42 protein-coding genes, 1 tRNA gene, 3 pseudogenes and 1 riboswitch (1 of these 47 only partly in view) are annotated in these 50684 nt (G+C 34.4%); of the genes and pseudogenes, 37 read left to right on the top strand and 9 right to left on the bottom strand.

Annotated elements, in window-relative coordinates; genetic code table 11:
• Positions 1-257: 257 nt before the first annotated feature.
• Positions 258-2528: an ATP-dependent helicase gene (locus LC076_RS19285; RefSeq protein WP_226670717.1), complete on the bottom strand. Its 2271-nt coding sequence runs from the start codon at positions 2526-2528 to the stop codon at positions 258-260.
• Between the two features lie 184 nt (positions 2529-2712).
• Here LC076_RS19285 and LC076_RS19280 point away from each other — a divergent pair, with 184 nt between their 5' ends.
• A complete protein-coding gene (locus tag LC076_RS19280; protein ID WP_226670716.1) occupies positions 2713-2958 on the top strand; it encodes a hypothetical protein in 246 nt (81 codons plus the stop codon).
• Between the two features lie 35 nt (positions 2959-2993).
• Positions 2994-3905, top strand: coding sequence for an MBL fold metallo-hydrolase (locus LC076_RS19275; RefSeq protein ID WP_226670715.1), 912 nt, complete (start codon positions 2994-2996; stop codon positions 3903-3905).
• Positions 3906-3957: 52 nt separating this feature from the next.
• On the opposite strand, the gene LC076_RS19270 is transcribed toward LC076_RS19275, so the two are convergent.
• The 4 genes from LC076_RS19270 to LC076_RS19255 all read right to left on the bottom strand — a co-directional run bounded on the left by LC076_RS19270 (position 3958) and on the right by LC076_RS19255 (position 6543).
• On the bottom strand, positions 3958-4635 hold the full coding sequence (locus tag LC076_RS19270; RefSeq protein WP_226670714.1) for a YetF domain-containing protein: 678 nt from the start codon (positions 4633-4635) through the stop codon (positions 3958-3960).
• A gap of 137 nt (positions 4636-4772) precedes the next feature.
• The gene (locus LC076_RS19265) at positions 4773-5198 is read right to left on the bottom strand and encodes a GNAT family N-acetyltransferase (protein ID WP_226670713.1); all 426 of its coding nucleotides are present in this window, start codon (positions 5196-5198) and stop codon (positions 4773-4775) included.
• Positions 5199-5717, bottom strand: a complete 519-nt coding sequence (locus LC076_RS19260; protein WP_226670712.1) for a YjcG family protein — start codon at positions 5715-5717, stop codon at positions 5199-5201.
• A gap of 100 nt (positions 5718-5817) precedes the next feature.
• Complete coding sequence (locus LC076_RS19255; RefSeq protein WP_226670711.1) at positions 5818-6543, bottom strand: alpha/beta hydrolase; 726 nt, start codon at positions 6541-6543, stop codon at positions 5818-5820.
• A 642-nt stretch (positions 6544-7185) separates the two neighbouring features.
• Between LC076_RS19255 and LC076_RS19250 the strand changes: the two genes are divergently transcribed.
• From LC076_RS19250 to LC076_RS19185, 14 genes are all read left to right on the top strand, one after another.
• Positions 7186-7461 carry a hypothetical protein gene (locus LC076_RS19250; protein ID WP_226670710.1) on the top strand — a complete coding sequence of 92 codons (276 nt, stop codon included), beginning with the start codon at positions 7186-7188 and terminating at the stop codon, positions 7459-7461.
• A 200-nt stretch (positions 7462-7661) separates the two neighbouring features.
• Positions 7662-8450 carry an ABC transporter ATP-binding protein gene (locus LC076_RS19245; RefSeq protein WP_226670709.1) on the top strand — a complete coding sequence of 263 codons (789 nt, stop codon included), beginning with the start codon at positions 7662-7664 and terminating at the stop codon, positions 8448-8450.
• A complete protein-coding gene (locus tag LC076_RS19240) occupies positions 8434-9189 on the top strand; it encodes an ABC transporter permease (protein ID WP_146948905.1) in 756 nt (251 codons plus the stop codon). The genes LC076_RS19245 and LC076_RS19240 overlap by 17 nt, the downstream gene beginning before the upstream one ends.
• An 18-nt stretch (positions 9190-9207) precedes the next feature.
• Positions 9208-10212 (top strand): aliphatic sulfonate ABC transporter substrate-binding protein, encoded by a 1005-nt coding sequence (locus LC076_RS19235; RefSeq protein WP_226670708.1) that lies wholly within the window; start codon positions 9208-9210, stop codon positions 10210-10212.
• Positions 10213-10221: 9 nt separating this feature from the next.
• Entirely contained in the window at positions 10222-10800 is a 579-nt protein-coding gene (locus tag LC076_RS19230; protein WP_226670707.1) for an SCO family protein, read from the top strand.
• A 65-nt stretch (positions 10801-10865) separates the two neighbouring features.
• Positions 10866-11243: riboswitch (SAM riboswitch) on the top strand.
• Positions 11244-11358: 115 nt separating this feature from the next.
• A complete protein-coding gene (locus LC076_RS19225) occupies positions 11359-12483 on the top strand; it encodes a methionine biosynthesis PLP-dependent protein (RefSeq protein ID WP_226670706.1) in 1125 nt (374 codons plus the stop codon).
• The gene (gene metC, locus LC076_RS19220; protein ID WP_226670705.1) at positions 12470-13645 is read left to right on the top strand and encodes a cystathionine beta-lyase; all 1176 of its coding nucleotides are present in this window, start codon (positions 12470-12472) and stop codon (positions 13643-13645) included. Before LC076_RS19225 ends, metC begins: the two co-directional genes overlap by 14 nt.
• A 248-nt stretch (positions 13646-13893) precedes the next feature.
• Positions 13894-14859, top strand: a complete 966-nt coding sequence (locus LC076_RS19215; RefSeq protein WP_226670704.1) for a nuclease-related domain-containing protein — start codon at positions 13894-13896, stop codon at positions 14857-14859.
• A gap of 118 nt (positions 14860-14977) precedes the next feature.
• Positions 14978-15973: a DoxX family membrane protein gene (locus LC076_RS19210; RefSeq protein ID WP_226670703.1), complete on the top strand. Its 996-nt coding sequence runs from the start codon at positions 14978-14980 to the stop codon at positions 15971-15973.
• A gap of 353 nt (positions 15974-16326) precedes the next feature.
• Positions 16327-17337, top strand: coding sequence for a TAXI family TRAP transporter solute-binding subunit (locus tag LC076_RS19205; RefSeq protein WP_226670702.1), 1011 nt, complete (start codon positions 16327-16329; stop codon positions 17335-17337).
• Positions 17338-17390: 53 nt separating this feature from the next.
• Positions 17391-17903: a DUF1850 domain-containing protein gene (locus LC076_RS19200; RefSeq protein WP_226670701.1), complete on the top strand. Its 513-nt coding sequence runs from the start codon at positions 17391-17393 to the stop codon at positions 17901-17903.
• On the top strand, positions 17893-19857 hold the full coding sequence (locus LC076_RS19195; RefSeq protein WP_226670700.1) for a TRAP transporter permease: 1965 nt from the start codon (positions 17893-17895) through the stop codon (positions 19855-19857). Before LC076_RS19200 ends, LC076_RS19195 begins: the two co-directional genes overlap by 11 nt.
• Before the next feature lie 199 nt (positions 19858-20056).
• A tRNA-Val gene (locus LC076_RS19190) sits at positions 20057-20128 on the top strand.
• Positions 20129-20426: 298 nt separating this feature from the next.
• Positions 20427-21152, top strand: coding sequence for a hypothetical protein (locus LC076_RS19185; protein WP_226670699.1), 726 nt, complete (start codon positions 20427-20429; stop codon positions 21150-21152).
• 132 nt (positions 21153-21284) lie between these two features.
• Here the strand turns inward: LC076_RS19185 and LC076_RS19180 are convergent, their stop codons facing one another.
• Positions 21285-21902, bottom strand: coding sequence for a TetR/AcrR family transcriptional regulator (locus LC076_RS19180; protein ID WP_226670698.1), 618 nt, complete (start codon positions 21900-21902; stop codon positions 21285-21287).
• 232 nt (positions 21903-22134) lie between these two features.
• On the opposite strand from LC076_RS19180, the gene LC076_RS19175 reads away from it, so the two are divergent.
• Genes LC076_RS19175 through LC076_RS19165 form a run of 3 tightly spaced genes read left to right on the top strand, consistent with a single transcriptional unit; the run spans position 22135 to position 23885 of the window.
• Complete coding sequence (locus LC076_RS19175) at positions 22135-22866, top strand: ABC transporter ATP-binding protein (protein WP_226670697.1); 732 nt, start codon at positions 22135-22137, stop codon at positions 22864-22866.
• Positions 22863-23147: a hypothetical protein gene (locus LC076_RS19170; RefSeq protein ID WP_226670696.1), complete on the top strand. Its 285-nt coding sequence runs from the start codon at positions 22863-22865 to the stop codon at positions 23145-23147. Before LC076_RS19175 ends, LC076_RS19170 begins: the two co-directional genes overlap by 4 nt.
• Before the next feature lie 15 nt (positions 23148-23162).
• A complete protein-coding gene (locus LC076_RS19165) occupies positions 23163-23885 on the top strand; it encodes an ABC transporter permease (protein ID WP_226670695.1) in 723 nt (240 codons plus the stop codon).
• A 477-nt stretch (positions 23886-24362) separates the two neighbouring features.
• Here LC076_RS19165 and LC076_RS19160 read toward each other — a convergent pair whose 3' ends face one another.
• Positions 24363-24761: a YkvA family protein gene (locus tag LC076_RS19160; RefSeq protein ID WP_226670694.1), complete on the bottom strand. Its 399-nt coding sequence runs from the start codon at positions 24759-24761 to the stop codon at positions 24363-24365.
• A gap of 117 nt (positions 24762-24878) precedes the next feature.
• Between LC076_RS19160 and LC076_RS19155 the strand changes: the two are divergent.
• Positions 24879-25022: pseudogene (locus LC076_RS19155) on the top strand (VOC family protein); the annotation flags it as partial.
• 462 nt (positions 25023-25484) lie between these two features.
• Here LC076_RS19155 and LC076_RS19150 read toward each other — a convergent pair.
• Positions 25485-26477, bottom strand: a complete 993-nt coding sequence (locus tag LC076_RS19150; protein ID WP_226670693.1) for a LacI family DNA-binding transcriptional regulator — start codon at positions 26475-26477, stop codon at positions 25485-25487.
• 398 nt (positions 26478-26875) lie between these two features.
• Here LC076_RS19150 and LC076_RS19145 point away from each other — a divergent pair, with 398 nt between their 5' ends.
• From LC076_RS19145 to gndA, 5 genes are all read left to right on the top strand, one after another.
• Positions 26876-27907, top strand: coding sequence for a TRAP transporter substrate-binding protein (locus LC076_RS19145; RefSeq protein WP_226670692.1), 1032 nt, complete (start codon positions 26876-26878; stop codon positions 27905-27907).
• Between the two features lie 91 nt (positions 27908-27998).
• A complete protein-coding gene (locus LC076_RS19140) occupies positions 27999-28478 on the top strand; it encodes a TRAP transporter small permease (protein WP_226670691.1) in 480 nt (159 codons plus the stop codon).
• 31 nt (positions 28479-28509) lie between these two features.
• Positions 28510-29805 carry a TRAP transporter large permease gene (locus tag LC076_RS19135; RefSeq protein ID WP_226670690.1) on the top strand — a complete coding sequence of 432 codons (1296 nt, stop codon included), beginning with the start codon at positions 28510-28512 and terminating at the stop codon, positions 29803-29805.
• A gap of 114 nt (positions 29806-29919) precedes the next feature.
• Positions 29920-32319: a glycoside hydrolase family 31 protein gene (locus LC076_RS19130; protein ID WP_226670689.1), complete on the top strand. Its 2400-nt coding sequence runs from the start codon at positions 29920-29922 to the stop codon at positions 32317-32319.
• A gap of 426 nt (positions 32320-32745) precedes the next feature.
• On the top strand, positions 32746-34158 hold the full coding sequence (gene gndA, locus LC076_RS19125; RefSeq protein WP_226670688.1) for an NADP-dependent phosphogluconate dehydrogenase: 1413 nt from the start codon (positions 32746-32748) through the stop codon (positions 34156-34158).
• A gap of 45 nt (positions 34159-34203) precedes the next feature.
• On the opposite strand, the gene LC076_RS19120 is transcribed toward gndA, so the two are convergent.
• On the bottom strand, positions 34204-35373 hold the full coding sequence (locus LC076_RS19120; protein ID WP_226670687.1) for an ROK family protein: 1170 nt from the start codon (positions 35371-35373) through the stop codon (positions 34204-34206).
• 396 nt (positions 35374-35769) lie between these two features.
• Here LC076_RS19120 and uxaC point away from each other — a divergent pair, with 396 nt between their 5' ends.
• The 12 genes and pseudogenes from uxaC to LC076_RS19060 form a co-directional block, all read left to right on the top strand.
• On the top strand, positions 35770-37173 hold the full coding sequence (gene uxaC / locus LC076_RS19115) for a glucuronate isomerase (RefSeq protein WP_226670686.1): 1404 nt from the start codon (positions 35770-35772) through the stop codon (positions 37171-37173).
• Positions 37174-37202: 29 nt separating this feature from the next.
• On the top strand, positions 37203-38474 hold the full coding sequence (locus LC076_RS19110; protein ID WP_226670685.1) for a lactate racemase domain-containing protein: 1272 nt from the start codon (positions 37203-37205) through the stop codon (positions 38472-38474).
• Positions 38475-38528: 54 nt separating this feature from the next.
• On the top strand, positions 38529-39299 hold the full coding sequence (locus LC076_RS19105) for an SDR family oxidoreductase (protein WP_226670684.1): 771 nt from the start codon (positions 38529-38531) through the stop codon (positions 39297-39299).
• 56 nt (positions 39300-39355) lie between these two features.
• Positions 39356-40153, top strand: a complete 798-nt coding sequence (gene larE / locus LC076_RS19100; protein ID WP_226670683.1) for an ATP-dependent sacrificial sulfur transferase LarE — start codon at positions 39356-39358, stop codon at positions 40151-40153.
• Between the two features lie 96 nt (positions 40154-40249).
• Positions 40250-41722 (top strand): gluconokinase, encoded by a 1473-nt coding sequence (locus LC076_RS19095; RefSeq protein WP_226670682.1) that lies wholly within the window; start codon positions 40250-40252, stop codon positions 41720-41722.
• 93 nt (positions 41723-41815) lie between these two features.
• Entirely contained in the window at positions 41816-42565 is a 750-nt protein-coding gene (gene larB / locus LC076_RS19090; RefSeq protein ID WP_226670681.1) for a nickel pincer cofactor biosynthesis protein LarB, read from the top strand.
• A 65-nt stretch (positions 42566-42630) separates the two neighbouring features.
• Positions 42631-44067: pseudogene (gene larC / locus LC076_RS19085) on the top strand (nickel pincer cofactor biosynthesis protein LarC).
• A 632-nt stretch (positions 44068-44699) separates the two neighbouring features.
• Positions 44700-46169: an MFS transporter gene (locus tag LC076_RS19080; protein WP_226670680.1), complete on the top strand. Its 1470-nt coding sequence runs from the start codon at positions 44700-44702 to the stop codon at positions 46167-46169.
• A 108-nt stretch (positions 46170-46277) separates the two neighbouring features.
• Positions 46278-47315, top strand: coding sequence for an AraC family transcriptional regulator (locus LC076_RS19075; protein WP_226670679.1), 1038 nt, complete (start codon positions 46278-46280; stop codon positions 47313-47315).
• Between the two features lie 427 nt (positions 47316-47742).
• Positions 47743-49713: pseudogene (locus LC076_RS19070) on the top strand (glycoside hydrolase family 2 protein); the annotation flags it as partial.
• A 39-nt stretch (positions 49714-49752) separates the two neighbouring features.
• Positions 49753-50001 carry a DUF4982 domain-containing protein gene (locus LC076_RS24420; protein WP_226670720.1) on the top strand — a complete coding sequence of 83 codons (249 nt, stop codon included), beginning with the start codon at positions 49753-49755 and terminating at the stop codon, positions 49999-50001.
• 184 nt (positions 50002-50185) lie between these two features.
• Positions 50186-50684, top strand: the beginning of a protein-coding gene (locus tag LC076_RS19060) for an AraC family transcriptional regulator (protein WP_226670678.1). 551 nt of this gene lie beyond the right edge of the window; 499 of the gene's 1050 nt are visible here — the first part of the coding sequence; the start codon lies at positions 50186-50188; its stop codon lies beyond the right edge, outside the window.

The following is a 50684-nucleotide window of genomic DNA, read 5'->3' as shown; positions in this document are numbered from 1 at the left end:
CCCGGGCATCCTATTGCCTTTTTTAGAGACTAGATCTAAAACAAGCGTTAAAAACACTTGTAAACTACCATAGGTATGATGTAGATGTAAATTATTGGTTTCTTAGCTTGATGACATTGGGCTCAGCTTCCTCCCCGTGGAAAGCGAGTGTCTGCAGCGTAATGGAACGTACTAGTTTCTTTCAGGTAACTGAATTTAGATTTATTTGTTTTTTTTTATGACTTCTTTAATTAAGTCACAGCCTCTTTTATAGGGATTTAAAGTAACGGCCTAAGAAACCGAGAAGTCGTTGCTTTTCTTCCTCTACGATAGGAAGGACTAGAAATAAATAAATATTCCTTCGCTCTTGTCATTGCTACATAAAGTAAGCGTCTTTCTTCTTCAAGAAATTCATAATTACCCTTTCGTGCCGATTCTAATGAAAAGTCATGGGGAAGTGATCCATCAACAGCTCCGATAATATAGACATATTTGTATTCCAATCCTTTGGAACGGTGGATAGTCATCAGCTGTACTCCTGTTTGAAAGTTTTCACCTTTTAATGCCTTTTGAGTTAAAATCATATGATCTGTATGTTGTAGAAATTCTTGAACGGTAAGGAATTTCTTCGCCACTACTTTTAAATCGTTTAAATCGTCTGAGCCCTTGTCCATTGAATTTCCTTCATTACCTTGTTTCTTTAAATAATCAGAAAATCCTAATTCTTTTTCAATAATAGCGATTGCTACTGCTGGTTTTTCATGTTTGAGAGAACTCATTCGAGGAATGATTTTTTTGATTTTTGATAATTGAAATGCTGGAATTCCTTTCACATGTAAAAGAGCCTCAAGAAGAGAGCAATCGTTTAAGATCGATAAAGCTTTTACATCATTGATCGTGCTTTGCTTTAAAAAGAGAGCTCTAATAAAATCTGTTATTGCTGTTGTGTCATCTTGATTTACACTTAAACGCAAATAAGCGAGGGCAGCACGCACCATTTTTCTTTCATAAAAAGAGCTCTGCCCTTTTTCGATTGTAAAGGGGAGACTGGATTGTACAAAGCGTTCGAATACTGCGCGACCACCTGTGTGTGTCCGGTATAGCACAGCAAAGTCATCAGGATTTGCCCCCATTTCAATCTTTTCCTTGATATCATTAATAATCAAGGTTGCTTCTTCTTCTTCATCATAAGGAAAAAAACAAAGAGGTGATGTTTCTGATTGATACTGAGCGATCATCTTTTTGCTTAAACGTTTTTTGTTTTTAGAAATAACTTCGTTAGCCGTTGAAACAATATGATGATCTGATCGATAGTTTGATGATAAGTTAATGACTTTAGCAGAAGGATACTCATCTTTAAAGTTTAAAATAAATGATGGCTCACTACCACGGAAGCTATAAATCGTTTGATCATCATCACCAACACCACAAAGGTTATTTGTGTGGCTAGACAATAACTTCATTAAATTGTATTGAACAGGGTTAATATCTTGAAATTCATCAATTAAAAAATATTGAAATCTCTTTTGATAAGCATCAAGCAACGTGCTATTACCTTTTAATAATTCATAGCATTTAACAAGCATATCATCAAAATCAAATTGATTCTGTTGTTCTTTTTGATTTTCATATTCCTTAAACAGTGTTAAGACAGTCTCTTCCCAATCATCAACAGGCTTAATATCAGCAGGAGTTTTCATCGTATTTTTCCAATAACCAATTTGCTGAATAGCTTGGTCAAATGCGAAGTCCTTTTCATCAATACCTAATTCTCGACAAGATTGTTTTAAATAATTTTCTTTTTGCCAATCCCATTTTAATAAATGCTTTCCATTCCATTTTTCGCTGTTGTGATGGATGAGCATTTTGTAAAAAATACTATGAAAAGTACCGATCACTAATTGATTTAATCTCTGTTGTGATTTGTTTGAGTTATGAATCAACCGATCTTTCATTTCGCGCGCAGCTTTTGCTGTAAAGGTCACAAGCATGATTGATTTTGGATCAATATTCATTTCTTCCATCATATAAAGAGCCCTTGTTGTGAGCACACGCGTTTTACCGCTACCAGCTCCAGCTAAAATAAGCAATGGTCCATTTATCGTTTCTACAGCTTCTTTTTGCTCGATATCAAGCGAAATTCCTAGAAGCTCTGACGGAGTTTTGATTTTTAAAGTAAGCGGCGTTCGGCCCTTAATTGCTTTCGGTTGTTGCCACTCAGTTTCCTGTGGTTTTATGATTGTACGAATGTTTCTTGATTTAGGGATTCGGAATCCATTTTGATTAGAATACTCACTAACAGATTCTTCCTCTATATTGCTCGTTGTAACAGGTATATCCTTATTTTCTTCCATACATTTTTTATTTAAATCTTTGTTAGGATGAAAGAAAAATGGTGATTGATTAATTCCTAGATACATCTTAATTGGTTGCTTGCATACAAAGCATGTTATCTCATCTCTTAAACTAGCTTCATACACTCTTTGATATTCTTCACGTGGCAAATGTGGCAAAGAAATAACTTCAGAATGAAAATAAGCAGAATTCATATGCTTCACCTCCCATAAAATAGAAATAAATAACGTATATGTATAGATAAGAACGCAATATGTGCATATCTTACTAATAAGCGACAAATTCTATCTTATCAGAATGAAAGATGATCGAAAAGGTAAAGTTGGGTTGATTAATATTCCAATAAAAGGGGTATATAAATAACAAGAGGTGATTACTATGGGCTATATTTTACCGATTCAAAATTATACGTACACTCAATATGTGAATCGATCCCTTCCTGTACAAAGTCATTATTCTCATATTCTACCAACAACTGCTGTCCAGAATACAACAAATAATGAAGAAGAACATACAAAAGAAAGTGGAACAAATTTTGCGGAAATTTTACAACAAAAAATGAAAAATTCAAAAGACATTGCACCCTATACAGGAAAAGGTAATTATTTTAACGAATATGTATAATGAAAGTAAACTTACCTAATAAATGAGGATGTATGATGAATTTTATTCAAATAACTGATTGCTGCTATTACTTCCATGGTGCTGTTAATATTGGATATATAAAAAGTGGACAAAAAGGCATGTTAATTGATGCTGGCATTGATAAAGGTACAATGAAAAAGATAGTAAAAATATTAAAAGAGCATGAGATGTTCGTGACTCACTTATTCGTCACACATGCTCATGCTGATCATTATGGTGGGGCAGCCTACTTGCAAGAAACTGAAAATATTTACACATATGCTCCATATCTTGAATCAGCAATACTTAGAAATCCTATCTTAGAACCGTTGTATTTATTTCAAGGAAACAGTCCCTTACCAGAAATGAGAAATAAGTTTCTAGAAGGTAAGCCGATCGTTGTCGATGAAGAAGTGAAAGAAGGTACCTACCATTTTGGTGAAACACAATTTGAATGTATTGCATTACCAGGACATAGTATGAATCAGCTTGGTTTGTTAATAAATGGAGTATTATATGCGGCAGATTCATATTTTAGTGAAGAACAGCTTCACAAGCATAAAATTCCTTTTATTATCGATGCTAAAGACACGCTGAATTCGTTAAATGGTTTAAAAAATATTGATTGTATCGGTGCAGTGCCTGGTCATGGTATTTATGAAACAGCCTTTCAAAAAACAGTAGATACAAACATTATGTATCACAATACCATTCTAGAATCCATTCTGAACTTGATTAACAACCAAAATGAAACAGGAATAACACATGAGGATTTAGTTAGTCAAGTATGTAAAACATGGGCTGTAAACTTAAACAATGTGTCAATGTGGATGTTGTTTAGGACAGCCATCACAGCATATGTCACTTTCCTTGTTAAAGAGGAGAAAGTGAAGTTATTTATTGATGATAATAAATTATGTTTTAAAAAAATTGAGATTAAATACTAATGGTAGCTCCATATGGATAAGATGAAAATCTAATTCTATCTGGAGCTACTTTTTATTGAAACGTCTGAATATACAATCCATCACCTTCTAACCATTCAGCGAAAAATACTTCTTTACTGTGCATAATATTTTGCTGTTTTAGCTGCTGTTCAAGCCATGTAAAATTAAAACCTGCATCTATAAGATTTTCTTTAAGAACAATTCCATCTGTAATAAGCGTTATTGGAATATTTACATCTTCTAAATTAACGTTAAGGTCATTTTTTGTAGGTGTTTCATATTTAGCTTTTTTCAAAACACTAACAGTTCCATCTGTCTCGAGAACAGCATATTCAAGCTCTCTTATAGAAAAAACTCCTTTTGATCTTACCAAATGTTGAAGTTGGTTAATATCTAATTTGCTTTTTTTTAAGCTTTCTCTTAGTATCTCACCTTTTTTAATGATAATAGATGGTTTTCCTTCTAGAACTCCTCTGGATCTACTCCATTTTTGTGTAATTATTTCTAATATATAAATGAGTAGTCCCCATATGATAACAGCATAGATAATGCGTGATATTCCTACTTTATCGTCAAATATTGCATTTCCAACAAGCTCACCTAACACTAATGCAGAAATAAAATCAAAGGTTGTAATTTGTGTAATTTGTGTTTTTCCTAATACTTTAGTAATTAAAAAGAGAGCAAAGAAACCGAATATCAATTCAATCGTTATTTGACCAAAATGCATAAATATAACCCTCCGTGACGTATACCATAGCATTATGTTTTTCAAATGACCCAAGTTTTATACTCAATATTTAGGATGTATACAATGATGAACATAAAAAAAGCTAACGATGACATCATCGTTAGCTTTAATGGTTATTAATTTAATTCCTTAAGCATTGTAACATGAGGGATACCAGCATCCATAAACTCTTCTGAAATAACTTCATATCCTAATTTCCCGTAAAATGGAATTGCGTGTGTTTGCGCATTTAGCTTCAATTTTTTCACACCTTGCTTTGTAGCAAGTTCTTCGAGTTTATTTACGATGACTTTACCGGCACCTTTTTTACGTGTGGATTTCATTACACAAATTCTTTCGAGTTTACCGTAGCCATCTACTACTCTCACACGGCCTGCTCCAGCTGGTTGTTCTTCATCATAAAGAACAACATGTGCTGCTTCATTTTCGTGTTGATCAATTTCTTCTTCTAGTGGTACTTGTTGCTCATCTACAAAAACTGTTTTTCTTACAAAGTATGCATCTTCTAGTTGTTCTTTTGTTGTGACTTGTTTTATTTCCAATTATTCGCTTTCCTTTCCTAGTAAAAATGTCTCATAAACGGTCCAGGAACCGTTGTCTAGTTGATAAAGAAGATGGAAGCGATCAATGACTTCCTTGTGATGAATGTCTAGCATCTTAATACTACCAAGCACGTCAGAATGCTCATCATCTGATAGATTTTGTCCAAGTGTAATATGTGGGACAAATGCATATTCTGGTTCACTACTTAATGCTCCAGTATGAAGACGATCGTGCAGCTCTTGCATTTCATCTGTAGGTTCAACTTTTAAGTATATGACATTGTTAACTGGTGAAAATGAGCTTACTTTTTTGATTTCAAGATCTAATGGTTTTGCCGTCTTAGCTGTATGACGGAGTTCTTTCGCCACTTGTTTTATTTCTTCCTCTGAAGCATCAAATGTTGACTTCAATGTAACATGTGGTGAAACCAATGCATAATGTGGATCATATCTTTTACGATAAGAATTGACTAAATCTTGTAATTTCTTCGATGGAAAAAGGGCAATTCCGTATTTCATGCCATTCCCTCCTAGACATTTCATATAGTGTTAGTATATCAAATTTTATAGAATAAACATATGTAAAGCCAATTTAACAGCAAAATATTACTGAGTGGAACTATTCAAACATCACTTTGAAAATTGGAGTTAAGGCAGGCTGCCAATATTTCCAAGTATGATCTCCATCAAATTCTTCATAAGTATATGAAAAACCTTTGTTTGAGAGTACTTCATTTAGTGTTCTATTTGGTGTAATAAAATCTAAAACTTCACCATCAGTTGTTTTCACATTTGTTTCTTGTTTGCCAATTTGATGATAGATACTTGGCCGCGATGCTGAAGAGAAGCTTTCAACGATTTGTAAAACATCTTCATTTACATATGGTGATTGTAAAATGAGCTTTCCAAATGTATTAGGATACGTTAAACCAGTGACGAGGGAAACTGTAGCACCAAGTGAATCTCCAATTAGTGCTCGACCATATCCAATTTGATAAGTAGGAAATTCTTTATCAAGATAAGGGACAAGCTCATGAGCTAAAAATCTCACATAGTTGTCGAACTTGCTGCCATTTGGATGGTATTTTTCACGGCGATCATTTACGTCATTATATGGAATCCCAATGACAATTACATCTTCAATTTCTTCATCCTTCATTAATGCTTCAACCTGTCTGCCAACACGTCCAAGGCGAAAATAATCCTGCCCATCCTGTGCAATAAGCAAACTATATTTATATAGAGGAGAATAATTTTCTGGAAGGTAAACAAGCAATGTTAACTCTTCCTGTAACGAATTCGAATAAAAAGTATGCTCTTTTACAATACCTGTTTGTTTGCTCATGATAACCTCCTTAGAAGTAAGCGCCAATGCAGTAAATTAAATCCCTTTCTATTTTATATGATTATGATCAGACAGTAAAACCATACGCGGTTAATTCATTAAAGCATTTAAACTTATGTTGATTAGAAAAGGAATCATTTGTTATTAAAATCACATTTGGTTCATCTTAAATCTATTACCTTTATACCTTGTCTGTTATCGTTAAGCTCATTTAAAGGAATCTATTTGTTTGGAAGTAGAATAAATTATGTTAAAAAAGAAAAGTAGTTAGTAATTAGTCCGTTTCATTTCGCTCCAGAAACTTGCTTTCCGCGGGGAGGAAGTCAAGCCTCCTCGGCTTCGCCTGTGGGGTCTCGACCTTTCCTCTGCACCCGCAGGAGTCAAGTTTCTTGCGCTCCATTCCACTATCATGAATTAAATAGCATAACCTTTTTTAAAAGATTCAAAAGATGAAACTGTAAACCAAGTTTTGTTCCTTATTTTTAGGACAGGTGTATTAATATGTAATTTCAAAACAACAATGTATTAAAAAAACTTTCACTGCAAGACAATACAATCATTATCATAATCCTAAACGTTTTAATATAGTAGAAAAAGGGAATAGTCTAGTAAACCTATTAAAAAGTGAGAGGAGAATCACAAATGAAACAAACTACTAAAAAGAAAGTGGTTGCATCCGGAGTTGCTTTATCAACGATAGGTGTTACTTCATACGTACTTAAAGATCAATCCAGAAAAGATAAACTAGTTGAAACATTAAAGGCAGTAAGAAACAAAGTGCAAAATATGTTCCGAGACAGAGACCAAGAAGTACTAGAAAAAGCAGGTCATCCTCACCCACATGATATTGAAGATAATAAAATGGTTTCAGAGGGTGCAGCATTTGCAGTTAATTATTATGACGAAAAAGAAAAATAATCATGAAGTAGATACATTTCTTATGAAAGACGCTCAGAGAATTCTGAGCGTTATTTTTTATGATCAAATAAATTCTTGATGAATGGTAAATGAATATTCAAACAATAATCAAAAGCATTGACTTTTTTCTAATACTTTATATAATAATCATATTAATCCGATAAAAAAGATATGAATTATACCAAAAGCGGGTGAGAGCAATGTTTTTATCAATTAACAATGTAACCAAACAATTTAAAAACCGTGATAACCAAGAAGAAACGGTTTTAACCAATATAGATTTACAGGTGAAAGAGGGAGAGTTTGTATCCATCTTAGGACCATCAGGTTGTGGAAAATCTACGTTACTTTCCATTGTTGCAGGTTTAACACCACAAACATCAGGAGAACTTGTTTTACAAGGCAAAACACTAAAAGGTCCTGGAAAAGAACGTGGAATGGTTTTTCAACAAGCAGCTTTATTTCCTTGGTTAACTGTTGAAGAAAACGTCATGTTTCCTCTACGCAAAGAGCTTTCGAAAAAAGCAGCACGAGAAAGAGCGAGTAAATATTTATCTCTTGTGCAATTAAGTCCTTATGCTAAGCATTCTCCACATGAATTATCAGGAGGAATGCAGCAGCGTGTATCTATTGCACGAGCACTAGCTATGGATCCTGCTTTGTTATTAATGGACGAGCCATTTGGTGCTTTAGATGAACAAACACGTTCAAGATTACATGAAGTGTTAGAGGATGTTTTTTTAGAAACGAAAAAAACAATCTTATTTGTTACACATAGTATTCATGAAGCATTGAAGTTATCTGATCGAATTGTTGTGATGGGAACTCAGCCAGGTCGAATTGTCGATATTATCGAATTGAATTTTCCAAGACCACGTGAACAAGCTCGTGAAGAACTTTTAGTATATGAAGAACGAATTAAAGCTTTATTAAAAACAGAGATTGATAAAGTCATAGAAAAGGAGCAACAGTATGCAACCCGTCGTTAAACGAATACTTTTTTATGGAATTCTGCTAGCTGTTTGGCAGGTTGCTGTAACAGTACTTGATGTTTCGGTATCTTTACTGCCAGCTCCAACAGATGTTTTTTCATCGTTATACACAGGTTTCCTAGATTTAACACTTGTTTATGATTTAGTTGCCAGTTTTAAACGATTGGTAATTGGTTTATTAATTGCATTGGTTTTAGGACTTATTTTAGGTGTCTTTTTAGCAAAATCAAAAACAGCTGATGAAACATTAGGATCATTAATCATTGCCCTACAATCTGTTCCAAGTATTGTGTGGTTGCCACTTGCGATTATGTGGTTTGGCTTAAACGAAGCAGCAGTTACGTTCATTGTTGTTTTAGGTGCTACATTAGTTATGACGATTAATGTAAGAACAGGTATGAAAAATGTTCCGCCTCTTTTTATCAAAGCAGCACAAACAATGGATTATAAAGGATTACGTTTATTTTGGAAGGTAATGTTTCCAGCATCAATTCCTTATATCGTAACTGGAACAAGACTTGCTTGGGCATTTGCTTGGAGAGCTTTAATGGCCGGTGAACTATTAAGTACTGGACCAGGACTTGGATATAAACTAAAATTTGCTTCTGACTTTGGAGATATGAGTTTAGTTATCGCCATTATGATGATGATCATGGTTATTGGAGTTATTGTGGATTTATTATTTTTCCAACGAATTGAAAAAAATGTTATGAAAAAATGGGGTTTAGATACCTAACAACGGAGGTTATTACAGATGAAAAAAGGGTTATTATTCGCTATTATATCAATATTATTTGTAGGAGTATTAGCAGCATGTGGAACAAAAGAATCAGCAGGATCTAGTGGTAACGGAGGTAAAGAAGAAGTAATTATCGGCTACTTCCCAAATATTGACCACGTTCCTGCAATGATTGCAAAGGAAAAAGGATATTTTGAAGAAGTATTAGGAGAAAACGTAAAAGTAACTTATAAAACATTCCCAGACGGTGCTGCTTTTATGACAGCATTAAAAACAGGTGATATTCATGCTGGTCTTGTAGGTCCAGGACCTGTGATGAACAACTTTGCAAATGGAGCAGATGTGAAAATTCTTGCTGGAGCATCTTCAGGTGGAACAGTTGTCGTGGCATCTGAAAAAAGTGGTATTCAGTCTATTGATGATTTAACAGGAAGAACATTTATTACACCTGGTGTAGGCTGCACACATGACGTTCAAATGGAAACATTTCTGCAAGAATTAGGGATTACTTCAGCACGTATTGGTGGAACGTTAAAGCATGTAACAGGTAATCCAGCACAGTATGGAGCTATGTTTGAATCAGGAAAAGTTGATCTTGCAGCTGTTCCAGAGCCTTGGGCATCACAGCTTGTAAACGATGGAGCTAAGATTATTGTCGATACAGATGAAATTTCTTATGGAACAACTCTACCGAATACAGTATTAGTTACAAGTGGAAAATTAATAAAAGAAAACAAAGAATTGGTAGCTAATATTGTGAAAGCTCATGAAAAATCAGTAGCTTTCATCAATGAAAATCCAGAAGAAGCTCGTGAAATTGCAATCAACTCGATTAAAGATATTACAGATCAAGAGTTAGATCCGAAAATTGTTGAAAGTGCATGGGAGCGTGTAAGCTATACAACAGAAGTAAATGCTGATGTTGTTCAAGAATTTGCTAATTCATCTTATGAATTAAAATTCCTTAAAGAAAAACCAGAATTCAGTGATCTTATCGACACTCAATTCTTAACGAAATAGGTTTTAAGAATGATAAAAAAATCACTTATCATGATCATTGCTGTTCTAGCATTGATAGGCTGTTCACAGTCTATCAATCTAGAAGAGCATTTTTCATTAAATGGGACAGTTGAGTCACTGAAAGCAGTCAATCAAGATGGTGAAGCTGTTGAACTTATAGAAGATTACAAAGATCAGGTTTGGCTCTCTACGTTTATTTTCACTAATTGTGATACCGTTTGTTCACCAATGACAGCACATATTGCCACATTGCAAAAGAGATTGCAAGACGAAAAACTCGATGCAAAACTTGTTAGTTTCACAATTGATCCAGAATATGATTCCCCCGAAGTGCTAAAAGCCTTTGGAGATCAATTTGGTGCAGATTATAAAAATTGGAGCTTTTTAACTGGATATAGTCAACCTGAAATCGAATACTTCACAAATAAAAGCTATATTGCTCCTGCAGCAAAATTGGAAGGATCAAATCAATTTGTTCATAGTACATTAATCTACCTTATGAAGGGTAATAAAATACTTGAACAATATGATGCTGTATCAGAGGTACCATATGAAAAAATTATCGAAGATATCAAACTATTGAAATAATTCATTGCATTCTCTACTACAATGAGGTAAAGTAGTGAAATAGTACTTTTACAACTTCATATATTTTCTTATCAAGAGAGGCAGAGGGACTGGCCCTATGAAGCCTCAGCAACCGGTTCAAAACGAGTGAAGATTTGGTACCGTTGATATTGCTAAGTTCGGAAACTTAAAATTTAGTAAGTTTTTTACAGCACGACTGATAATGAAAAATGAAGCGAACAAAGAGTTCTTGTTTGTTCGAAGCATTTTTCATTATCAGTCGAAGGCTTGCAAAAGCAAGCGATCGCTTCCTTGCTGAAAAAACTAACACAATACTTATTTTAATGATTCCGAAACAAAACACAGTATCAACAATCTCTAAAACCAAACAAAAACTTCCACGAGTGCCAAGGTGCTAAATCCAGCAAGCCAACATCAGCATTTTTATGCTTGAGAGATAAGAAGGAGCACACTTATAATTACAGTCTTCTTCTTAACGAGGGAGACTTTTTGTTTTGTGTCAAAACGCATATTCCTTCCTCTCACTTACATACTTTTCTAATTAGGATGGTGAAGATAATGAATCAACGTATTGAAACGAAATTAGCGCAAATTGGAAACAGAAGTGAAAATGTAACGGGAACGGTTAATCCACCTGTCTATTTTTCGACTGCTTATCGACATGCAGGTATTGGTGAATCAACTGGTTTTGATTATATCCGAACAGGTAATCCAACTAGATTGCTAGTTGAAAATGCTATCGCAGATTTAGAGCATGGAGATAGAGGGTTTGCTTTTAGCTCTGGAATGGCTGCAATTCAAACAATCATGGCATTATTTCAAAGTGGAGATGAATTGATTGTATCCTCTGATTTATATGGTGGAACATACCGTCTTTTTGAAAGAGAATGGAGAAAATACGGTCTAAATTTCCAATATGATGATTTTACAAAACCAGCTGAAACAGAAAAGCTAATAAATGAAAATACGAAAGCATTATTTATCGAAACACCAACAAATCCATTAATGCAAGAAGCGGACATAAAAGCACTTGTTGCAGTCGCAAAAAAACATAACATTTTAGTGATTGTTGATAATACGTTTTATACTCCAGTGATTCAAACACCGATAGTAGATGGTGCTGACATTGTCATCCATAGTGCAACTAAATACTTGGGAGGACATAATGATGTTCTTGCTGGTCTTGTTGTTACTAAAGGTGAAAAACTTAGTGAAGAGTTTTTCATGCATCAAAATGCAATCGGAGCAGTTTTGGCTCCATTTGATTCATGGCTGTTAATGAGAGGTATGAAAACATTATCTCTACGCATGAAGCAGCATGAGCAAAATGCTAGGCAAGTTGCGGAATTTTTAGAGAATCATGAAGATGTTCAAGATGTGTTATATCCAGGAAAAGGTGGAATGCTTTCCTTCAGGTTAAAAGACGAAGCTTGGATCAATCCATTCTTAAAAAATCTAAAAATGGTTACATTTGCTGAAAGTCTTGGTGGTATTGAAAGCTTTATCACATATCCAGCCACACAAACTCATATGGATATTCCAGAAGAAATTAGAATCGCAAATGGTGTCTGTAATAAGCTGTTGCGCTTTTCAGTAGGAATTGAACATGCTGAAGATATAACATCAGATTTAGCACAAGCATTTAAACAAATGAAGGGAGCTGAAGCAGTTGAGCAATCATGATTGGTCTTTTCAAACAAAGCTGTTGCATAATGAATCAAAGGTAGATCAAGGAACAGGAGCGGTAAGTGTTCCTCTTCATCATTCCTCAACATTTCATCAATTTGATGTTGAAGAATTTGGTAAATATGATTACGCACGATCAGGAAATCCAACACGTGAAGCATTAGAACAGGCAATCGCTGAATTAGAAGGTGGAGCAAGAGGATTAGCTTTTTCTTCAGGAATGGCAGCTATTTCAACTTCCTTCTTGCTGCTTTCACAAGGTGATCACGTGCTTGTGACAGAAGATGTGTATGGTGGAACTTTCCGTATTATCACAGATGTTTTAACAAGATTCGGTATTGAACATACTTTTGTTGATATGACAGATTTGCATCAAGTAGCTTCAGAAATACGCCCAAATACAAAAGTCATCTATATGGAAACACCATCAAATCCTTTGTTGAAGGTAACTGATATTAAAGGCATTGTTAATCTGGCTAAAGCTAATAATTGTCTTACATTTTTAGATAATACATTTTTAACACCAGAACTTCAGCGTCCAATCGAATTAGGTGTTGATGTTGTCCTTCACAGTGCAACGAAGTTTTTAGCAGGACATAGTGATGTATTAGCAGGTCTAGCAGTTGTAAAGGATGAGGAATTGGGTAATCGTTTATACAAACTACAAAATGCCTTTGGTGCTGTACTTGGTGCTCAGGACGCATGGTTAGTTTTAAGAGGATTGAAAACTTTGCATGTACGACTAAAGCAATCACAAGAATCGGCTGAAAAAATTGCTGCCTACTTAGCTGATCATCCTAAAGTTGAAGCTGTTTATTATCCAGGCTTAAGCTATCATCCAGGTCATGACACACATCGCTATCAAGCAAAGGGTCCTGGAGCTGTATTATCCTTTAAAGTTGCTGATTTTGAGGCAGTAAAGCTGTTAGTTGAACATGTGAAATTACCAGTGTTTGCAGTAAGTTTAGGTGCTGTGGAATCGATTCTTTCTTATCCGGCAAAAATGTCACATGCGGCAATGCCTGCAGAAGAACGAGAAAAACGTGGCATTTCAGATGGATTGTTAAGATTAAGTGTAGGCTTGGAAAAAGCGGAAGACTTAATTGCAGATTTTGAAGCGGCATTTGCGAAATTGCCTGCTGTGACTGTAAAAAGCTGACTCTTCGGGGTCAGCTTTTTTGATTATGGGAGGGTAGTTGGGCTAGCGGGGAGGAGGGTGTGGGTGTCGATTTGTGTCGAAAAACTAATATAATTCTGTTTTTGGCAAATAAAATGGAGAAAACAGCAAATAAATCCATGAAAAAAGCAAATATCTCATACTAAACAGCAAATAACTCATTTTTAGAAATAGAGGAATATGATAGGTTGGTGCCGAAATGGAGATAAAACACGAAAAGGAATGATAATATGATCATAAAACCCCGCAAATACCCCATCGCCATTAGAAAGTTAAAAGCTATTCAAGGTCGTCTGTCACAAAGTCACCCGAAACATGAGATTATTAGAGAAAATATAGCGAAAAGAATAGTAGGATATAATGGAGAGCAAAGTTTGGATTATCATTTGAGTTTCCTAGACGAAAAAACATTCCATATTATGCATGATGTGAGGCTTTTTGATGGTAAACACTACTTTCAAATTGATACATTAATTCTATCAAGGAAGTTCATTTATTTATTAGAAGTGAAAAATATATCTGGGACACTATTTGTTGATAATCAATTTAATCAATTAATTAGAACGCAAAATAATACAAAAGAAGCTTTTCTTGATCCATTAATACAAGTTGAACGGCAATGTAATCAACTGAACAAATGGTTGAAACTTCACAAAATAAGAAACCTCCAAATAAAAAGCCTTATTGTTATTAGCTCTCCACGCACAATACTTGAGACTTTTCCTAATAATGAAAAAATCCATCAAAAAGTGATTCACAGTGCAAAACTTCCTTTTAAAATGAAATATTTCGAAGAATCTCAGGAGAAAAACCTTCTCACAGAAAATCAATTAAACAAATTAAGTAAACTTATAATCGAAAAACATACACCAGGAAATACTGACTATCTTGAGTTGTATAATATATCAGATGAGGAGCTACAAAAGGGGGTGATTTGTTCCAATTGTTCAAGTTTGCCTATGGAAATTAATAGAGGTCGATGGATATGTAAAAAATGTTACTTCATCTCAAAGGATGCTCATCTTTCTGCCCTAGAAGACTATTCCTTGTTAATAAGCAAAGAAATCACAAATACCCAATTAAGAACTTTCCTTAAAATTCCCTCCATTTATATGGCCAACAAAATTCTCACTTCTCTAAAGGTAAATGTCACAGGAAAAAACAAAGGTCGAGTGTATCACTTGGAAATTGACTAAATAATTCGAAATTGTTAGACAATACCTAGTGCTATATATTAAGCTTGTACAATACATAATTTCACCAAGAATCTAACACACTACATGTAAATTCATTTGTATTCAAGGAGTTTTTAAATTGAAAAAGGGTATTTTGTTTTTACTCATTTTTACAGGTCTTATTCTTCCAGCTATTACTCATGCACATGTAAAGTGGTTTGCTACAGTTGATCCTGAGAAGGTTAGTATTGAAAAAATACTATCTCCGTTGTTCATTACGATTACTTTGCTTTGTGCGGTGATATTAGCTGTGTTGTCACAGGTGATGGGAAAGTTGATGGATATTCCTTTAGCATCGAAATTGGATATCACATTAGATGGTTTTCGAAAATATTCAAGACACCTTTTAAAATATGGAACAGCTTTATCGTTTATTCTTCAGGTTTCTTATGGGACAATGTTTGCTCCAGAATTTACGATTACTGATTTGTGGCAAACTGTTGTGATGTGGATCATCATTATTTTCCTATTAATACCACATCATTATTCCACTAAACTTGCTGCGCTTTTTATGTTAGGATTGTTTATCTTTCTGTGGGGTCAAGCAGGCTGGTTTCATATGCTGGATTATGGCTTTTATTTAGCTGTTATAGGTGTGCTGCTAGTAGGGCGTACGAAATTTGAAACGATTGGATTTCCATTTTTATATTTAGGAACAGGATTAAGTTTATGTTGGGTTGCTGTTGAGAAGTGGGTTTACCCTGTGATGACAACAGATATTATTCAACAGCATCATGTTCCAACGTTTGGTTTTCCAGCAGATATCTTTGTCTTGCTATCTGCGTTTATTGAATTTGTTGTTGGTTATTTATTAGTAGTAGGAATTCTTAATCGTGTGTTATCCGTTGTTGTGACAGTATTGTTTATTTTAACAACGACGATTTTTGGATATACAGAGGTTGTAGGACATGCGATGATTCATTTTGTTTTACTGATTTTTATCATTGAAGGAGTGTCATTCTACAATCCTCCAATAAAAATTCATAAAACAAGACTTGATCAAATGATCTTTGTTTCGTTGAATTTTATCTTTGTGTTAAGTACGATATTGCTTATTTATTATCGCTTTGCTTAATTAGTTCTTATTATTTAGGTTCTGTTAAACTTTGTTGTTGATTTCCGTTACAGGCATTCGCTTTCCGCGGGCGGTCAGGAAGCCTCCTCGGCGCAAGCGCCTGTGGGGTCTCCCTTTGACACGCTTCTCCCGCAGGAGTCTCATGCCTTTCACTCCAATCAACAAAGTGCTAAAAATCAACATTAAGCTTTAACATAGTCAATATTTAAAAGGTCTATTCAGAAAGATTCTGAATAGGCCTTTTTTCAGTGAGTAAGCGTTTTAATGATATTTATATGCATGTACAGTATGTTTCTATCATATATAAAAAAGTAAGCTATAGTTTTTACACAATTTTACAAGGGGGAATAGAGATGAAAAAAATGCGTAATAGTATGTTGTTTATCATGATGCTTGCATTTGTTATGGTCATTGCAGCTTGTGGTGGTGGATCTGATACAGGAAGTACAAGTGAGGAAAATGAAGGAACAAATGAAACAGAAAACACCGAGGAAACTCAAGACCTTAGTTTATTAACAGGTGGAACTGGTGGTACATATTATCCACTTGGTGGGCAAATTGGAAAGGTTATGACAGATAATACAAACGCAAATATTACTCCACAAACCTCTGGTGCTTCCGCAGAAAACATGGAAACACTTCGTGCAGGTGAAGCTGAGCTTGCATTTACACAAACAGATATTGCGGCATATGCAATTGACGGAAAAGAGATGTTTGATGGTAACCCAATAGACAATATTCAAGCAATTGGTTCTTTATATCCTGAAACAATTCAGTTGGTAACAACGAAAGATAGCGGTATTGAAAGTGTTGAAGATTTAAAAGGTAAGGCAGTCTCAGTTGGTGCTCCTGGTTCAGGTGCTTACATTAATGCGATGCAGGTTCTTGAGGTGCATGGATTAACAGATAAAGATATTAAGCCACAAAATCTATCATTTGACGAATCAACAGATGGTATCCAAGCAGGTACAATAGATGCGGCATTTATTACTGCTGGTACACCAACAGGAGCAGTTGAGGCATTATCAGCTCAAGAAGATCTTGTGATTGTTTCTCTTGAAGAGGATATGGTTTCAGCATTAATTGAAAAATATCCTTATTATGCAAAAGATACAATTGCAACTGGAACTTATGGTATTGAAGCAGACGTGAATACAGTTGCTGTAAAAGCAATGCTAGTTGTTACAGATGATCAAAGTGAAGACTTAGTGTATGAAATGACAAAAGCAATGTTCGAAAACACAGATAAAATTACACACGCTAAAGGTGAACTAATTACACCTGAATCAGCGTTAGAAGGAATCGGAGACTTAGAAATTCATCCTGGCGCAGCAAAATACTATGAAGAAAAAGGTCTACAATAAAAAAGCAAACATAGGGGTCTGACCCCTATGTTTGTATTGTTAGGTGATTGGCTATGAAAAAACACATATATCTCCTTGGAGTAGGCGGAATCCTGCTTTTATTCTCCATTCTGTTTATTCCCTATCAACAAGTTCTTTCAATTAGCTATCAAGACAATGATGAAATGTTAGCTTATCTTCCTATAACAAAATCTAAAACATTTAAGATTCAATACACACATTCTATTCATCTATCAGATGTGATTGAAACATACAGTGTGAAAGAGAAAACCATCATCTTGAAAGAGCTTTCCTACGAAGATTTTGCAGTAGGAATGCCTGCAAATGCCGAAGGAGATGAAGTCTTCGAAGTAAAAGATGGTACTTATTTTATAACAAATATGAATAGAGTATTTCCTTTTTTTGATCTGAGAGTAGGACAAGTGAGGGCCAATCATAGGATACTCCAAGATACAAATTCATATAAATTAAAAGATTTTATCAAACCTGGTGAGTGGGTAAGATTGTCGATTCAAAAGCTGTCATTTTGGCAGCAATTGAAAGGAGTGAAAATAAGTGGAAACTAATCAATCTAATACATTGTCAGCAGAAGAACAGCAGAAGCTTCTTGAAAAATATGATCCAGAAGCAGGAACTCGTAAACTTACAGGGATTGTTGGCAAAATTGTTTTTATCGGTTTATTAGCTTTTTCATTATTTCAGCTTTATACAGCGATTTTTGGCATCTTCACGGCACAAATTCAACGAACAATTCACTTAGGGTTTGCCCTAACATTAATCTTTCTCTTATTCCCGGCAAATCGAAAAAGTAAGAAAACCCATAAACTTCAAGTCACTTGGTATGATGGCTTACTTGCTTTACTAAGTATTGGTGTTGGATTATATTGGCCAATCTTTTTTGAAAAACTAGTGATGAGTGTTGGACGATTAACAACTTTGGACTTCATTGTTGGCCTCATTGCTATTTTACTTGTATTAGAAGCAACAAGACGTGCTGTAGGCTTACCAATTACAATTATAGCCATTGTGTTTCTTTTATACGGTTATTTTGGACCTTATATGCCAGGATTTCTCTCACATCGTGGCTTATCATTAGAAAGACTTGTTCAAACAATGTTCTTTACAACAGAAGGGATACTTGGAACACCGCTCGCCGTTTCGTCCACATTCATCTTTTTATTCCTATTATTTGGTGCATTCTTAGTGAAAACAGGTGTTGGGCAATACTTTAATGATTTAGCTGTTTCTATCGCAGGGCGAAGCACAGGGGGACCAGCAAAAGTTGCGATATTCTCAAGTGCATTACAAGGAACAATTAGCGGCAGCTCTGTTGCTAATGTGGTGACTTCAGGATCATTTACCATTCCAATGATGAAAAAACTAGGCTATAAACGGGAATTTGCAGGAGCAGTAGAAGCAGCAGCATCTACTGGAGGACAATTAATGCCCCCAATCATGGGGGCAGCAGCCTTTTTAATGGTAGAATTTATTGGAAATGGCATTACCTACTGGGATATTGCGAAGTCAGCAGCAATACCAGCATTACTTTATTTTACAGGCATTTGGATCATGACACACTTTGAAGCAAAACGAATTGGCTTAAGAGGTTTAACAAAAGAAGAAATGCCAAACAAAAAAGAAGTTCTCAAAAAGCTTTATTTGTTATCACCAATTTTGGCAGTTATCGTTTTACTCATGTCTGGTGTGATCGTAACACACGCTGCATTGTATGCAATTTTACTAGCGATCATTGTTGGCTTCATTAATAAAGACACAAGAATGGGACCAAAGAAATTTGTTCTTGCCTTAGTTGATGGAGCGCGATCAGCACTAGGAGTAGCGGCAGCAACTGCAGCAGCCGGTATTATAGTAGGAATTGTTACAAAAACAGGATTAGGCTTAAAATTAGCAAATGGTTTAATCGATTTAGCTGGTGGTTATTTAATTCCTACATTAATGCTAACAATGGTTGCAGCGATTGTGCTAGGAATGGGTTCACCGACAACAGCAAACTATGTAATTACATCTACTATTGCCGCACCTGCTATCATTTTATTAGGTGTTCCAGATTTATCCGCACACTTATTTGTTTTTTATTTTGGAATCATCGCAGATATTACACCACCTGTAGCTCTTGCCGCATTCGCAGCAGCTGGTGTCGCTGGGGGAGAACCATTGCGAACCGGAATCAATTCCGCAAAGCTAGCCATTGCAGCTTTTATTATTCCATATATATTTGTTTTGTCACCACAGTTGTTAATGATTGATACAACATGGACTGAATTATTATGGGTCATTGCTACTGCCCTTTCAGGAATGATCGCAATCGGTGCAAGTATAATCGGTTTTTGGATGAGAAAATTAAATATACTTGAAAGAGCTATTTCCCTAATAGGTGGATTACTATTAATCTATCCAGAAGGAATATCAGATACAGTAGGATTAATTATCTTTTTAGGAGTGTTTGCTAGTCAGGTATTCTTTAATAGAAGAGATAAAGGAATGTCGCTAAAGGCTTAATTCTATCGAGGATCATGTCAGATAGAGGCTAATATAGCCTCATTTGACATGATTCAAGTTATTTTCCGGGAAATAAGTCGAATAGTGAGGTGGGTAATGCAGGGTGATTACAGTGGGATATAGCAAGTTTTATTGACTTCAATTCTTTTTCTGAATATAATAGAATATGTATCTTTAAGAGTTTACAAATTTATATAGCGATCCGATAGTTCAGTGGGAGAACACTACCTTGACAGGGTAGGGGTCGGGGGTTCGAATCCCTCTCGGATCATCAGAAAGAAGCTTCAATTTCTTATATAGGGATTGTGGCTTTTTTATTTTGGTTGAGCGCTAACCCTTTGAAATTTGGAATTGATTACGTGATAGTGCCTCTTCTAAAAAGCTTTTATTATATATTTTCCATTCTATAACGGTGAGTGTTATTAACACGTCTTGAGAGAAAGTTACTTTAATAAAAAAGGTTAGTCTTATGGATTGAAATATATCTATATAGGTTGGAGTCTCTAAGTTTGGTTTAGTTATGATGATTTAGGTTAATTAAATAACATAACTAAACTGGTGGGGTTCAAATGGAAATTATTCTGAGTTTTGTTTATGTAATTGGATTTATCTTGATTCATTTATTTTCTAAATCAATGAAATTTATTAAAGATACGCCTAGAAGTAGATTTCTCTCAATTGCTGGTGGAATTGCGGTTTCTTATGTTTTTATTCATCTTTTGCCAGAGTTAAATAAACATCAGAAAGTATTGGAGAAAGCAGTAGTTAAAGGGATTTTCCGCGTATTTGAGAACCACGCTTATCTGATAGCCTTACTTGGATTAACCATTTTTTATGGACTTGAAAAAATGGTTAAGAATTCAATTAAAAAAAGTGGTACGAAAAAACCGAAACAAGGTGTGTTCTGGATTCACATATCCTCTTTTTTTGTATATAACGCTTTAATAAGCTACCTTTTGGTTAGGGAACAATATAATAGTCATTGGGGAATGTTCTTCTACTTCTTAGCTTTGGCTGTTCATTTTGTTACCAATGATCACAGTCTAAGGAAAGATCATAAGGAAGTATACGACCGTTTTGGAAGATGGTTACTGACATTTGCAATATTATTAGGATGGGTGGTTGGTGTATTTACTGAATTAAAAGAAATTTATATCTCTCTCCTCACAGCCTTTTTGGCTGGGGGGATAATATTAAATGTATTAAAGGAAGAGTTGCCTGAAGAAAGAAAAAGCAGCTTCTTTGCTTTTTTCCTTGGTTTGGTGGGTTATTCTGTACTGATATTGCTAGTTTAGTTAGAAGGCGATTATTGAGATAAAGCTCAAGAATTTCAGGTGAATTTGACAAAGAGTGGTTAAGTTGTAATGATCATAAAATATGGGACAGGGACAGTACCAACTAGACATGTACTGCCCTTTTTTTTTGAATTACTTTTTTATACCTGCCGCAAAGAAGGGACCATTTATAGTCATCGTGGAGATTATTCGTGCAATTTCTTTTGGTGATTCCCCTCTATCATTATTCAACCATTCTTGAATAACCCCTATATGTGCTGAAGCAATGTAAGAGATTAAGTATTCTGGAGGGACAAGGAGCTTTTCCTGCTTAAATATAGAGTTCTTGTTATCATCAAATAGGGCTTTACGCATAAATACTTTCAATCTTGTTTGGAACGATAAGTCACCTTTTGAACCCAACAAGACTTTCATAAGCCCTCTATTTTGGTTTAAGAACTCAAAAAATGGAACAAGAATTGTAAAAGGTGATGTATTCGGAGCAATGGTATCTAGATCTGAAATGACTTTTGGAATGTTCTTTATAATCTTGTTTTCCATTTCTTTTATCAATTCCTCTTCACATTTAGTCATTAAATCATATTTATCCTGATAATGGCTATAAAAGGTACCACGATTAATGTTTGCTCTAGTTGTTATATCTTTAACTGTAATTGCCTCAAAGCCTTTTTCTTCAATCAATTCTATCAATGCATTCTTTATAGATGCTCTTGTACGAATAACACGTAAATCAGAATTAGTATCACCCATTCCAATTCCCTCCCTTTAATTTTTTTCAACAGATTCTTAGACGGTGTAGTTTAACCTACACATCCTGCATTTTTGATTATTGAGCAAAGTGGTAAACAGGGACTATAATTTTAAGTGAAGTAAGAAAAACAACGCGTTGTTTATTATTTTAACTGAAATAAGAAGTGATTGAAAAGAAATTCTATGAGAAATTAATGTTGTCTTGATTATGTTAGTTAGGGGAGGAATACCGATGGATATTAAAGTATCGGATGTCAGAAAAAGCTTTGATAAAAAGCAAGTGATAAATGATATAACGTTCTCAATTCCGTCAGGAGAAATATGTTGTTTACTTGGCCCTTCTGGTTCGGGAAAAACAACATTAATTCGGCTGATGATTGGGGCAATTACTGCGGATCAGGGCACAATTCAATTTGAAGATGTTACTATGCCCAATATGAACATGTTAAAAAAGGTAGGGTTTATGCCACAGAATGATGCGTTATATGACGATTTATCTGCTGATGCTAATTTGAATTTTTTTGGTGGACTTTACCATATGGATAAACGTAAGTTGGAAAAGCGTATCGATGAAGTACTGGCTATAGTTGATTTAACAGAACATCGCAGGAAATTGGTGAAAAATTTCTCAGGAGGAATGAAAAAAAGACTTTCACTTGCGGCTGCCATTTTACATTCCCCTAAAATATTGTTCCTAGATGAACCGACAGTGGGAATTGATCCTGTATTACGTAGAACAATTTGGGACCAATTTCAGGTAATTAAAAAATCTGGAACAACCATTATTGTTTCCACTCATGTGATGGATGAAGTGACAGAGTGTGATAAAGCAGCACTCATATATAATGGTTCCTTAATTGAATATGATACCGTGACAAATTTACTTGGAAAAACTGAAAATGGGCGAGTAGAGGAACTATTTTTTATTGCTTCAAGTGAATCGAAGGGTGGTGCTGTAAGATGATTCATTTAGCCAAACGTGTTTTCCGTCAAACAATAAATGATAAACGAAGCGTTATGATGATCTTAGTTGCTCCACTACTGATTTTGACTTTGGTCTATTTTTTGTTGGGTGATTCAGATTATGTGCCGACAGTTGGAATTAATAAAAATGCCATACCAGATTCACTTGTTACGGCGTTGGAAGAACAAGATTTGAATGTTATAGACATCAATGACGCTCAACAAGCAAAAGAATACTTGAAAAATCACAATGATGTGGATGCCATATTCACACTCTCATAAAGTTCGGGTATGAATATGACAATGTATGAGCCTAATTCTAAAGGGACAAAGGCTGCTAGTGAGATCCAAAAAGCGCTGGTCTCTTTAAATCCTTCAGCAAAAATAAATATGTCCTATGTTTATGGGACCCAAGATCAGTCAAGTTTTGATTCCCTCGGCTATGTGTTCCTTGCCCTATTCTCATTTTTCTTAGTGTTTATCATTTCGGGGATGGCACTTGTTAGAGAAAGAAGTGGTGGGACCTTGGAACGGTTATTGATGACGCCAATTAAACGAGGGGAAGTCATTCTTGGATATACGGTTGGATATGGTGTTTTCGCTGTCATTCAAGCCGTCCTTATTGTTCTTTATTCTATTTATGTCCTACGATTAAGTTCCGTTGGAAACATTGGTTGGGTTTTACTCGCGATGGTTTTATTAGCGGTGACAGCCGTTTCATTTGGAGCAATGATTTCAATTTTTGCTAGTTCGGAACTACAAGTGGTGCAAATGATCCCTTTTACCATCATTCCACAAGTGTTTTTTTCAGGGTTGATTCCCTTAGACTTGATTCCTTATCATCTTGGAAATCTGTCTTATATTATGCCTATCTATTACGGAGCGGCAGCAATTAAAAGTGTTATGGTTTATGGTGATGGTTTCTTGGAAATTTGGGGTTATCTTCTTGGTTTAATTGTGTACGCTGTTCTGTTATACCTATTAAACACACAAGCATTGAAAAAATTTAGGAAGCTCTAGTCCTGATAAATTTTGCAAAAGATAAAGTATTGTTCAATTATAATAGATTCAATAATGCGCAGTACAAAAATACTACACACCAGAAAAAATCTTCAGCAAGCAAATTGCGAATGTTCAAGAAAGAACGAATTTCAAATTATAAGCTAAATTAATTTCAAATGTATCTTCAATTGGATATAACAGTGAACAGGTTTAAAGTGAGGGAAGTAAACTGCCTCTTACTCTTAAAATACTAACTTCGTATAAAATATCTATTAACACAACTAAATTTGAGTAGTTAAAACGTCTTAATTCCTTGATAGTACTGGAGTTGAGACGTTTTTTTATTAGATCAGTTAGTAAAGATAAGTGTTATTAATACGTCAAGAGGAATGAAAACATCAGATTTCTCTATCTTTCACAACCGCTGAACTCTTATATTATGTAATAGACGTAAATTCCGAAGTAATGAAAAGAGACGAAGTAATGCCAGATGAGTTACAGAAAAAAACTAAATATTAATTTACCGATCCAAATGGCAAAGATAATCCAAATCAAAATAAATAGAGTACCGACAAACCAATTTTTCGGCTTTCCTTTTTCCCTAATTTCTTCTGCTTTGGCTAGATTTTCATCGATAACTATTGATGGAATTAATTTCAACACCAATGAGATTCCGAGTGGGACAAGGATCAAATCGTCAAGATAGCCCAGAATAGGTATGAAATCGGGTATTAAATCAATTGGACTAAAAGCATAAGCCACTACACAAATAGCGACTACTTTTGCAAGCCAAGAGACTCTTTGATCTTTATATGATAAATAAATTACAAATAAATTATGTTTTAATTTTTTTGCATAGTTTTTTATTTTATTTAATGTATTTTGTTTTTTCATTATGTTCATATCCTCCACTTTAATAAGATTATAAATCAAAAAGGAGATTATTGAGTAAAATTTTAATGAACATTCGCGAAAATAGTTGAATTTAATAGCCTTAAATTATGTTGTGGTCAAGGAATGAGATGGATTGAAATTCCCCCAAAAAAGGGAGCAGAAACAACCATCATCCTTCAAAATAAGAAGTTCATTGCTAAAAAGTCTTCAGAGTTAAATCTTGATACACTGTCTTTAATGTTTTTTTCTGAGAATCTCGACTATTTTTTGAACTAACGGTGCGGTGCATAATATGAAGAAATTAAATTAGGGCTGTTTTTTTAATGTTTGTTATTATTGATTATAGCTTTTGCTGGTGGAACTATAGATCTCATTAATATTTTGGTTATTTTAGGTAGAAGCATTAAGAAACTAGAAATATACATTTCTAGTGTTGTGATTATATTGTTAAGAAGCTATGAACATTATTTGCTTTAGAAGATGGAGATTAGGAGATTCTAAAAAAATATCTTATTAGCATCTTGTTTTTTGTGAATTCTCCTTTTTGTATATCTCGAAATTCAGCAAGGTTTGACTGTCAAAGACCTTAATTTTTTTTGCTTCAAGGTTCAGGATGTAGCCTTGTAAAGGGGAAAATCATAACATGCCGATATGAAAGATAAAATCTCGTTATATGTGAAAAAGAGGTGCCTTAAGTATATTTAGGACAACCTCTATTAAGTACTAATTATTATTTGTTCCAGCAAGAGCACAAGATGTTCGTTCCGCAATTTTCGGTGTTAGTATAGGGCTTAAAGGCACTGTATCACTATCTTCAATATAATTTAACAACGTTGTTACCATCTGTTGGGCAATATCTTCAACAGGAACACCAAAACTTGTTAATGGAACTTCTAGGTTTTCCATTTGAGGGATATTATCGTAACTAATGACGGACATATCTTTTGGAATAATATAATTTGCTTGTCTTAGTGCACGGACTATTCCAGCACTGATATCGTAACTTGTTCCAATAATGGCTGTGGGTTTAAAAGGGGAACTCAAGAGACGATTCGTTGCCATGTATCCATCATACCAGTCAAGTCCTCCAGTATTAACCAAGTTATAATTATTAAGTTTAAGACCAAATTTTCTCATAGCCTGTTGGAATCCTTGATATTTTTCGACTTGCCTTTCATCAATAAAAGAAAAGTCACCAAGAAAAGCAATGTTTTCATGTCCTAATTTGTTTAAGTACTCAACAGCTGCATTCATTGCTTCTTTATAATTTACATCAATAACAGGGATTGAATTGTTTTGATTTACACCATAAGTAACGATCGGCATTGGAAATGTTTTAGGCATATGAATATTATCTCTATTAAACACAATAACGCCATCTACTTGGAAACGCTTAAACATTTCAACTGACTCTTCAATTGAATTTATGGAAAGTATCATAGAGTAGTTGTGCTTGCTTATTTCTTCATTAATCTTTGTTATCAAGGCAGATGGTGCAACTCGTTCTAATGTTGGCCATATTAACCCGATAACATTAGACCGTTTAGAAACAAGTCTTTGTGCTGCATAATTTGGTTCATATCCCATTTCTTTTGCTAGTTTTATAATCTTATCCTTTGTGTCTTGTTTTACAAGCGGACTATCATTTAAAGCTTTTGATACTGTGGAATAACTAACGCCAATTTTTTTGGCTATATCTTTTATTGTAATGATCATGTGAATTCACCAACTAATCTTTATTTTAAGATCCTTTTATATTTATAATTACGTTGTTAAAAATAAAGTTAAAAATAATATATATAGATATTTTCACAGTTATACATATAAATGTCAAACGCTTTCAAGTGTGAAAAAATGAAATTTTTTAGAAAAAATACTTGAAAAGAAATAGTTAAACATGTAGGATAGTAATTGTAATAACAACGTTGTTATTATTTAACTACCGTTTACTCCTTTATTTTTTTATGAGGATTGAAAGCGTTTTCTGTTATGTGATTGACTAAACAAAATCGCATTCTATAATAATGGTATTTTTTAATAACAAATGAAAGGGATTACACTTAACTACTACGCAAGTTATTATTACTTAATTATTAAATTGGGGGAATATTTCAATGAAGATGAAGAAAATATTTTCAATGGCAGCAACAGGTATTTTATCTATATCATTATTAGCTGCATGTGGAGCTAATAGTGGTGGAGAAAGTGCGGAAAGTGGTGGCAGTGCAGAAGCTGTTTCATTGCGATTAGCACATAACCAGCCGGAAGATCATCCTGTTCATACATCATTAATGGAGCTATCAAAACTTACTGAAGAAAATTCAGATGGAAACGCGAAAATTGAGGTTTTTCCAAATGGACAATTAGGACAAGAGCGTGATGTTATTGAACTTGTAAAATCAGGTACTCTTGATATGGCGAAGGTAAGTGCAAGTGCTTTGGAAGCGTTTGATTCAAACTACGCTATCTTCTCACTACCATATGTATTCCAAAGTAAAGAGCACTATCATCATGTAATGGATAATAGTGAAGCTGTTCAAGAAATTTTCCAAGGTACAAAAGACGATGGTTATGTTGCGATTGGTTGGTATGATGCAGGTCAACGTAGTATTTATACAGCTGATAAAAAAGTAGAATCTCCTGCTGATATGAGCGGTATGAAAATTCGTGTTCAAGAAAGTCCAACATCTATTTCTATGATTGAAGCAATGGGCGGTGCGCCAACACCAATGTCTTATGGTGAGGTTTACACTTCTTTACAACAAGGTGTAATTGATGGTGCAGAGAATAATGAAACAGCTTTAACAAATAGTAAACATGGTGAAGTTGCAAAAGCATATAGCTATACAGAACATCAATATGTTCCAGATGTATTGATTGTAAGCACTAATATGTGGGATAAGTTATCAGAAGATCAACAAAAAGCGATCCAAGATGCAGCAGCTGCTTCTTCAGAAAGTCATAAAGATGTGTGGAAAACAGCAATTGAAGAATCAATTAAAACTTCTGAAGATATGGGTGTAACTTTCTATACGATTGATAAGCAGGCATTTATTGATGCGGCAGCACCACTTCATGAGACGTTTAAAGCAGATAATGAAACAAATGCTAAATATTTCGAAGACTTCCAAAGCCATCTAGAATAGAGAACAAGAAATAGCATGGGCCTCTTATTTTCTGAATGTTACATTCCAGAAAAAGAGGCCCATAAAAATATAAAGAAAAGGTGACGATCCTATGAGAAAAATAGTAGATAGGGTTACAGCGTTTTTAACTTGCTCCTTAATGATCGTTATGGTCTTAGTTGCTTGTTGGCAAGTGTTTACTCGTTTCGTTTTAAATGCACCTAGTACTGTATCGGAGGAATTTTTAAGATATGCTCTTATTTGGTTAACTATGATTGGTTCAGCCTATGCATATGGGAAAAAGAAACATCTAGCTGTCGTTTTTCTTGCTAGAAAAGTACCTGGAAAATATCAACTTTATGTGCGATTACTTGTAGATGCACTTGTCTTGCTCTTTATTGTTGTTATTCTTCTGTTTGGAGGAACAAAAGCTTACTCAAATGCAATCGGGCAGGTTTCATCTGCATTAGGAATGCCTATGCAGTATTTATATTTAAGTCTTATTGTAGCAGGAGTTTTGTTCCTGTTTTATTCAATGCTTCATATAAAAGAAAACTTGACGAGTCATAAAAAAGTGACACCAACGGATTGATATTGCAACTTTATAAAGGAGAGTGAACACCGTGGCATTACAAGCGGGGCTGGTTTTACTTATTGTATTTTTACTAATGCTTGCTATAAGTGTACCCATTTCTGTAAGTATTGTAATAGCATCGATTGCTGCAATTCTTACCGTTATACCGATGGATATGGCGATCTTTACGTCAGCACAAAAAATTGTAACAGGACTTGATAGTTTTACATTATTAGCCGTTCCTTTCTTCATTCTTTCAGGAATTTTAATGAATAATGGAGGAATTGCTGAACGATTAATTAATTTTGCTAAGGTGCTTGTAGGAAAAATGCCTGGATCTTTAGCTCATGCAAACGTACTAGGAAATATGTTATTCGGATCTCTTTCAGGATCTTCTGTTGCTGCTGCAGCTGCAATCGGGGGTGTAATGAGTCCATTACAAAAGAAGGAAGGATATGATCCTAAATTTTCAGCTGCAGTAAATATTGCGTCAGCTCCTACCGGATTAATTATTCCTCCTAGTGGAGCGTTAATCATCTATTCTTTAGTGAGTGGTGGAACATCTGTAGCTGCTTTATTTATTGCTGGGTATTTACCTGGGATATTATGGGGTTTAGGATGTATGATTGTTGCTTTTATCATTGCAAAGCGAAGAAATTACCCTGTATCAGAAAGGGTTTCTTTTAAAATAGCAGTTAAAACATTCTTAGAAGCCATTCCTAGTTTAATGTTGATTGTTATTGTTATAGGTGGAATTTTAGGTGGAATCTTTACTGCAACTGAAGCTGCGGCAGTAGCAGTAGCTTATACATTTATATTATCTCTGGCTTACAAAGCAGTTAAGCTTAAAGATATACCTAGAATTATAATGGAAACAGTTGAGATTACGGCTGTCATTATGCTACTTGTAGCTGCTTCTTCTATCATGTCATGGGTAATGGCTTTTACAGGGATTCCGACCGCAATTAGTGAATTCATTATGGGGATTTCAGACAACCCAATTATCATTCTACTTATTTTGAATATTTTCTTATTACTAATAGGAACTTTTATGGATATTACTCCAGCTATTCTTATTTTCACACCAATCTTCTTACCTATTGTAACAAGCTTTGGGATGGATCCAGTTCATTTTGGAATATTGTTAGTGTTGAATTTAAGTATTGGAAATATCACTCCTCCAGTTGGAAGTGCGTTGTTTGTAGGAGCAAGTATAGCCAAATTAGATCTAGAGGACGTAATAAAACCATTACTACCTTTTTACTTAGTGATAATCATAGTCTTGTTACTTGTGACATATATACCGGAAATTAGTATGTTGCTACCAAGATTACTCGGGTATTAAGTAGAATTCATATAATATAGCAGGTTAATTAACCTGCTTATCTAATTTAAATATGCACTTAATAAATATAGATAAAAACTTCATAAACAGATAACTAAAAGAAAAGGTGAGTTTATGTCTCTAAGAGAGAATTACCAATTCCGTTTTTTGGATAAAAAAAATAATATTGTAAAGTTCCAATTGGAAAATTCCGAGGTTATAGCAAGAATTATCGTATTGGAAGAAGATATGATTCGAGTACTCATGACGAAAGGTGATGAGTTGGAGGTTAAAAACACTTGGTTAGTTGCTCCAGGAATGGATGATGTTCCCCTAAAAGGTAGAGATCGTTTTGACTTAAGTCCATTTACACTGCCAGAATTTAAGGCTCAAAATGAAGGTCATTCATTCACTGTTGAAACATCAAGATTAAAGTTGCAAATTAATCTAGATGGATTTAAAATAACTTGGTTTGCTAAAAATAGTGATGGAACAACTGAGCAAATTGCAACAGATCGTTATACACAAGCTTATAATTTCGATGGATCATTAGGTGAAGGGATTTTCCATTATCTTCAACGTACACATGACGAACAGTATTTTGGCCTTGGTGAGAAGAGTGGAGAAATGGATCGCTATGGTAAACGTTATCGTATGTTAAGTGTAGACCCAATGGGGTATGATGCTCAGCATACAGATCCTTTATATAAGCATATTCCTTTTTATATCACAAGAAATAAACATACTAACATCTCTTTTGGTATTTTCTATGACAATATGGCGCAAAGCATATTCGATATGGGAAATGAAATGGATAACTACCATGGCTGGTATCGTTATTACCAAGCAATGGCTGGAGATCTAGACTACTATGTTATGTTAGGGCCAGAAGTAAAAGATGTTGTGAAAAAATATTCTTGGTTAACTGGTAAAACAATCTTTGCTCCAAAATGGAGTTTTGGATACTCTGGTTCAACGATGACATATACAGATGCACCAGATGCACAGGAACAATTGAAAAAGTTCATTAACAATTGTGAAGAGCATGATATTATTTGTGATTCATTCCAGTTATCTTCAGGATACACATCAATTGAAGATAAGCGGTATGTATTTCACTGGAACACTGATAAATTTCCAGATGCAAAAGGATTTATTAAAGATTACCATGAAAAAGGTGTAAGACTTTGTGCAAATATTAAACCAGCATTGCTTAAAGATCATCCTTTGTTTAATGAATTAAAGGAACAAAAGATGTTTATCTTAAATCATGATGGAGATATTGAAATGGCCCAGTTCTGGGATGAAGTTGGTGCATATGTTGACTTTACCAATGAAGAATCAGTTAAATGGTGGAAACAACAAGTCACTGAAAAGCTTTTGGAATATGGAATCGATTCCACCTGGAATGATAATAATGAATTTGAAGTTTGGTCAAAAAATGCAATGTGTAATGGCTTCGGTGAGGTAACTAACTTTGAAAATGTGCGTTCCCTGCAGCCTCTTCTAATGATGAAAGCTTCATATGAAGCACAAAAGGAATTTGCTCCAGAACTTAGACCTTATTTAATTTCTAGGTCAGGAAGTCCAGGCATGCAGCGTTATGTACAAACTTGGTCTGGAGATAACTATACGAATTGGAAATCACTAAAGTACAATATTAAAATGGGACTTGGGCTAAGTTTGTCTGGTATTTATAATATTGGGCATGATATTGGAGGATTTTCAGGACCTGCTCCAGAACCAGAATTATTAGTGAGATGGGTTCAGAACGGTATATTCCACCCTCGCTTTACAATCCATTCATGGAATGATGACAAATCTGTTAATGTTCCTTGGATGTATGGAGAAACAACAAGTCAGATCCGTGATTTAATAAAGTTCCGTCATCGTATTATTCCTTATCTATATACAGCGCTGTACAAAGCACATGAGAAATACGAACCAATCCTTCGTCCAACATTTTATGAATTCGAAGGTGATGTAAAAACATTTGAAGAAAATGATGATTTCATGCTTGGCGAATCAATGCTTGTTGCTTCAGTTGTGGAAAAAGGACAAAGAGAAAGATCTGTTTATTTACCTAAATCTGAAGGTGGCTGGTATGATTACCATACATCACAGTGGTATGAAGGTGGTCAAACAGTTTCGATTCCAGCACCATTAGAATATAATCCTTTATTAATAAAAGCAGGAAGTATTATCCCTGTAAACGATGCGGATAGTTCATTTGCTGGTAAGGAAATGGATGAAAGAGGCTTCTTATTATTTCCACATAAGGAATCTGGAAGTACTTCATATGATCTTTACGAGGATGATGGGATTTCAGCTAATTATCAAGACAATCATACAATTGTTTCAGTCCAAATGGAAGCTGACTCAGAATCATTAAATGTTAGTTATAAGATCGAAGGAGAATATAAACTTCCATATCAAACATTACGTTTTTATTTACCTGAAAATGATCAAAGAACAATTTATATAAATGGTGTAGAAGTATTAAAAAGCAATGGTAGATTTACAATAAAGTTATAATTCTACATTTTATAAATTGTCTATGTTAAAGCTTAATGTTGATTTTTAGCACATTGTTGATTGGAGTGAAAGGCATGAGACTCCTGCGGGAGAAGCGTGTAAAAGGGAGACCCCACAGGCGCTTGCGCCGAGGAGGCTCCCGGACCTAGGAAAAAAGGTGCTTTTTTCCTAGGAAAGCGAATGCCTGTAACGGAAATCAACAACAAAGTTCAACAGAGCCTATAAATTAGAAAAGGGGGTGCCACAATAAAAGTGGTGCCCTATCTTATAAGCTCTTGTTTAGTTATCAATAATGTAGTATTATTCATTTATTAGTTAGTTTACAAAACAAATTAATAAATGGTCGATTGTTTTGTAACTCTTGTCGTAAGTAAGTTATGTGAATTTTAAAATCTAACCAAAGTATTTTTAGGAAAGGAAATGACTATGTCAAAACAACAAATAGGTGTTATTGGATTAGCTGTAATGGGGAAAAATCTTGCGCTAAATATTGAAAGTAGAGGCTATTCAGTTTCTGTTTTCAACCGTTCGTTTGAGAAAACAGAAGACTTTTTACAGAATGAAGCAGTTGGTAAAAACTTCATCGGACTTGAAACAATTGAGGAATTCGTTAATTCACTAGAAAAACCAAGAAAAATTTTACTTATGGTTAAGGCAGGATCTGCTACAGATGCAACAATTGATTCTTTAAAACCATACCTTGATGAAGGTGATATTTTAATAGATGGTGGAAACACATTCTTCCAAGATACAATTAGACGAAATAAGGAATTAGAATCAACTGGTATCCACTTTATTGGAACTGGTGTTTCAGGTGGTGAGGAAGGTGCGCTTAAAGGACCTTCAATTATGCCAGGTGGACAAAAAGAAGCTTATGAGCTTGTTGCACCTATTTTCGAAGCGATTTCAGCTAAAGTTGATAATGATTCATGTGTGACATATATCGGACCTAACGGAGCTGGTCATTATGTGAAAATGGTTCACAATGGAATTGAATATGGAGATATGCAATTAATTTGTGAAGCATATTTTATTCTTAAAAATGTACTCGGTTTAAGTGCTGAAGAACTTCATCAAGTTTTTTCTGAATGGAATCAAGGTGAGTTAAACAGCTATTTGATCGAGATTACATCTGACATTTTTACAAAAATAGACCAAGAAACAGGCAAGCCTCTTGTTGATGTTATCCTTGATACAGCTGGACAAAAAGGAACAGGAAAATGGACAAGTCAAAATGCTCTTGATTTAGGAGTACCTCTTCCGATCATTACAGAATCTGTATTTTCTCGTTTTATTTCTGCAATGAAGGATGAACGTGTAAAAGCTAGTAAACTACTAAAAGGACCTGAAAAAGCTTCTTTTGAAGGAAAAAAGGAAGAGCTAATTGAGGCTGTTCGTAAAGCTCTTTATTTAAGTAAAATTGTTTCATACGCACAAGGCTTTGCTCAAATGCGAGCAGCATCTGAGGAGTACCAATGGAATCTTAATTACGGGGAAATTGCGATGATTTTCCGTGGGGGATGTATTATTCGTGCTCAATTCCTTCAAAAAATTAAAGAAGCCTATGATCGAGATGCTAATTTAGCCAATCTTCTTTTAGATTCATACTTTAAAGAGGTAGTAGAGGAATATCAAACGGCATTGCGTAAGGTTATTTCATTAGCTGTAGAAACTGGAATTCCTGTACCTGCTTTTTCAAGTGCAATTGCTTATTATGATAGTTATCGTAGCGAAACATTACCAGCTAACTTATTACAAGCTCAACGTGACTATTTTGGTGCTCATACTTATCAACGTGTTGATAAAGAAGGAGTTTTTCACACTAATTGGATGGGATAATGACCAAAAAGCCTTACTCTATAGAAGAGTAAGGCTTTAAATTTATTAGCTTTGATGTTCAATAGTTAAACTAATATTTGGTACTTCTAAGAAATCCTTTATGGCAAAAGCACATGCGCCCATTACTGCAGCATGTTTTCCCAGGTCTGAAATAAATAATTCATTATAATGGCTTACAGAAGAAGTAAGATTAGCTTTAATTTCATGAATGGCATCTGGATATAGCTTTAGTAATTCACTATTTAGTACTAGTGTTTCTGGGTTTAATAAATTTATGATATTATTTAAACCAACTGTTAAATATTTAATATATTGTGCTAATAGATTAAGTGTTAACTGATCATGATCGTTAATGAATTTCTCTACTTGTTGATACGTAAGATTTTTTACTTGGTGTAAATCCTCTAGTTCTGAAAAAAGACTCGCTTCTGAGGCATATAATTCCCAACAACCTGAATTTCCACAATTACAAGGTTTTCCGTCAGGAACAACAATCATATGTCCCATTTCACCAGCATATCCATGAAACCCTTTAAGTAGCTCTCCATTTATTAAGACACCCAATCCAATACCAGAATACATACTAATACTTATTAAATTCTCACTTTGGTGATGTTCGTAAACTTGCTCTGCAAAGGAGCATAGGTTAGCATTATTTTCAATACGAATATTCATGTTTAATTCTTTTGCTAGATCTTCTTTTAGATTCTTATTTTCCCACTTATGCTGAGGGATAAAATCGATGATTTCCTTTTTTGATACGATGCCATGCACCCCAATAACGACACCTATAAGACCAAATCGACTTTCTGAACATTTTTCATCAAATTTTTTTATCTCTTTCGCTATTAGTTTTAGAATTTCATCATAATTAGAGTTCATTAATTCGATAACCACGGTATTTACAGGATTTCCACCTAAGTCAGATAAGGTAAATGTGACTTGTTTATAATCCAAATCGATTCCAAGTGCATAACCAGCTTTTCGGTTTAAAGAAAGCATGATCGGCTTTCTTCCTACAGTATTATGCTCTTGTTGAGATTCAACAATTAGTTCTTCTTGTAATAAATCAGCCACTTGAACGGAAATTGTAGCTCTTGTTAACTTTGTAATTTTTGATAAATCTGCTCTCGAGATCATTCCTTCTTTTAAAATTTTCCCTATTATTAAACTTCTGTTTATTTTCTTTATATAAGCAGAATCGCCAGCTGCCATGTTAATCACCCTTCTGGTATATGGTATAAAACGTTTACATTGGTCAATAAAATCATTATATATTAAGTAATATTACATAAAAACAATAAGTATTGAAATATGGATCTATTATAAAAGGAAATGATTGACGAGTATAAGTAGAAGTGATATTCTACAGATATTACATTAATTTGTTTTGTAAACTAATTAATAAGATAAATAAATTATAACATATATTTTGTTAAGAAAAGAAATTTTAAAAAATGTTCTGTTTTTAACAAAAGTCTGGAAAGGCTTAAGAAATGATTAAGGTAGATTGAAGTGAGTATGCTAATGGTGCAATAGTTTATGCATCTAGCAAATTGGCATAGTAGCTCAATGTTAATAAAAGCGTAAAAAAGGTTTGGAGGAGAACAAATGAAAACGTTTTTAAGTGATGATTTTTTACTAACTAATACTACTGCAGAAAAACTTTACCATAATGTAATGAAAGAACTACCTATTTTTGACTACCATTGTCATTTAAGTCCAAAAGAAATCTATGAAAATCATTCATTTGAAAATATAACACAAATCTGGCTTGCTGGAGACCATTATAAATGGCGAGCAATGCGTATTCACGGAGTAAAAGAGGCACTCATTACAGGTAATGCGAGTGATTGGGAAAAATTTGAGGCTTGGGCAGAAACAATGCCACATTTGTTTGGAAATCCATTATACCACTGGGCACACATGGAGCTAAGAACATATTTTGGAATTACGAAGCTTTTGTCTCGGGATACTGCAAAAGAGATTTGGGAAGAATGTAATGAAAAATTAAAAACAGAAAATTTTAAACCACGTCGATTTATTGAAAAATCAAATGTAGAATTTGTCGGTACAACAGATGACCCAGCTGATAATCTTGAATATCATAAACTTTTACAAGAAGACTCTAGTTTTCAAGTGACAGTTGCACCAACATTTCGTCCAGATCAGGCTCTTTATCTAGAAAGACCTAGTTTTAAAGAATATCTAACAAAGCTAGAGAATGCATCTGGTGTTAAAATTAATGGTCTTGATGAATTAGTGGAAGCGTTAAAGCACCGTGTAGATCACTTTGCTGAGCATGGTTGTTGTGCATCAGATCATGATATCCCACTAATGGCATTCCAGAAATTACAGAAAAATGAAGTAGAGAAAATTTTTTCAAAACGCTTAAACAATGAAGAGCTTACAAGTGATGAATTGATTGGTTATCGATCGTATCTTCTTTCTGAATTAGGGAAAATGTACGCCGAAAAACAGTGGGTTATGCAACTTCATATGGGTGGATTAAGAAACAATAACACGTATATGAAAGAACTAATTGGTGCTGATGGAGGCTTTGATTCAATCGGCGACAATTTGTTAGCAGAAGGTCTATCACGCTTCCTAGATACCTTAGACCAAGCAAGATCTTTACCTAGAACAGTGTTGTACAACTTAAATCCACGTGATAATTATGTGATTGGTACGATGATTGGAAACTTCTTTGAAGAAGGAATTGCTGGAAAGGTTCAATTCGGATCAGGTTGGTGGTTTAACGACCAATATAATGGAATGCTAAACCAAATGACAGATTTAGCAAACTTAGGTGTACTTAGCCACTTCATCGGAATGACAACAGATTCTCGTAGTCTTCTTTCATATGTTCGTCACGAGTATTTCAGAAGAATTCTATGTAACATATTAGGAGAATGGGTTGAAGAAGGAAAAGTTCCAAATGATGAAGCGATTTTAAAACAAATAGTTAAGAATATTGGCTATAATAATGCACAAAAATATTTTTCTGAGCGATGAGTTGAATAGATAAAAGGAGCAGATATAATATGGGCATTCTTCAAGATTTATTAAAGGACATCCCAGTTCCAAAAATGGTGAAAGTAAAACAAAGCTTCGACAACACCAAAATAGAGAATATAGAACAAGCTTTAAACGAAAAGTTGCAGCAAGAATCCATCAGGTCAAAAGTAAAGCCTGGAATGGAAATTGCAATTGCCGTTGGTAGCCGAGGCATGGATCAACTTGTAGCAGTTACAGCAAAAACTGTTCAATTTTTAAAGGATTTAGGTGCTACGCCGTTTATTGTACCTAGTATGGGAAGTCATGGTGGAGCAACGGCGGAGGGACAGAAAGAAGTATTAGCTCATCTTGGTGTAACAGAAGAAAGTGTAAAAGCGGAAATCCGTTCTTCTATGGAAGTGATCAAATTAGGAGAATTATCAAATGGATTACCTGTCTATATAGACAAATATGCTTCTGAAGCTGATGGAATTGTTGTAATCAATCGTATTAAACCACATACAGCTTTTAGAGGTCCTGTTGAAAGTGGCATTATGAAAATGATCAGTATTGGCCTAGGTAAGCAAAAGGGTGCAGAAGCAACCCATCAATTAGGCTTTAAATATATGGCAGAAAATGTTCCTGCGATGGCAAAGTTAATGATGGAAAAAACACCTATCTTATTCGGTGTAGCAACTCTGGAAAATGCATTTGATAGAATTTCACGAGTTGAGGTTCTTGCAGTGGAAGAGATAGAAGAAAAAGAACCAGCTCTTCAAGCACTAGCAAAACAATTATTACCAAAGCTGTTTTTTGACCAGATTGACGTTCTTGTTATAGATGAAATAGGAAAAAACATTAGTGGAGATGGAATGGATCCGAATATTACGGGAAGATATCCAACACCATATGCTAAGGGTGGACCTGATGTAAACAAAATGGTTGTTCTTGATTTAACTCATCAAACAGAAGGAAATGCAAACGGAGTTGGAACGGCAGATTTTACAACACAACGCCTTGTTGACAAAATGGATCGAGAAGTAACTTATGCAAACGGACTAACATCAACAGTTTGTGCACCAACAAAAATAGCAACGACACTAGCAAATGATAAAGATGCAATAAAAGCTGCTATTAAAACATGCAATATATTGGATTTCACACAAGTGAAAATGGTACGAATTAAAAACACATTAGATATAGCTGAAATTGAAGTATCAGAAGCTTTACTTAATCTTGTTGCTGAGCATCCTGACATGGAGCAGATATCAGATACATTTGAGCTTCCATTTAATGATGAAGGAAATTTAAAACAATAGGATTATTCATACATTTTTATATTTTTCTAAGAATAAAATGGGGGGAATTTGTTTATGACGAATTTATTTGATTTAACTGGAAAAACAGCTGTAGCCATTGGTGGTAATAGCGTATTAGGATCATCTATTGCAAAGGGACTGTCAGCACAAGGTGCAAAGATTGCTATTGTTGGTCGTAACCTTGAAAAGGCAAATCAAGTTGTTACTGAAATTGAAGAAGATGGTGGAACAGCTAAAGCCTTTCAAGCTGATGTCAGTAACCGTGAATCATTAGAAAATGTTGTTAAGGAAATTGAACAATGGTCTGGTGGTTTTGATATCCTTTTAAATGCACCTGGTAAAAATAGTGCTACTCCATTCTTTGAAATAAGTGATGAAGAATGGGATGATATTATGGATGTGAATTTAAAAGGAATGATGGTAACTTGCCAAATCTTCGCGAAGAAAATGATTGATCAAGGAAGAAAAGGAAGTATAATCAATATCTCGTCTGTTTCATCTACAACTCCACTTTCTAAAGTGTTTACTTACTCTGTTTCAAAGGCAGGAGTCAATAGCATGACACAATTCTTAGCAAGAGAATTTGCTCCACATGGTATTCGTGTTAATGCAATCATCCCTGGTTTCTTCCCAGCAGAACAAAATAGAAAAATTCTAAGTGAAGAACGTGTTGAATCGATTATGAATCACACACCTATGAACCGTTTTGGAAATCCAGATGAACTTCAAGGTGCAGCAGTTTGGCTTGCTTCAGAAAATGCTTCTAGTTTTGTAACTGGTACACTTATCCGTGTAGACGGTGGTTTTGGTAGCATGACGATTTAATAACCATTTATCAATATATTAGAGATCTACAGTTTAATAGAAAGGAGAAGACAAAAATGAATGAGAAACTTCTAAGATTAAAGTCAATTCTCCAAGAGATGGAATCAGTTGTTGTTGCGTTTTCAGGTGGTGTTGATAGTACCTTCCTATTAAAGGTAGCTGTTGATACATTAGGAACTGACCATGTGTTAGCAGTAACTGCAGATTCTGAAACATATCCTTCAAGCGAACTTCAAGAGGCAAAAGAATTAGCATTAAAAGTAGGAGCTAAACACAGAGTCATTGAAACATCAGAATTGGCGATACCAGGATATACAGAAAACGATCGAAATCGCTGTTATTTCTGTAAAAACAGCTTATTTGAACATTTGATTCCTGTTATGGAAAAAGAGGGATTTCAAAATATTGTGTATGGAGTCATTGCGGATGATCTAAATGAATTTCGTCCAGGGATGAAAGCAGCGAAAGAGAAGGGTATACGTGGTCCTTTACAAGAGGCAAACTTATTTAAAGACGAAATAAGAGAATTATCTAAAGAATTTGACTTAGCAACATGGAATAAACCTTCTTTTGCATGTCTTTCTTCTAGAATTGCTTATGGTGATAAAATTACAATTGAGAAGTTAACAAGAGTCGAAAAAGCAGAAGCATACTTAAAAGCTTTAAATATCAGACAAGTTCGAGTTCGAACTCATCAGGAAATGGCGCGTATTGAAGTTGAACCAAAAGATATGCAAACAATACTTGAAAATCATGAGAAGATTGTGAATGAACTAACCCAATACGGATATAAATATATAACCTTAGATTTAATTGGATATAAGAGCGGAAGTATGAATAAGGTTCTTTCATAATCAAACAGGCTTTGGAATTTGTCCAAGGCCTTTTCTATGGAAAGAATATAAAATAAAATCTATTTGAATAATACTTTTGAAGAGGAAGATGATCATATGTCAAGAGAATTTGTTATAGGACTTGATCTTGGTACTACAAGTGTAAAAGCAGTAGTTTTTGATTTGAAAGGAAATGTGATCTCTATTTCGGAGGAAATGATTACTTCCATATACCCTCAACAAGGCTGGGTAGAACAAGATCCAATCCAAATCGAACGTTTTGCCGTTATAGCAGTGAGAAATGCGATAGAAAATGCGAATATTAATAAGAGCGAATTATTAACTATTGCATTTTCTTCTGCTATGCATTCGCTAATTTGTTTAGGTGAAGATTATCAACCTTTATCACAGGCGCTTATTTGGGCAGATGGAAGAAGTAGTGAACAAGCAGAAAAGTTAGAAAATCTAAAAGAAATTGATATTTTTAAGAAAACGGGTGTACCGATTCACCCAATGTCACCACTATCTAAATTAGTATGGATGAAAGAAGAGGATTATGATCCTTACCTTAATGCATATTACTTCTTATCTATTAAAGAATATATCCTATTGAAATGGTTTGATCAACGTGTTGTTGATTACTCAATGGCTGCTGCTACAGGCTTATTCAATGCCCACACACTAGACTGGGATGGTGAACTACTGGAATTAACAGGTATTAAAAAAGAGCAGCTTTCGGTAGTAGTGCCGCCAACTGAAGTTTTAACAGGCATAAATGATGGTGTTGCGAAAGAAATGGGAATATCATCTGATTTACCATTTGTCATAGGAGCGGCAGATGGACAATTAGCTAATCTAGGAATAGGAGCGATCTCGCCTGGAGAAGTAGCCATTACAGCAGGAACAAGTGGAGCAATAAGACAATTTGCTAATGGATTTAACATAACGGACAAACATGAAACATTTTGTTATACCTTTACAAAGGATTACTCCATTATAGGTGGTCCAACTAATAATGGGGGCATTGCGTTACAATGGTTAAAAGAACTTTTAAATGATCAAGGAAGCTTTGATGATTTTACAGAAGAAGCGAAAAAAATAGCTCCCGGTGCAGAAGGATTAATTTTCCTTCCGTATATAAATGGTGAAAGAGCACCGTTATGGAACCAGCAAGCAAGAGGTAACTTTTTCGGAATGAACATTACTCATAAAAAAGAACATTTGGTTCGTGCGGTTTTAGAAGGCATCACACTAAATCTTTATCAAATAGGACAAAGTTTAGAAAATCTTACTGGATCACCTGATAAAATATACGTGAATGGCGGATTGTCTAGATCGGACTTGTGGCTACAAATGCTTGCTGATGTTTTTGGAAAAGAAGTTTATGTTTCAGAAAGTCACCATAGCGCAGCATGGGGCGCAGCCTGGACTGGATTAGTAGCTCTTGGTAAAGTGCCTTCTTTCGAAGAGATAAAAGAAAATATACCAATGAATTCACCAATTATACCAAATGAAAATAATCATAAAATCTATTTAAATATTTATAAAAAATATGCTTTACTAGTTAAAGACATCGCAAAGCATTTTTAATGAAGGACAAAGTGCTGTTTTCTGTATGCTACTAAAAAGCAACATATTTAGGAAAATAGTCAAAATTTATATACTAAGGTGAGTGAAAGAACAATGCTTGAGGACATTTTAAAACAAGTACAATCAGGATCATTGAGTATTGAGGAAGCAAAAGGTAAGCTTGCAACCTACGAAAATCTGGGTTTTGCGAAGGTTGATCATCACCGAAAAAAAAGACAAGGGTTTCCTGAAGTCATTTATGGTGAAGGAAAAACGAAGGAACAAATTCTCTCAATTATTAAAGCAATACGTTCAAAGGGAAATAATGTTCTCGTTACTAGGATTACCGAAGATAAAGCATCTCATATTTTAAAAGAATATCCAGAGTTTACATATAATGAAATTGCACAGATTCTCTTTTGGAAAGATCGTAAAGAGAATGCTAAGACTGAGATTTATATTGCTATTGTATGTGCAGGAACATCAGATTTAAAGGTTGCAGAGGAAGCTGCAATTACAGCAGAAGCATTAGGTGCAAATGTACGGAGATTTTATGATGTGGGTGTAGCTGGTATACATCGTTTATTTGATTCGATAGAGGAAATTCAAAATGCAACTGTATCTGTTGTTGTTGCAGGAATGGAAGGGGCCCTACCAAGCGTAGTTGGTGGACTCGTTAATCACCCGGTGCTTGCTGTTCCAACAAGCGTAGGCTATGGGGCAAACTTTAATGGTTTGTCAGCATTATTAACGATGTTAAATTCATGTGCTTCTGGCATTAGTGTTGTAAATATAGATAATGGATTTGGTGCTGCATACAATGCAGTTTTAATTCATCAACTAGCACAAAAAGGAGAAAGTTAAAAATGAAAACACTTTACCTTGACTGTTTTTCTGGAATTAGCGGTGACATGATGATTGGTGCTCTCATAGATGTTGGGGGAGATCCTACTGTTCTTGAAGAAGAATTGAAGAAACTTAATATAGAAGAAGAATACGAACTTCAATGGAACAAAGTTGTTAAAAATGGTATTACGAGTACAAAATTTGATGTCATCTTGAAAAATCAAGAACACGATCACGACCATCAACATGATCAGGGTCATCAACATGTACACCATCATGATCATGTACTTGACCATCAACATGATCACGACCACCAACATGATCATAGTCATAAGCATGATCACGACCACCAACATGATCATAGTCATAAGCATGATCACGACCACCAACATGATCATAGTCATAAGCATGATCACGACCATCAACATGATCATAGTCATCAGCATAATCACGACCACCAACATGAACATGGACATCACCATGAGCACGATCATCATCATAGAACTTACAAAGATATTGTTCAATTAATCGAGACAGCAGGCTTTTCAAGTGAGGTAACACAAACAGCACTAAATATCTTTAGGAAAATAGGTGAAGCAGAGGGGCATATACATGGTCTAACTTTAGAGAAAGTTCATTTCCATGAAGTTGGTGCAGTGGATTCTATTATTGATATTGTAGGAGCAGCTATTCTAATTCACCAGCTAGGAATAACAAAAGTGAAATCTTCATCAATTCCAGTAGGAACAGGAAGAATTCATATTGATCATGGGATTTATCCGGTACCCGCACCTGCAACTTTAGAAATGCTAAAAGGTATTCCTATTGAGCAAAGTGATGTGAGATTTGAATTAACGACCCCTACAGGAGCAGCCATTGTTGCTGTTTTAGCTGAAGAGTTTTGTACACTACCATCGATGAAAGTTGCAGCAATTGGATATGGAGCAGGCACAAAAACGTTTAAAGACCGTCCAAATGTACTTAGAGTTGTTATTGGAGAATAACGAAAAAATGTGTAATTGAGAGGAGTAAAATGAATGGTTTTTCTACCTCCTCCAAACGAGGAACATATTGATGATCAAATGCTTAAAGTAGAAGTGAATCTTGATGATATCCCTGGAGAATGGCTTGGTTACGTAATGGATTTGCTTTTTGAATCAGGTGCAAATGATGTCTATTATACCCCAATTTATATGAAAAAAAATAGACCTGGTATTCTAGTTCAGCTACTCTGCCATAGAGATAAGCTTGAACAGATAAGGGACATACTCCTTAAAGAAACAACAACACTTGGGATAAGATATTATCCGTTAACTGTATATAGGGCTGAAAGGAAATTTAGACAAGTTCAAACTGAATGGGGACCTGTAACTGTAAAAGAAGGAATGTATAACGGACAAGTTATCCAAAGAGCTCCGGAATTTGAAGAGTGTAAAGCAATTGCAGATACATATAAAGTTCCCTTGAAGAAGGTATATGAACAAGTTTGGGGGAAAATGCAAATAAAAAGCAGAGAATAGATTCTCGTTCTATTTCTCTGTTTCTTTCCTTAAATTATTTCCTAAAGCAAGGATAGTATTGCTGCTTTTTTTCCTGTAAGTAAATGGATTAGTTTAATCACTTTGAATTGACATAGTGCTTTAGAAATGTGGTGAAGAAGCGGTAAAAGAGGAAGGTTATACCTTTATATGAAAATATTATACCGAAAGAGTCTCATTAGAAATTCTACTCATATAGCTCTGTGAGAGTGGGGCAGTGAAGGTGGTGCCTAAATGGTTATCAGAAATAACATATAGTTTAGAAATGTCTAAATAAATACATGAATAAATAGTTATTTAAATTGCTCTCTGTTGTAGGAGTCATACTTTTATATTTCTTAAATAGCTGCTTTTTTATTGTTAGGAAATTTTATAGAAAGAGAAAGCTAAGAAAATAGTTTTGTAAGCGTTTTATAAAGTAGGACGAGTGCTGATACCATTGCAGTAACTTTGGAGAACAGTGCTTTAGTTGCTAAACGTGCATTGTCTAAGTCAAATAATTTAAACTATCTTAAAGTGTAATCCTACACTATACTGCTAATTAAACTCCATTCACTTAAGGGGTTCCACAAATAAAAGGAAAATTGAAAGCAGTTATAAAAGGGGAGAGGAAAATGGCATCAGTAGATGTAAATCAAAAGGGGCGATATCACACGGCGAAGAAATGGCAAATAGGATTATTCGCATTAAACGACACGGCTACAAATCTTTACATGTTTATTATGATATTTGTGTCCTATTACGCTACAGGTGTTGTAGGGTTAACAGTTGTTGTGGTGAGTTCAATCTTATCGTCTATGCGTGTTTTTGATGGAATCATCGACCCAGTTATCGGCTATATTATTGATAAAACTGAAAGGAGGTTTGGTAAGTTTGTTCCATTAATGATATTAGGTAATATCACTTTAGCCATAACCGTTTTCGCTATGTTTACTTTTACTCATTTGTTACAAGACTCACTGCAATTTTCCTTTTTCATAGTGGTTTATGCTATTAATATTATTGGTTATACATTTCAGACAGCATGTACAAGAGGAGCTCAAACAATTTTAACTAACGACCCGAATCAACGTCCTCTCTTTTCCTTTTTTACTGCTTTTTTTAATTCTGTATTATTTATTGGCGGGCAAATGTTCATAGCTAATTATCTTATAGTAAAACATGGTGATTTTACGTTATCTCTTTTTAATGAATTAAAATTTTACGCTATTGCTATTAGTGCTATACTTACTTGCTTAGCTGTTTTCGCTATTAAAGGGAAAGACCGTAAAGAATATTATGGATTGGCAGATGAGAATGATAATCTGAAATTCAAAGATTATTGGCCGGTTTTAAAGGAGAATAGACCCTTACAAATGTTAATTGTAGCTGCTTCCACAGATAAGTTAGCAATGATGATGCCTAGGCAGGCAGCTGTAGGGGTGATGTTCTTTGGTATCCTATTAGGAGATTATGCATTGAGTGGCACAATTGGTTTAATTACATTTATACCAACGATTCTCATTGTATTTTTCGGAATTGGTAAAGCGCGTAAAATAGGTTTGAAACGTGCATTTGTTTTTGGGACATGGTTAAGTCTCTTCGCTTTTACTACAACTGCTATTTTTTTATTAATGGTCGATTCAACAACCATTTCTTTAACAAACTTTGGTTTAGTAACCGCTCTATTCTTGGTTTTATATAGTTTCTCAACGGGTCTTCAACAATTAACAGGAAACATGGTTATACCAATGATTGCGGATGTATCTGATTATGAAACATATCGAACGGGTCGATATGTTCCTGGAATGATTTCGACCATTTTCTCGTTAGTTGATAAACTTATTTCATCACTTGCACCAGCAATTACTGGTTTTGCAGTAGTGTCTATTGGATATAGAGACTCACTACCGGATGTTGAGGAAGAATTAACAACTCCTTTTTTGTTTATGGTCCTATTGCTAAAGTTTGGTTTTCCAATCATTGGCTATGTTATTTCGTTAATTGTCATGAAATTTTACCTTCTAGATGATAAGAAGATGGAGGAAATTCAAGGAACTATTCACGAGATAAAAAAAGAGAAAAAAGAAGAAAGAATTATTTAACCCTAATTAAGTTCCTCATTAAGTAGTAACACTATGTTAATTAGATATAATAATTGGAAAACAATATAAAACTATAATAAAAATGGTCAAAGATGGGAGGATATATCAATGAGACTCAAAAGCTATGACGAATTGTTTGAGAGAATTAACACTAGAACTGACATCGAAGAAGATTTATTGCAGACTCTTGATCGTTTCCCAACAGATAAAAATCAAATACTTGAAATTCTTAAGAAAAAGTATAATGAGAAAATTATAATGAAAAAAGACGAGAATGGAATTGTTACTTCTTTTCCCAATAATGAGGTTAGAAAAAATAAGTTTGTCATAAAGAGAAAACAAAAATATATACCTATTTTAGAACATAAACATGAATACATTGAAATCGTATATGTTTTACAAGGTAGTTTTATTCAGGAGATAAAAGGGAGACAAATTCAAATGAATGAAGGGGACTTATGTATCTTGGACAGAAATGTCGTACATAGTTCTTTACCTTTAGGTGAATCAGATGTGGTTATCAATATTATCTTAACACCGGAATTTTTCGATGGAATTTTTATGTATTTATTGTCCGATGATAACAACATTTCGAATTTTGTCATCAATAGTCTTTACTCCAAGAGTAAGTCACAAAACTTCTTAAAACATCATGTAAAAGAAGGTACAATGATACAGAAAACTTTAGAGAATCTCCTGCTAGAATACTATTCAACAGAACTTAGATCTTCAACAGCTATTAACGGTTATTTCCTTATTTTATTTACAGAATTATCAAGAGAAACAACTGATAGAACTAAAGAACATATTAATGATGAGCAACATAAGGTAAAGGAAAAGATTTTAAAGTTCATTAGAGATCGATATAAAGATATTAATCTTAATGAAATGGCAGATTACTTTCATTTTCACCCAAGTTACTTAAGCAGTCTTATCAAAAAAGAGTTTGGTAAAAATTTGAAAGATCTATTACTTGAGGTACGAATGACAGAAGCAAGTAAATTACTTAAAAATACAGATATGACAATTGAAAATATCGTTCATGAAGTCGGTTATACAAATTATAGTCACTTTTATAAAGTCTTCAAGAAAACCTATGGTGTGACTCCAAACCAATATAAAAAAGGAGAATTAAAGTGTAAATGAAATTGGCTATATTAAGTAGACATTTTAATAAAAGGTTGCTGCCTTTTATCCAGCTTTTATATGACTTAGTTTAGATTGAACAGAAGGAGTCATCTGTTATTAGTTCATGAGAAATTACATTCAACTTTTCATATTGACGTCTGACCAAAACCTGCCACAATGGCGGTTTTTTTTCTGTTCTCCAATAAAATATTAAAGGAGGAAAATCAAAACTTTATAATATAAGCCTAAAAAAACATATACTTGCCTAAATAAACAACATTACATAACGACTAGCAAACTTGTAAAATCATAAATGAAAGCGCTTCACATGGAGTGTAAGGAGGTGAAAGAGTATAGTTCATTTGTAGATATCATAATAATAGAATGAAAAGGGGAGAGAGAATTGTCAATATTATCAACTAATTTTAAAAAGTCGGCATTTTTTATGGTTGTTTTATTGTTATTAGTTTCACTAATTATACCAAGTGTGAGTGCGGATCAGGGTGGAAAGAACAATCAGAAAGTTGGAGTAGTTAATACAGGTAGAATTGTAGAAAATATTAATGAGGATTGGACATTCTACAAGGGTGCTCAAAGTGCAGATGAAAATTTTAGTGAATCAAATTTTAACGATAGTAGTTGGCAACAAATTAGCCTTCCTCATACATGGAACGTAGAGGACGGTATTGACGGCGGGGAAAATTACGAAGGGTATTATCAAGGAGATGGATGGTACAGAAAAGAATTGACTATTCCTAATAGTTATAAAGATAAAGAATTATTCTTACAATTTGAAGCTGCAAATAAAGAGGCAGAAGTTTTTGTTAATGGCAAGTCGGTGCACACTAATATAGGTGGCTATCTTGCATTTACAGTTGATATTTCAGACCATGTAAAATATGGACAAAAAAATATTGTTGCCGTAAGAGTAAACAATGAAGTGAAAGATTCAGCTCCACTATCAGGAGACTTTACCTTTTTTGGTGGTATTTACAGAAGTGTAAATCTAGTCGTTACGGATAAAACCCATATTGATGTTGAAGATGATGGTTCAACAACTGGTGTATATGTTACCATTCCTAACGATAAATCCATTGAGAAAAGGGCCAAAGTAAACCTTACAGTGCCAGTTAAAGTAAGCAGTGATGATGCAAAAAGTAAATCTAACTCTATAGAAGTTAGAGCTGAAATAAAGGATGCAGAGGGTAAAGTCAGATCAAGAACAGAATTAAAGATTGATGGGAAAAAGTTAAAATCTGCAGAAGTGTCAGGAGATAGTGCTGAATTTAAAGGTGAAATGAAAGTGAATAATCCACACCTTTGGAATGGTACAAATGATCCTTACCAATATACTGTTGAAGTAACTGTGACAAGAAAAGGCAAAGTAATTGACCAGGTAAATGAAAAAGTAGGGTTTCGTTATTTTTCTGTAGATCCTGATAAAGGATTCATCTTAAATGGTGAAAGTTACCCACTACATGGTGTTAACATCCACCAAGACAGAAAAGGTTATGGCAATGCAGTTCCAAATGAAGTCAGGGCAGAGGATTTTGAACTTATTAAAGAAATTGGTGCTAACACACTGAGGGTCGCTCACTATCAACACTCACAGTATGTTTAAGATAAGGCTGATGAAATGGGATTGGTCATTTGGGCGGAAATTCCACTGGTAAACTTTATGTCACTAACAGAAGAATTTTCAAACAATACTGAAAAGCAATTAACTGAAATGATTAAACAAAACTATAATCATCCGTCGATTGTAACATGGGGTCTTCAGAACGAATTTGGTGGCAGAGGCTATTATACTCCTGATAATAGTGGAAGTCGTGAAGATCAGTATGCTGCGGCAACTGAATTGATTAAGCGTTTGGCTACTACGGCAGAAGAACTAGACCCTAACAGACCGACTACTCACGCTATTCAGGGGAATTCATCTCGTGATCCTGAATATAAGGAAATTTTGGATAGACATTTAGCTTGGAATGAAAATGCAGGTGTCGATATTGCCTCTTTTAATACTTATTTTGGTTGGTATTATAATAAAGCTGGAGATTTAGCTCAATATCTTGACACATTACATGAAGAGAATCCAAATGTTCCACTAGGTATTTCCGAGTATGGTGGAGGAGCAAACCCTTATCAGCATGACGTGATTGATGAAGACTTTATTAATAACTGGAATAAAGAAGAGAAGCTATCTTCTCGTGGTCCAATCCAACCAGAAGAATATCAAAATTATCTTCATGAAAGTGCATGGAGCATCATTAGTGAGCGTCCTTGGTTATGGGCAACTCATGTATGGAATATGTTTGACTTTGGTGTTTCCGGGAAAAATGAGGCCTCAACACCAGGTATTAATACTAAAGGGCTTGTATCACATGATCGCCAGACTAAGAAAGATGCATTTTATTTTTATAAGTCACAATGGAATAAAGAAGATCAATTTGTCCACATCACAAGCAAAAGATTTTCTGAAAGAGAAGATAGTATTACACCTGTAAAAGTTTATTCAAACCTAGAAGAAGTGACATTAACTGTAAACGGTATAGATTACGGTAAGGGTACAGTGCAGCAGCCAGGTTTATTTATTTGGGAAAGTGTAGAACTTAAAGAAAGTGGCAATGAAGTAATTGCAACAGCTGAAAAAGAAGATGGAACGAATGCTACAGATACAGTTACTACTTGGGAAGTTACTGAATAACATTATTTAAGCGATCTACAAGGTACAAGGTGTACATTCATTCTATAGAACAAGTCGATTTTCCTAAAGAAAATTAGCTTGTTCTTTTTTTGTAGAAATTTAAAGACACTGTAAAACTCTAAAACAAATGTTAATATATAAGAAACCATTATAATTTTACCTTCAAAGATTGGAGGATATATTAATGAGACTCAAAAGTCATGACGAATTGTTAGAAAGAATTAATACAAGAACTGACATCGAAGAAAATATATTGCAGACTCTCGACCATTTCCCAAAAGATATAAATCAAATACTTGAAATTCTTAAGAATAAGTATAATGATGGAAAAATTATTATGGAAAAAGACGAGAATGGAATTGTTACATCTTATCCCAATGATGTGGATAAATTAAATAATTTTACAATCAGGAGAAAAACAAAATATATACCTATTTTAGAACACAAACATGAATACATTGAAATCGTTTATGTTTTACAAGGTAGTTTTATTCAGGAGATACAAGGAAGGCAAATTCAAATGAACAAAGGGGATTTATGTATTTTAGATAGAAATGTTTTGCATAGCTCTTTACCTTTAGCTGAATCTGATGTAGTTGTTAATATTACCTTGACTCCAAAATTTTTCGATGGAATTTTTATGTATTTATTATCCGATGATAACTATATTTCGAATTTTGTTA

Origin of the sequence: Metabacillus litoralis, assembly GCF_020524045.1 — a bacterium.
GTDB classification, from domain to species: Bacteria; Bacillota; Bacilli; order Bacillales; family Bacillaceae; genus Metabacillus; species Metabacillus litoralis_C.
This window is presented reverse-complemented; position numbering and strand designations above follow the sequence as displayed.

Excerpts from the sequence above, each read along its gene's own strand:
- LC076_RS19185 (WP_226670699.1), top strand. The coding sequence starts at position 20,427 with ATGGAAATTATTCTGAGTTTTGTTTATGTAATTGGATTTATCTTGATT.
- LC076_RS19280 (WP_226670716.1), top strand. The coding sequence starts at position 2,713 with ATGGGCTATATTTTACCGATTCAAAATTATACGTACACTCAATATGTG.
- LC076_RS19230 (WP_226670707.1), top strand. The coding sequence starts at position 10,222 with ATGATAAAAAAATCACTTATCATGATCATTGCTGTTCTAGCATTGATA.
- LC076_RS19170 (WP_226670696.1), top strand. The coding sequence starts at position 22,863 with ATGATTCATTTAGCCAAACGTGTTTTCCGTCAAACAATAAATGATAAA.
- LC076_RS19110 (WP_226670685.1), top strand. The coding sequence starts at position 37,203 with ATGGGCATTCTTCAAGATTTATTAAAGGACATCCCAGTTCCAAAAATG.
- LC076_RS19105 (WP_226670684.1), top strand. The coding sequence starts at position 38,529 with ATGACGAATTTATTTGATTTAACTGGAAAAACAGCTGTAGCCATTGGT.
- LC076_RS19145 (WP_226670692.1), top strand. The coding sequence starts at position 26,876 with ATGAAGATGAAGAAAATATTTTCAATGGCAGCAACAGGTATTTTATCT.
- LC076_RS19275 (WP_226670715.1), top strand. The coding sequence starts at position 2,994 with ATGAATTTTATTCAAATAACTGATTGCTGCTATTACTTCCATGGTGCT.
- LC076_RS19150 (WP_226670693.1), bottom strand. The coding sequence starts at position 26,477 with ATGATCATTACAATAAAAGATATAGCCAAAAAAATTGGCGTTAGTTAT.
- LC076_RS19200 (WP_226670701.1), top strand. The coding sequence starts at position 17,391 with ATGAAAAAACACATATATCTCCTTGGAGTAGGCGGAATCCTGCTTTTA.
- LC076_RS19205 (WP_226670702.1), top strand. The coding sequence starts at position 16,327 with ATGAAAAAAATGCGTAATAGTATGTTGTTTATCATGATGCTTGCATTT.
- LC076_RS19140 (WP_226670691.1), top strand. The coding sequence starts at position 27,999 with ATGAGAAAAATAGTAGATAGGGTTACAGCGTTTTTAACTTGCTCCTTA.
- larE (WP_226670683.1), top strand. The coding sequence starts at position 39,356 with ATGAATGAGAAACTTCTAAGATTAAAGTCAATTCTCCAAGAGATGGAA.
- uxaC (WP_226670686.1), top strand. The coding sequence starts at position 35,770 with ATGAAAACGTTTTTAAGTGATGATTTTTTACTAACTAATACTACTGCA.
- LC076_RS19260 (WP_226670712.1), bottom strand. The coding sequence starts at position 5,717 with ATGAAATACGGAATTGCCCTTTTTCCATCGAAGAAATTACAAGATTTA.
- LC076_RS19160 (WP_226670694.1), bottom strand. The coding sequence starts at position 24,761 with ATGAAAAAACAAAATACATTAAATAAAATAAAAAACTATGCAAAAAAA.
- LC076_RS19250 (WP_226670710.1), top strand. The coding sequence starts at position 7,186 with ATGAAACAAACTACTAAAAAGAAAGTGGTTGCATCCGGAGTTGCTTTA.
- LC076_RS19245 (WP_226670709.1), top strand. The coding sequence starts at position 7,662 with ATGTTTTTATCAATTAACAATGTAACCAAACAATTTAAAAACCGTGAT.
- LC076_RS19225 (WP_226670706.1), top strand. The coding sequence starts at position 11,359 with ATGAATCAACGTATTGAAACGAAATTAGCGCAAATTGGAAACAGAAGT.
- LC076_RS19215 (WP_226670704.1), top strand. The coding sequence starts at position 13,894 with ATGATCATAAAACCCCGCAAATACCCCATCGCCATTAGAAAGTTAAAA.
- larB (WP_226670681.1), top strand. The coding sequence starts at position 41,816 with ATGCTTGAGGACATTTTAAAACAAGTACAATCAGGATCATTGAGTATT.
- LC076_RS19095 (WP_226670682.1), top strand. The coding sequence starts at position 40,250 with ATGTCAAGAGAATTTGTTATAGGACTTGATCTTGGTACTACAAGTGTA.
- LC076_RS19235 (WP_226670708.1), top strand. The coding sequence starts at position 9,208 with ATGAAAAAAGGGTTATTATTCGCTATTATATCAATATTATTTGTAGGA.
- LC076_RS19165 (WP_226670695.1), top strand. The coding sequence starts at position 23,163 with ATGACAATGTATGAGCCTAATTCTAAAGGGACAAAGGCTGCTAGTGAG.
- LC076_RS19175 (WP_226670697.1), top strand. The coding sequence starts at position 22,135 with ATGGATATTAAAGTATCGGATGTCAGAAAAAGCTTTGATAAAAAGCAA.
- LC076_RS19080 (WP_226670680.1), top strand. The coding sequence starts at position 44,700 with ATGGCATCAGTAGATGTAAATCAAAAGGGGCGATATCACACGGCGAAG.
- LC076_RS19180 (WP_226670698.1), bottom strand. The coding sequence starts at position 21,902 with ATGGGTGATACTAATTCTGATTTACGTGTTATTCGTACAAGAGCATCT.
- LC076_RS19130 (WP_226670689.1), top strand. The coding sequence starts at position 29,920 with ATGTCTCTAAGAGAGAATTACCAATTCCGTTTTTTGGATAAAAAAAAT.
- LC076_RS19120 (WP_226670687.1), bottom strand. The coding sequence starts at position 35,373 with ATGGCAGCTGGCGATTCTGCTTATATAAAGAAAATAAACAGAAGTTTA.
- gndA (WP_226670688.1), top strand. The coding sequence starts at position 32,746 with ATGTCAAAACAACAAATAGGTGTTATTGGATTAGCTGTAATGGGGAAA.
- LC076_RS19075 (WP_226670679.1), top strand. The coding sequence starts at position 46,278 with ATGAGACTCAAAAGCTATGACGAATTGTTTGAGAGAATTAACACTAGA.
- LC076_RS19285 (WP_226670717.1), bottom strand. The coding sequence starts at position 2,528 with ATGAATTCTGCTTATTTTCATTCTGAAGTTATTTCTTTGCCACATTTG.
- LC076_RS19255 (WP_226670711.1), bottom strand. The coding sequence starts at position 6,543 with ATGAGCAAACAAACAGGTATTGTAAAAGAGCATACTTTTTATTCGAAT.
- LC076_RS19270 (WP_226670714.1), bottom strand. The coding sequence starts at position 4,635 with ATGCATTTTGGTCAAATAACGATTGAATTGATATTCGGTTTCTTTGCT.
- LC076_RS19240 (WP_146948905.1), top strand. The coding sequence starts at position 8,434 with ATGCAACCCGTCGTTAAACGAATACTTTTTTATGGAATTCTGCTAGCT.